This is a genomic window from Niveispirillum sp. FG156 (assembly GCF_057809555.1).
In genome coordinates this window covers 1-45418 of record NZ_JBMDKE010000053.1, presented here as the reverse complement: position 1 = coordinate 45418, position 45418 = coordinate 1, and the positions used below count along the sequence as shown (strand labels likewise).

40 protein-coding genes are annotated in these 45418 nt (G+C 64.3%); 20 read left to right on the top strand and 20 right to left on the bottom strand.

Annotation, left to right across the window (positions count from 1 at the left end):
* Window positions 1-79: 79 nt before the first annotated feature.
* From ACODSP_RS25540 to leuC, 4 genes are all read right to left on the bottom strand, one after another.
* On the bottom strand, window positions 80-874 hold the full coding sequence (locus ACODSP_RS25540) for a helix-turn-helix domain-containing protein (RefSeq protein WP_488968344.1): 795 nt from the start codon (window positions 872-874) through the stop codon (window positions 80-82).
* Window positions 875-1042: 168 nt separating this feature from the next.
* Window positions 1043-1903: an isocitrate lyase/PEP mutase family protein gene (locus tag ACODSP_RS25535; protein WP_488968343.1), complete on the bottom strand. Its 861-nt coding sequence runs from the start codon at window positions 1901-1903 to the stop codon at window positions 1043-1045.
* Between the two features lie 28 nt (window positions 1904-1931).
* Window positions 1932-2540 carry a 3-isopropylmalate dehydratase small subunit gene (leuD, locus tag ACODSP_RS25530; protein WP_488968342.1) on the bottom strand — a complete coding sequence of 203 codons (609 nt, stop codon included), beginning with the start codon at window positions 2538-2540 and terminating at the stop codon, window positions 1932-1934.
* A 3-nt stretch (window positions 2541-2543) separates the two neighbouring features.
* Window positions 2544-3953 (bottom strand): 3-isopropylmalate dehydratase large subunit, encoded by a 1410-nt coding sequence (leuC, locus tag ACODSP_RS25525; RefSeq protein WP_488968341.1) that lies wholly within the window; start codon window positions 3951-3953, stop codon window positions 2544-2546.
* A gap of 177 nt (window positions 3954-4130) precedes the next feature.
* Between leuC and ACODSP_RS25520 the strand changes: the two genes are divergently transcribed.
* The 5 genes from ACODSP_RS25520 to ACODSP_RS25500 all read left to right on the top strand — a co-directional run bounded on the left by ACODSP_RS25520 (window position 4131) and on the right by ACODSP_RS25500 (window position 9906).
* Complete coding sequence (locus tag ACODSP_RS25520; RefSeq protein ID WP_488968340.1) at window positions 4131-5744, top strand: FAD-binding oxidoreductase; 1614 nt, start codon at window positions 4131-4133, stop codon at window positions 5742-5744.
* Entirely contained in the window at window positions 5741-6748 is a 1008-nt protein-coding gene (locus tag ACODSP_RS25515; RefSeq protein WP_488968339.1) for a zinc-binding dehydrogenase, read from the top strand. Before ACODSP_RS25520 ends, ACODSP_RS25515 begins: the two co-directional genes overlap by 4 nt.
* Window positions 6749-6780: 32 nt before the next feature.
* On the top strand, window positions 6781-7296 hold the full coding sequence (locus ACODSP_RS25510; protein WP_054166263.1) for a hypothetical protein: 516 nt from the start codon (window positions 6781-6783) through the stop codon (window positions 7294-7296).
* A gap of 11 nt (window positions 7297-7307) precedes the next feature.
* A complete protein-coding gene (locus tag ACODSP_RS25505) occupies window positions 7308-8693 on the top strand; it encodes an FAD-dependent oxidoreductase (RefSeq protein ID WP_488968338.1) in 1386 nt (461 codons plus the stop codon).
* Between the two features lie 91 nt (window positions 8694-8784).
* Window positions 8785-9906, top strand: coding sequence for a zinc-binding dehydrogenase (locus tag ACODSP_RS25500; RefSeq protein WP_488968337.1), 1122 nt, complete (start codon window positions 8785-8787; stop codon window positions 9904-9906).
* Between the two features lie 40 nt (window positions 9907-9946).
* Here ACODSP_RS25500 and ACODSP_RS25495 read toward each other — a convergent pair whose 3' ends face one another.
* From ACODSP_RS25495 to ACODSP_RS25480, 4 genes are all read right to left on the bottom strand, one after another.
* Window positions 9947-11527, bottom strand: coding sequence for an FAD-binding oxidoreductase (locus ACODSP_RS25495; RefSeq protein ID WP_488968336.1), 1581 nt, complete (start codon window positions 11525-11527; stop codon window positions 9947-9949).
* A 102-nt stretch (window positions 11528-11629) separates the two neighbouring features.
* Window positions 11630-12847, bottom strand: a complete 1218-nt coding sequence (locus tag ACODSP_RS25490) for an MFS transporter (protein ID WP_488968335.1) — start codon at window positions 12845-12847, stop codon at window positions 11630-11632.
* A 25-nt stretch (window positions 12848-12872) separates the two neighbouring features.
* The gene (locus ACODSP_RS25485; protein WP_488968334.1) at window positions 12873-14225 is read right to left on the bottom strand and encodes an MFS transporter; all 1353 of its coding nucleotides are present in this window, start codon (window positions 14223-14225) and stop codon (window positions 12873-12875) included.
* An 84-nt stretch (window positions 14226-14309) separates the two neighbouring features.
* A complete protein-coding gene (locus ACODSP_RS25480; RefSeq protein ID WP_488968333.1) occupies window positions 14310-15350 on the bottom strand; it encodes a DUF1838 family protein in 1041 nt (346 codons plus the stop codon).
* Between the two features lie 215 nt (window positions 15351-15565).
* Between ACODSP_RS25480 and ACODSP_RS25475 the strand changes: the two genes are divergently transcribed.
* The 3 genes from ACODSP_RS25475 to ACODSP_RS25465 all read left to right on the top strand — a co-directional run bounded on the left by ACODSP_RS25475 (window position 15566) and on the right by ACODSP_RS25465 (window position 17553).
* Entirely contained in the window at window positions 15566-16804 is a 1239-nt protein-coding gene (locus ACODSP_RS25475; protein WP_488968332.1) for a class I SAM-dependent methyltransferase, read from the top strand.
* The gene (locus tag ACODSP_RS25470) at window positions 16804-17166 is read left to right on the top strand and encodes a hypothetical protein (RefSeq protein ID WP_488968331.1); all 363 of its coding nucleotides are present in this window, start codon (window positions 16804-16806) and stop codon (window positions 17164-17166) included. Before ACODSP_RS25475 ends, ACODSP_RS25470 begins: the two co-directional genes overlap by 1 nt.
* A gap of 105 nt (window positions 17167-17271) precedes the next feature.
* Window positions 17272-17553 (top strand): hypothetical protein, encoded by a 282-nt coding sequence (locus ACODSP_RS25465; protein WP_488968330.1) that lies wholly within the window; start codon window positions 17272-17274, stop codon window positions 17551-17553.
* Here ACODSP_RS25465 and ACODSP_RS25460 read toward each other — a convergent pair.
* The 6 genes from ACODSP_RS25460 to ACODSP_RS25435 all read right to left on the bottom strand — a co-directional run bounded on the left by ACODSP_RS25460 (window position 17539) and on the right by ACODSP_RS25435 (window position 28062).
* Complete coding sequence (locus ACODSP_RS25460; RefSeq protein WP_488968329.1) at window positions 17539-18402, bottom strand: alpha/beta hydrolase family protein; 864 nt, start codon at window positions 18400-18402, stop codon at window positions 17539-17541. The genes ACODSP_RS25465 and ACODSP_RS25460 overlap by 15 nt on opposite strands.
* 205 nt (window positions 18403-18607) lie before the next feature.
* Entirely contained in the window at window positions 18608-20479 is a 1872-nt protein-coding gene (locus tag ACODSP_RS25455; protein WP_488968328.1) for a hydantoinase B/oxoprolinase family protein, read from the bottom strand.
* A gap of 15 nt (window positions 20480-20494) precedes the next feature.
* Window positions 20495-22543 (bottom strand): hydantoinase/oxoprolinase family protein, encoded by a 2049-nt coding sequence (locus ACODSP_RS25450; protein WP_488968327.1) that lies wholly within the window; start codon window positions 22541-22543, stop codon window positions 20495-20497.
* 190 nt (window positions 22544-22733) lie between these two features.
* Window positions 22734-23957, bottom strand: a complete 1224-nt coding sequence (locus ACODSP_RS25445) for a c-type cytochrome (protein ID WP_488968326.1) — start codon at window positions 23955-23957, stop codon at window positions 22734-22736.
* Between the two features lie 112 nt (window positions 23958-24069).
* A complete protein-coding gene (locus ACODSP_RS25440; protein ID WP_488968325.1) occupies window positions 24070-25542 on the bottom strand; it encodes a flavin monoamine oxidase family protein in 1473 nt (490 codons plus the stop codon).
* A 75-nt stretch (window positions 25543-25617) separates the two neighbouring features.
* Window positions 25618-28062 carry a TonB-dependent receptor gene (locus tag ACODSP_RS25435; protein WP_488968324.1) on the bottom strand — a complete coding sequence of 815 codons (2445 nt, stop codon included), beginning with the start codon at window positions 28060-28062 and terminating at the stop codon, window positions 25618-25620.
* Between the two features lie 340 nt (window positions 28063-28402).
* Here ACODSP_RS25435 and ACODSP_RS25430 point away from each other — a divergent pair, with 340 nt between their 5' ends.
* Window positions 28403-29476 (top strand): DUF3089 domain-containing protein, encoded by a 1074-nt coding sequence (locus ACODSP_RS25430; protein ID WP_488968323.1) that lies wholly within the window; start codon window positions 28403-28405, stop codon window positions 29474-29476.
* Between the two features lie 17 nt (window positions 29477-29493).
* On the opposite strand, the gene ACODSP_RS25425 is transcribed toward ACODSP_RS25430, so the two are convergent.
* Both ACODSP_RS25425 and ACODSP_RS25420 read right to left on the bottom strand, forming a co-directional pair.
* Complete coding sequence (locus tag ACODSP_RS25425; RefSeq protein ID WP_488968322.1) at window positions 29494-31008, bottom strand: aldehyde dehydrogenase family protein; 1515 nt, start codon at window positions 31006-31008, stop codon at window positions 29494-29496.
* Between the two features lie 18 nt (window positions 31009-31026).
* Window positions 31027-32175, bottom strand: a complete 1149-nt coding sequence (locus ACODSP_RS25420; RefSeq protein WP_488968321.1) for an FAD-dependent monooxygenase — start codon at window positions 32173-32175, stop codon at window positions 31027-31029.
* A gap of 357 nt (window positions 32176-32532) precedes the next feature.
* Here ACODSP_RS25420 and ACODSP_RS25415 point away from each other — a divergent pair, with 357 nt between their 5' ends.
* A complete protein-coding gene (locus ACODSP_RS25415) occupies window positions 32533-33378 on the top strand; it encodes a helix-turn-helix domain-containing protein (protein ID WP_488968320.1) in 846 nt (281 codons plus the stop codon).
* 174 nt (window positions 33379-33552) lie between these two features.
* Here the strand turns inward: ACODSP_RS25415 and ACODSP_RS25410 are convergent, their stop codons facing one another.
* Both ACODSP_RS25410 and ACODSP_RS25405 read right to left on the bottom strand, forming a co-directional pair.
* Complete coding sequence (locus ACODSP_RS25410) at window positions 33553-33954, bottom strand: YciI family protein (RefSeq protein WP_444732411.1); 402 nt, start codon at window positions 33952-33954, stop codon at window positions 33553-33555.
* A gap of 10 nt (window positions 33955-33964) precedes the next feature.
* On the bottom strand, window positions 33965-34987 hold the full coding sequence (locus tag ACODSP_RS25405; protein ID WP_488968319.1) for an NADP-dependent oxidoreductase: 1023 nt from the start codon (window positions 34985-34987) through the stop codon (window positions 33965-33967).
* Between the two features lie 113 nt (window positions 34988-35100).
* Between ACODSP_RS25405 and ACODSP_RS25400 the strand changes: the two genes are divergently transcribed.
* The 9 genes from ACODSP_RS25400 to ACODSP_RS25360 all read left to right on the top strand — a co-directional run bounded on the left by ACODSP_RS25400 (window position 35101) and on the right by ACODSP_RS25360 (window position 43423).
* The gene (locus ACODSP_RS25400; protein ID WP_488968318.1) at window positions 35101-35412 is read left to right on the top strand and encodes a hypothetical protein; all 312 of its coding nucleotides are present in this window, start codon (window positions 35101-35103) and stop codon (window positions 35410-35412) included.
* 11 nt (window positions 35413-35423) lie between these two features.
* Window positions 35424-36269 carry an SDR family NAD(P)-dependent oxidoreductase gene (locus tag ACODSP_RS25395; protein WP_488968317.1) on the top strand — a complete coding sequence of 282 codons (846 nt, stop codon included), beginning with the start codon at window positions 35424-35426 and terminating at the stop codon, window positions 36267-36269.
* 43 nt (window positions 36270-36312) lie between these two features.
* Window positions 36313-37200: a polysaccharide deacetylase family protein gene (locus ACODSP_RS25390; RefSeq protein ID WP_488968316.1), complete on the top strand. Its 888-nt coding sequence runs from the start codon at window positions 36313-36315 to the stop codon at window positions 37198-37200.
* Window positions 37201-37425: 225 nt separating this feature from the next.
* Complete coding sequence (locus ACODSP_RS25385; RefSeq protein ID WP_488968315.1) at window positions 37426-38388, top strand: alpha/beta hydrolase fold domain-containing protein; 963 nt, start codon at window positions 37426-37428, stop codon at window positions 38386-38388.
* 94 nt (window positions 38389-38482) lie between these two features.
* A complete protein-coding gene (locus tag ACODSP_RS25380; protein WP_488968314.1) occupies window positions 38483-39298 on the top strand; it encodes an HpcH/HpaI aldolase/citrate lyase family protein in 816 nt (271 codons plus the stop codon).
* 17 nt (window positions 39299-39315) lie between these two features.
* Window positions 39316-39837 (top strand): MaoC family dehydratase, encoded by a 522-nt coding sequence (locus ACODSP_RS25375; protein ID WP_488968313.1) that lies wholly within the window; start codon window positions 39316-39318, stop codon window positions 39835-39837.
* 23 nt (window positions 39838-39860) lie between these two features.
* Window positions 39861-41057, top strand: coding sequence for an acyl-CoA dehydrogenase family protein (locus ACODSP_RS25370; protein ID WP_488968312.1), 1197 nt, complete (start codon window positions 39861-39863; stop codon window positions 41055-41057).
* A gap of 108 nt (window positions 41058-41165) precedes the next feature.
* Complete coding sequence (locus ACODSP_RS25365) at window positions 41166-42296, top strand: CaiB/BaiF CoA transferase family protein (RefSeq protein WP_488968311.1); 1131 nt, start codon at window positions 41166-41168, stop codon at window positions 42294-42296.
* Window positions 42293-43423 carry a CaiB/BaiF CoA transferase family protein gene (locus ACODSP_RS25360; RefSeq protein ID WP_488968310.1) on the top strand — a complete coding sequence of 377 codons (1131 nt, stop codon included), beginning with the start codon at window positions 42293-42295 and terminating at the stop codon, window positions 43421-43423. Before ACODSP_RS25365 ends, ACODSP_RS25360 begins: the two co-directional genes overlap by 4 nt.
* Before the next feature lie 43 nt (window positions 43424-43466).
* Here the strand turns inward: ACODSP_RS25360 and ACODSP_RS25355 are convergent, their stop codons facing one another.
* Both ACODSP_RS25355 and ACODSP_RS25350 read right to left on the bottom strand, forming a co-directional pair.
* Window positions 43467-44501, bottom strand: a complete 1035-nt coding sequence (locus tag ACODSP_RS25355; RefSeq protein ID WP_488968309.1) for a YeiH family protein — start codon at window positions 44499-44501, stop codon at window positions 43467-43469.
* A complete protein-coding gene (locus ACODSP_RS25350) occupies window positions 44498-44740 on the bottom strand; it encodes a DUF6356 family protein (protein ID WP_488968308.1) in 243 nt (80 codons plus the stop codon). Before ACODSP_RS25350 ends, ACODSP_RS25355 begins: the two co-directional genes overlap by 4 nt.
* Window positions 44741-44870: 130 nt before the next feature.
* On the opposite strand from ACODSP_RS25350, the gene ACODSP_RS25345 reads away from it, so the two are divergent.
* The gene (locus ACODSP_RS25345; RefSeq protein ID WP_054169388.1) at window positions 44871-45335 is read left to right on the top strand and encodes an Lrp/AsnC family transcriptional regulator; all 465 of its coding nucleotides are present in this window, start codon (window positions 44871-44873) and stop codon (window positions 45333-45335) included.
* The last annotated feature ends 83 nt before the right edge of the window (window positions 45336-45418 follow it).

Genomic DNA, 45418 nt, shown 5'->3' with positions numbered 1-45418 from the left:
CACGAACGTGGGAGAGGGAGGGGCCCGAACGCGCCAGCGTTTGGGAGGGTGAGGGTGACCCCTCCCCCCAGGCACCAATTCACCTCTGATTTTGCGCCGCCGCCTGTGTCAGTTCCCCGCTGATCATGTCGGCGGTGCCTTTCAGATCATCCAGATACCGATCCAGCGCCGCCTCCGGCTTCATGGCCGATGCGAAGAAGATCACCGTCATCGCCGCCTTGAAATTTTCACCCAGGAAAATCGGCACGGCGATGGACGCGGTCTTGCCCGGCGTCAGATTGTGATGATTGCGGCCCTGGACGGCATAGCCCTGTGACCGGATACGCTCAACATTCAGTCCGGCACGGGCAGCCTTCAGATATTCCGGGTCCACTTCCTGCGACACCTTCATCCAGCGCAGCAGGGTTTCACGTTCCTCGTCGGGCGTGTAGGCCATGGAAAGCTTGCCCGACGCGCTGTCCAGCACGGGCAGGGTGAAACCGGGATAATAGCGTTCGAAAGTCAGGGCCGTGTTGGCATGCGTGCTGTCGCGCAGCATCATGTTGCGGCCCACGCGGGACGCGATGGAGATGGGCCAGCCGATGCGGCGGGTCAGCGACACGATATGCGGCCGCGCGATCTCCACCAGCCGGTCATCGTCCTGGAACCCATAGGCCAGCGACTGCACCATGGCCGTGGGGCGGTAGCGCTTGCGATCCGGCTCCTGCTCTACCAGCCCTTCATAGACCAGGGTCTGCACCAGACGGCAGGCGGTGGGATAAGGCACCTCCGCCGCCCGTGCGATTTCCATCATGGTCAGCGAGCCTTGCCGGTTGATCGCCTTCAACGCCGCAATTGCACGGCTGATGGCCCGGATCGGCACCCCCTTCTCCATTCACCCCTCCCCCCGACAAATATGACAGTTGGATGGTGCCAAGTTTTGGGGGCGCCGGTCGCACAAGGCGTGAGGATTTATCCACCTGTCGGATAGACGATGGTTACCTCAACAGCCGGGTGCGGACAAGAAAGAGCGTGATTTACGCGGAAATGGGCCAGAAGGCGCTCAACGCGCCCATTTTTTGTCGAAGGCCCAGACATCCTCGAATCCGATCAGCGAACAGAATTCCTTGAAATTGAACAGCGGCACGTCGGGCGAGAGACTGGTGCCCGTCTGTTTCAGGTTCAGCAGAGCCGACTCCATGGCCGCCGCCGCCGCCAGACTGGTCATGGCCGGGAAGATGGCCATGGAGTAGCCCAGGCTCTCCAGGGTCTTGGCATCACGGATAGGCGTCAGGCCGCCATCGGCCATGTTCGCCATCATCGGCTTGTCCAGGGAGGAGGTGACGATACGGGCCTCTTCGTCACTGGTCAGCGCTTCGGGGAACAGGATGTCGGCGCCCGCTTCGGCATAGAGCTTCATGCGGTGCAGCACACCTTCCAGCCCCTCGCTCTGCCGTGCGTCGGTACGGGCGATGATCAGGAAATTCTCATCCCGCCGCGCCTCGACCGCAACGCGGATCTTGTCGGCCATTTCCTCTGCCGGGACGACGCGCTTGCCCGGCGTATGGCCGCACTTCTTGGGGAATTCCTGATCTTCGATCTGGATGGCGGTGATGCCGGCCTGTTCATAGGCCTGGACCGTGTGATGCACGTTCAGCAGCCCGCCGAAACCGGTATCGGCATCGGCCACCACGGCGGCGTTGCAGGTGCGGACCAGGGTCGACATGCGATCCACCATCTGCGTCACCGACGCGATGCCGGCATCGGGCAGGCCATGGGCCGAAGCGACGGTCCAGTAACCGCTGCCATAGACGATGTCGAAGCCGACCTTGTTGGCGATGACGGCGGCGATCATGTCCTGGATGCCGGGGGCGGTGATGAACTGCCGGGAAGCCAGCTTCTGGCGAAGGATGGGATTGGCCATGATGTTCTCTGCCTGAGTGTGGAAATTATCAGCGGGTAAGCCAGGGCAGGCGCGTCTGGCGATCCTGCTCGTACCGGTCGATGGTGCCGGCATAAAGGTTCAGGATACCCATCACCTCGTCCCAGCCATTCAGCAGGGCATCGCGCTTGCCATCATCGATGGCGATGGCAATGGTGGAACCGTCGGGCCGCGTGATGGTCTGGGCATTCAGATCGACATGCAGGCTGGCCCCGGCGCTTGCATCGGACAGCAGGGCGGCATGGTCCGCCTCCCCCACGGTCACCGGCAGCATGCCGTTACGATAGCAATTGCCCCGGAAGATCTCCCCGAAGCTGGGCGCGATGATGCAGCGTATGCCCAAATCCAGAATGGCCCAAGGCGCTTGTTCGCGCGAAGAGCCGCAGCCGAAATTCGGACCGGCGACCAGGATGCCGGCATGGCGCCAGGGATCGCGGTTCAAAACGAAATCCGTCAGCTCCCGCCCCTGCCCGTCATAGCGGCGGTCATGGAAGGCATAGCGGCCCAGCCCCTTCTTTTCCGTGATGGTCAGGAAGCGGGCTGGATAGATGATGTCCGTATCGACATCCGCCTCAATCAGGGGGGCGGCGATGGCGGTCAGGGTCGTGAAGGGCTGCATGGATCAAGCCTCCCCAAGATAGTCGCGCGGGTCGGCGATATGACCGGCGATGGCGGACGCGGCGGCCATGGCTGGGCCCATCAGATGGGTACGGGCGCCCTGGCCCTGCCGGCCTTCGAAATTGCGGTTCGATGTGCTGGCGCAGCGCGCACCGGGCGGTAGCCGGTCATCATTCATGGCGACGCAAAGCGAACAGCCCGGTTCGCGCCATTCAAAGCCGGCGGCCCTGAAAATGGCGTCCAGCCCCTCTGCCTCCGCTTGGCTCTTCACGGCCTTCGATCCCGGCACCACCAGTGCCTGGACGCCATCGGCGATGCGGCGATCCTTCAGAACGCGGGCCGCAATGCGCAGATCCTCGATCCGGCCATTGGTGCAGGACCCGATGAAGACATGGCCGACGACAATATCGCGAACCGGCATGCCCGCCGTCAGCCCCATATAGGACAGAGCCTTGGTCATCTTGGCCGCCGTCTCGGCGTCGCCAGCCCCCGCCGGATCGGGCACGCGCCCCGTGACATCGGCCACCTGATCGGGGCTGGTGCCCCAGCTGACCTGCGGCACCAGCTTTGTGGCGTCGATATCGATCTCCCGATCAAAAACCGCACCCTCGTCGCTGGGCAATGTCAGCCAATGGGCGACGGCAGCGTCCCAGTCCCCCCCCTTCGGTGCCAGGGGCCGGCCCTTCAGCCAGGCGAAGGTGACCTCATCCGGTGCCACCAGACCGGTGCGGGACCCGGCCTCAATGCTCATATTGCACAGGGTCATGCGCCCTTCCATGGTCAGGGCGCGGATGGCGGGACCGGCATATTCGATGGCGTGGCCGATGGCCCCATTGCTGCCCAGCTTCCCCACGACCGCCAGGATGATATCCTTCGCGCCTACGCCCGCCGGCAGGTCGCCATGGACATTGACGCGCAGGGTCTTCGCCTTGGTCAGGCGCAGAACCTGGGTGGCCAGGACGCTTTCGCATTCGCCCGACCCGATCCCGAAAGCCAGGGTGCCGAAGGCGCCATGCGTGGCGGTATGGCTGTCGCCACAGACCAGCGTCAAACCCGGCAACGTAAAGCCTTGTTCCGGACCCGTAACATGTACGATCCCCTGCCGCGGATCGTCCAGGCCAATCATATCGATACCGAAATCATTGGCATTGCGGGCCAGCAGCTCGACCTGCGCGCGGGCCTGGGGATCGGCGATGGGCCGGTCGCGATGGCGGGTGGGCACGGAATGATCGGCCACGGCCAGGAAGGCACCGGGATTACGGACCTTCAGCCCCTTCTCGCGCAGGCCGGCGAAGGCCTGCGGACTGCTGACCTCGTGCAGCATGGCGCGGTCGATATAGAGAAGGCTGATCCCGCCTTCCTCTTCCGCAACCACATGGCTGTTCCACAGCTTGTCATAAAGGGTAAACGGCATCGCCCGGTCCCCGGCCCCTGTTCCATTCCATGCGGAACACATCATGTCCCCACCGGCCGCGCCAAGCCTGCACGACGGTGTGACCGCCTTGCGGACATTCACGCGACCCGACCGCGCCCGGCCCCGCACTGCCAGATAGTCTGCGCCCCAGGATTGTCGAGGATTGAGGTTAGGGTCATGCCGGACAGTGCTTCTCACGGTGACAATATGGGCAACGGCTTGAAAGCCGCCCTGATTTCCATCACGGGTCCCGACGGTGTGACCGACGATGCGGCAACCCGCCGCCTGCACAGCGGCGATATCTGGTCGGAAAGCGCCGAGCCGGTCGCCCTGGTCGTGGCGCCTGACAATCTGGAACAATTGTCCGTGGTCACGGCCCTGCTCCACCGGCATCAGGTGCCCCTGGCACCGCGCGGCGCGGGCATGAGCTATACCGGCGGGTACATTCCCACCGTGTCGGGAACGGTATCGCTGGACATGCGGCGGATGAACCGCGTCATCGACCTGCGCCCCGACGACATGGTGGTGACGGTCGAGACCGGCTGTACCTGGATCGACCTGAACAAGGCGCTGGCCCCACACGGGCTGCGCACGCCGTTCTTCGGCCCCATGTCGGGCCTGCTCTCCACCATCGGTGGGGGCGTGTCACAACAGAACGCCATGCTGGGCGCCGGCCATTACGGCACGACCAGCGAAAGCGTCGTGGCCCTGACCATGGTGCTGGCCGACGGGTCGATCCTGCGTACCGGTGCACGTGGGGAGGATGGCGACACCCCCTTCTACCGGCATTTCGGCCCCGACCTGACGGGCCTGTTCTGCGGTGATTGCGGGGCCTTCGGGACGAAGGCCCATATCACCCTACGCCTGATCCAGGCCCCGAAACATGAGGATTATGCCAGCTTTGAATTCCCCACCGGTGGTGACCTGATGCGGGCCATGGCGGCCCTGGCGCGGGCCGGTGTCGCGGCGGAAATGTGCGCCTTCGATCCCGGACTGACACGGGTACGCATGCAGCGCGCGTCGATGACCAGCGACGTCAAGGCGCTGGGCGCCGTGGTCACGCGTCAGAAATCCCTGCTGCGCGGATTGTGGGAGGCGGTGCGGGTCGCAGGTGCGGGTCGCAGCTTCGTCAGCCTGGACAGTTTCCCCCTGCATCTGAACGCCGAGGGGCGGTCGGCGGAGGGGGTGGCGCATGATATGGCTACGGCCCGGCGCATCGCGGCGGAGCATCATGGCCGGGAGGTGGCGAATACCATCGCCAAAGTCATCCGCGCCATGCCCTTCCCGCCGCTGAACAGCGCGCTGGGGCCGGGGGGCGAACGCTGGATCCCCATCCACGGTCAGATTTCCCTGTCCAAGGCACCCGAACTTTACGAGGCGCTGGAGCAGGTATTCGCCGGCATGGCCGAGGATTTCGCCAAGCATAATATCAAGACCGGGTACCTATTCACGTCCCTGTCCACCAACGCCCTGATTGTGGAGCCCGTGATCTACTGGCCGGAAAAGCGTCTGCCGGTGCATTACGAGGCGCTGGAACCCGTGCATATGGCGCGCCTGCCCGAACATGCCGACAATCCCGAAGCCACCGCCGTGGTGACGGAGGCCCGCAAGCGACTGATCGCCACCTACCGGCGCTTTGGCTGCGGTCATTTTCAGGTTGGCCGCTCCTACCCCTATCGTGAGAGCCGGGATGAGGCCAGTCAGGCGGTTCTGGATGCGCTGAAGGATGTGGTGGACCCCGCCCGCCTCCTGAACCCCGGCGTGCTGGGCTTTGCCAAGGGGCTGAAATGAGCCAGACCTACAAGGCCCTGCAACAGGTCCGCTTCGCACAAAGCTTCCGCGAGGCGGCGGATATCGTGGATCAGCCGCTGCGCGATCCGGGTCCCGGTGAAATCCGAGTGCGCAACCATTGGTGCGGCGTCAACGGTATCTTCGATACCCAGATCGCGCGTAACGCCGTGGATTATATCCGCATCCCCATGCCCACCTGGACGGGGGTGGAGGCCATCGGCGTGGTGGAGGCGGTGGGCGAGGGAGTAACGGGCTTCAAGCCCGGTGATGCCGCCGCCACCAACCGCTTCACCGGCGGCTATCGTCAGGCAAACATTGCGCCCGCGACGCAGTTCATCCCGGCCCCCTCGGCCCATCGCGACTATCTGGCGCTGGCCTCCACCGGCGTGTCGGCGTTGCTGGCGCTGGAACATGTCGGCGGGCTGCGTGCGGGGGAGACGGTTGCCATTTCGGCGGCGGCGGGCGGTCTTGGCCATCTGCTGGTGCAACTGGCCAAGCTGGCCGGTGCGCGGGTGGTCGCCGTCTGTGGGGGTGAGCGGAAATCGGCCTTCGTCCGGTCCTTGGGCGCCGACCGGGTCATTGATTACAAGCGGGAGGATGTGGCCCAGGTCCTGTCCACGGAGTTCCGGGATGCCCTGGATTTGGCCGTTGATACCGTCAGCGGCGCGATCTTCGATGCCTTCCTGGACAATGTCGCCCCGCTGGGGCGCGTTGTGGTGGTGGGGGCGGCCCAGGACCTGGACGGCAAGCCGGAAATCGTCACGGCACCGCGCGTCGGCAACAAGCTCTACTATAAGGGCGCGTCGGTACGCGGCTTCATGAATGGCCGTTTGACCGACCTGTGGCCAGCCGCACGCGAAAGACTGTTCAGTCTGCACGCCGCTGGCAAAATCACCGTCACCTTCGATGACACGCCGTTCACAGGTCTGGCCCAGGTGCCGGACGCTGTGGAGCACCTGCTTTCCGGGCGGTCAATGGGCAAGGTCACCGTCGATCTGCGTTGATCCGACACTCACAAGCATAAGGATTTCTGGATATGAGCAATAATGTCGCCGAACTGCGCCGTGACATGCCTCTGCTGGCCCGCAATGAGGGCGTCTGGGAAGGCTGGTACCGCTATTACAGTGCGGAAACGGGCAAGCTTGTCGATGAACACCGCTCGCGCCTGATCTGCCGCCTGAAGGAAGATGGCGAGTTCCCGTACCATCAGACCAACCATTATTTCTGGGAAGATGGTCGCACTGACGTACGCGACTTCCCCGCCTCTTATGCCGATGGCCGCATCTGGTGGGACAATGACCTGATCAAGGGTTGGGCGGCCGCCATGAAGCCGGACGATTTCAACCGCTCCACCTGCCTGCACTGGACCCGCAAGGGCGATGATGACCTGTATCTCTACGAGATGATCCAGATTTCCGATTGCGGCAAGTTCCGGTCGCGCACCTGGCATTGGTACAAGGGCGGCAAGTGCTTCCAGCGCACCCTGATCGACGAAGTGTTCGTCACCAGCGACTGGAAGAATTTCACCAACACCAGCGCCCCGAACACCTGATCCGTACGGCCATGCAGTTCGACTATTCCATACCGGTGATCGTTGCGGGCGGTGGGGCGGCGGGTGCCGTCGCCGCCCTTGCCGCCCGCGATGCCGGGGCGGATGTGCTGTTGATCGAGCAGGATGCCGTGCCCTTCGGCACGACATCCATGTCGCAGGGCCTGCTCTGTGCCGCCGGTACGGCGGCGCAGAAGCGCCTGGGCATTCATGATGATGGCGACATTCTGTATGCCGACATCATGGCCAAGACGAGAGCGCGAACCGACCCGGTGCTGGCCCGCGCCATTGCCGATGGGGCAGGCCCGACCCTGGACTGGCTGGTCGAACAGCATGGCCTTCCCTATGAGCTGGATGTCCGCTTCAAGGCGGCGTTCGGCCATTCGCGGCTGCGCGTCCATGGCTGGCCGGGGCGCAGCGGCAACGATACCCTGATGTATCTCCACCGCCGCCTGGAAGAGACCGGGGTGGATGTGATCCATCAGGCGCGGCTGGTCGAGATTACTGATGATGGCGCGGGCGGGGTCGCCGGCATCGTGATCGAACGGCCCGACGGCAGCCGGGAAGCCATCGGCTGCGATACTCTGATCCTGGCGACAGGCGGATTTGCCGGCAACCGCGATATGGTGCGCACCCACATCCCCGATGCCGGTGACGCCCATTATCACGGACATGAGGGCAGCGACGGCCTGGGCATCCGCCTGGGCGCGGCCCTGGGTGCCGATCTCGCCGATATGGGCGCCTATCAGGGGTATGGCATGCTGACCGACCCGCAGGGGGTGACGCTGCCGCCGGGTTTCATCCTGGAAGGCGGCTTCCTGGTCAATCAACATGGCGACCGTTTCATCGACGAAACCGACGATATTTCAGCGGTCGTGCATCCGGTATTGGCGCAACCCGATGGAAGGGCCTGGGTCGTGTTCGACCAGCGGATTGAGCAGGCCTGCGCCCACATCCCCGAAAGCGTACAGTTGCGGGAGTTGAACGCCGCGCGCGCCGCCGACAGTGTGGCCGATCTGGCGCTGCGCATCGGCGCCGATCCGGCCCGTCTGGCCGCCTGCCTGGACGATATTCGCACCGCGAAGGCCGCAGGCCGCCCAGACAGCCAGGGGCGCCGCTGGACAGATCCCGTGCCGGAAGCGCCGTTCCGTGCGCTGCGCCTGCGCGGGGCCATCTATCATACACAGGGTGGATTGCGCACCGATGGGCACGGGCGCGTTCTGACCACCAGTGGACAGCCCCTGCGCAATCTTTTCGCCTGTGGCGGGGCCGCGCGGTCGGTTTCAGGGCCTTCCTGCTGGGGCTACCTGCCGGCGATGGGCATCTGTGCGGCGGTCACGCTGGGCCGTCTGGCCGGGACCGAGGCCGCCCGGCTGGTCATTGGGCATCCACCGAGTTGACTTACCATTATGCCACAATCCGGGGCATGATCGGCATTGTCCGCTTTGTCCCGGTGTGAGAGCCACCGTCCAAGCAACAAGGATTCGCCAAATGCGTATCACCGCCGCCATCCTGGACCAGATCGGCCTGCCCGGCCCTTATGCCGACAGCCGGCCGCTGCGTCTGGCAGAGGTGGAACTGGCCCCGCCGCGTCCTGGTGAATTGCTGGTACGCATCGATGCCGCCGGCCTGTGCCATTCCGATCTGTCGGTGATCAATGGCGACCGTCCCCGTCCCATGCCCATGGCTCTGGGGCACGAGGCAGCGGCGACGGTGATGGAAACGGGCGATCCTGATAGCCCGTTCAAGCCGGGCGACCGCGTGGTCCTGGCCTTCCTGCCGGCCTGCGGGCAATGCGCCTGCTGTGGGGCTGGCGAAGGCTATCTCTGCCAGCCGGGGGCAACGGCCAATGGCGAGGGACGGCTGCTGCGCGGCGGGCGGCGGATCATGGAACTGCCGGGCAAAGAGGTGAACCATCACCTGGGCGTGTCGGCCTTTGCCACCCATGCCGTGGTGGACCAGCGCTCCGCCGTGAAGATTCCGTCCGATATCGCCCCGGAAATCGCGGCCCTGTTTGGCTGCGCCGTGCTGACCGGTGTCGGTGCCGTGATGAACACCGCCGCTGTGAAGCCAGGCGAAAGCGTCGTCGTCTATGGCTTGGGCGGGGTCGGCCTGTCATCGCTGCTGGGCGCCGTGGCCGCCGGGGCCAACCCGGTCATCGCCGTCGATCCCATCGAAGATAAGCGCAAGCTGGCCCTGGAACTGGGTGCCGCCGCCGCCGTGGCGCCCGCCGACGCGGCCCAGGCCATCGCCGACCTGACGGGGGGTGGGGCCGATGTCGCGATTGAGACGGCGGGCAAGGCCGCCGTGCTGGCCGCCGCCTACAAATCCACCCGCCGGGGCGGGCGCACCGTCACCGTCGGCCTGCCCAACCCGGCGGAGATGCTGAGCTTCCCGGCGGTCTCGCTGGTGGCCGAAGGCAAGGTGCTGATGGGCAGCTATATGGGTTCCTCCATCCCGTCACGCGACGTGCCGCGCTATATCGGCCTGTGGCGGGCCGGACGGCTGCCCGTGCATCGGCTGCTGAGCGGGACAGCGCCGCTGTCGGAGATCAACCGTCTGATGGATGAGTTGGCGGCCGGTCGGGTGATCCGGCAGGTGGTTCTGCCGTAAGGCACAATGGGGAGGGGATGCCCCCTCCCCCACCGGCCGGTTACAGCCCCAGGGCACCCGGATTCATCAATCCGGCGCCGTCCACCTTGGCCTTCACGGCACCCAGGACCGCACGCGTCACCGGGTTCATCGCCTCGGTCACGGGATACAGCCGCCCGACCTGGAAATGGGCGGCGCCATGCTTGGCATAAAGTGCCACGCATTCCTTCTTGAGCTGCCGCATCAGGGCCGCCCCCTCCGGATTGGCGGGATAGCGGGGCAGGTTCTTCGCCGCGTCCGGTTCCAGGATGCGGTCATGGAAAGCGGCGCGCTCATCCTCCCAATAGAAGGCCAGTTCGTACAGGAAGCCATGGGTGGCGATAGTGGAGAACATGGCGGCGGCCAGAATCTTCAACCGCGTCATGTCCGCCGCGTGGCGGGCGTAGAGCGCGTCCAGATCGGCACGGAAGGCAGCCACCCGGCTGAAGGGCAGGATGCCATGGACGGGCACCCAACGCTCCCCCTTCGGCCCCAGGATATGGTTCAGCGGCGGGAAGGGATAGGCACGGACCAGGGTCGGCATGGAGTTCTCGATCTCCTTGCCGAACGGTTCCGCCGCAGCCCGGATCCGGCGCAGCATGGACCGTTCCTCGTCCCGGTCAAAGGCATCGACCGTGTAATGGGCGGAATAGTTGATGCCGTCCAGGAAGCCGCGCCCGGCAATGACGATCTTGGCCATCTGAAGCAGCGACTCAATCGGCCCGCGTCCCGCGCGGCCCACGGCCAGCAGCATCTTCAGATCGGATTTCAGATCGCCCATACCCAGGCGCTGCTTTTGCAGGAACGGGTCCAGGCCGAATGCCTCTGACGCCACCCCTTCGCGCGCCACGGCGGCCATGGCGCCCAGCATCTGATCGAAGGTCTGGAAGCCGAAGGAGATGCCGGTATTGATGGGCCGGCGGCGGACCAGGCGCAGGGCGACCGCCGTCTTGATGCCCAAGGCGCCGGCATCGCCGCTGAACAGACCGGTCAGGTCTGGGCCGTAATGGCGGAAGAACGGAGCGCTGTTGGGCTGCGCCCAGGAGCCGGTGCGCAGAACCGACCCGTCGGCCAGCGCCACCTCCAGCCCCAGCAGACTGTCCACTGCCGTGCCGAAGGTGCCGGTGCCGTAAGTGACGGCATTCTGCGACATGGTCCCGCCAAGGGTGGCGCGGATGCCGGAGAACGGTCCCCAGAAGGGTGTACGCAGGCCCAGCGGTGCCAGGGCTGCATCCAGTGCGGCCCAAGTCACGCCCGCTTCGGCCACGACATACATGTCGTCGGCATTGATCTCGACAATCCGATCCAGGCCGCCGGTATCCAGCAGCACGGCACCAGCCGTACCCGCCAGATAGCCGTTGGAATAGGACATGCCACCACCACGCGGCACCACCGCGACCCCCACCGCATGCAGCAGCTTCAACGCGCCCGTCAGTGCCTCGCGCGTTGCAGGCCGGATGACGGCCAGCAAGGGCGCGCCGATGGAATGCACATCCTGGGCGAAGAAGGACAGGTTTTCGGCATCGGTCAGGACGGCACCATCCCCCAGAACCGCGCGCAGACGCGGCAGGAGGTCCGAGGTGACGGCGGCGATATCCGGCATGATATTGGTTTCCCTGGAGAATGCATCTGTTGAAGACACAGTGACAGGATCACGCCGGATCGGCTGGACCCGCGATGCACCTTGTCCGGACAGCGGTCATGATTATTCCTCGAACCGCTCCGGATAGCGGCCCAACAGCCCGATAAGCACCGACCCAACGCCAAACCCGACGGCGCAGGCGATCAGGCCGACCGTGTAAGAACCGGTCGCATCATAAAGACGCCCCACACCCATCGGTCCCAACCCGGCACCCAGCGCAAAGAAGCCGAGCTGCCAGCCATAAATCTCCCCATAGGCACGCAGGCCGAAATAGCGGCTGGCCAGATAGGCAACCAGATCAACCTCCGCCCCTGCCGCCAGACCGATCAGCACAACAGCGGCAAGGGCCAACGGCAGACTGCCGCCCGCCAGCATCAGCAGGAAACAGGCAGCCCCAGCGATGGCCAGGATGCTGAAGGCCACGGCAGGTGCGTAGAAGCGATCGACCAGCACGCCGATACCCAACCGGCCCGCGATGATGGCAAAGCCCAGCAGGCTGGCGGCCCAAACGGCGCTGGCCCGCTCCATCCCGCCACCCGACAGGATGGAAACCAGATGCACGATCAGGGCGGATACAGCGAAGGAGGCGAACAGAAAACCGACACCCAGCATCCAGAACTGCCGTGACCGGCGGGCGGCGGCGGCGGTCAGGCCGGGGCGGGTCAGGGTTGTAGCCGCTGCGGCATGCTTGGCACCACCCACTTCATGAAACAGCAGCCACACAACCGGCAGGCCGATGGCCAGAACCAGTGCGGCCTGCCCCAGATAGGCGGTGCGCCAGCCATGGTCGGCGATCAGCCATTGTGTGTAGGGCGGGGCCAGGATGGCGACCACGCCGGTCCCCGTCAGGGTCAGGCCCAGCGCCATGCCGCGCGCCTTGTCGAACCCGGCATTGACGGCGCGGGTCCAGACGATGGGCAGCGTGCCGGCGCCCAGCACCATGGCGATGCCGAAGGCCAGATAGAAACTCCACAGCTCCGCCCCGATCAGGCTCAATCCACCCAGACCGGCGGCCAGCCCCACCAGGGACACCAGCCCCACGGTCCGCCCACCGAACCGGTCGGCCAGACGGCCCACAACAGGGCCCAGCAGAAGGGTTGTCAGAGTGGTCAGAATGGTGGCAGAGGCCAGCGAGGTGCGGGACCAGCCGAACTCTTGGGTCAGCGGTCCGATGAAGATGCCCAGCGTGTAGAAGGTCAGGCCCGTGATGCCCAGGCCCACACCCGTCGCCGCCGCCAGGATCAATGACCAGCCGCGCCGGAATTCCTCGATCTTGCCCATGGATATCCGCTTTCCCGCGTTGCTGTCAGTGGCGACCGTAGCGGCCATAAAGGGCCGCCGCGATGAGATTGAATAGACCGGGCAAGACCCCGAAGGCCAGCATCACGCCGGTCAGGGCGCGTGGTTCCTGCGGCAGCCCCGCCATGGACCGCGCCACGTCAAAGCCGAAGCCCGACAGGACAAGCCCAACCAGCAAGGTGCCACCCAGGGCGAAGCCGATCTTGTCCACCGCCACCCAGGCGGCCGAGTAAAGCCCGGCATTGGCGCGGTCTTCGCCGGCGATATCCGACATCATGGAAAAGCTGAGCAACGCCCAGCCGGAATTGAACAGCGCCGCCACCACGCAGAACACATAGGCGACCGGGATGCCCGACTGGGCATTCTGCGACCAGGCAATATAGGTAACACCATAGCCGATGGCCGACAGCACATAGACCGGCTTCTTGCCCACCCGCTTGGCCAGAGCCACCCACAGGGGCTGGGCCACGATGATGCCGGCGCAGACCGCCACGATCAGACCGCCGATGAGCTGCAGCGCCGCCGCCCCCTGCCCCATATTGTAGGTCAGGAAATACAGCATGGACGCATAGGCCATGCCCGACCCGATCAATTGCAGCAGGTTGGACGCCAGCAGCACGGAGAAACGCGGGGCCGCGAGCACAGAGATGGCCGCCGAGAAGGTCATGCGCGTGCCCGTCTCCACCGCCGGCGCCCGACCCGCCTGCCGGGCCGCACGGCCCGCGCCGAAGAAGGCGATCAGCAGAGAGAGGGGGCAGATCACGGCCAGGACGCGGGCCATGCCCTCATATCCCGGCTGCCCACCGCCCAGATACTGCACCACGCCCGGCGCCACCGCCCCGCCGATCAATACACCGGCAGCCGTGAACACCAACCGCCAAGCCATCAGCACGGTCCGCTGATGCGGATCGTCCGACAATTCACCGGCGATGGCCAGATAGGGAACGGAGAAGCTGGCGAACACCGCCATATACAGGCTGAACGCGCTCGCCACATAGGCAACACGGCCTGCCGTGGACAGATCAGCCGGCACATGGAACAGCAGCAGAAAAGCCATGGGCGACCCGATGACGCCGGCCAGCAGCCACCAGCGGCGATGGAACCGGTGCTTCCAGCGGTCGGACAGAACACCGACCAGCAGATCGCAGCCGACACCCCAGACCAGTTTCGGCACGAAGATAGCCACACCGGCCAGCGCCGGCTCGATCCCCAGAACCGTGGTCATGAAGAACAGCAGCAGCAGCGACGGCACGTCGCGGAACACCTGTCCCGCCACCTGGCCCGCGCCATAGCCAACCTGAGACAGAAGACCCAGGCGGCCGGCGGCGGGCGGGGGCGCATCGGTAATGGCGGCGGTCATTGGTGATCCTTGAATAGGTCGCTACGTCGTCAAAAAGAAAAAGGGCGGGCGGGCACCGTAGCACCCGCCCGCCCCTTCACGCACTCACTTGGGCGGCATCGGCGGCAGCGTACGCGGTGGCGGCGGCTGCGGCGGGGTCCATCCGGCCGGCACGGGGGCCGGCGTCTGGAACCGCGCGTAGTTCTCGATGCTGGACAGCGACGGACCGTAATCCTCCATCGGGGCGGCCAGCCATTTCGGGTCCATGGCGCGGGCGGCTTCCCGGATATCGGCCGGGATGTCGTTCACGCTGTCATAGGCGCCGAAGGAGCAGAAATAGGAGATGTGGCCCGGTGCCTGCCCCATCAGCATCCAGGGCAGCCACGGCGTGATGCGCGACCAGGAACCAACCGCCTTCACGTGCGTCAGCTTGGGGTTCTCCAGATCCTTGCGCTTGATCACATAGGTGAACAGCTCGGAGACGCGGTTGAAGGCGCCACCCGACTCGCGCACCCACTTATCTGGCTGCAACGCGTTGGGGTAGAACAGGTGGATGTCGGTGGTCAGGATCACCGTGTCATCCGGGCCATAACGCCAATCCAGCAGGAACGGCTCCGGCGGCGGCTTGTCCTTGTTCAGCCCGCCATAGGAAGGCGGCTGCGGCCGGAACTCACCAATCGTGAAATTGTAGGGATCGTTGGCGATGGGAACGACGCGCACATCCTCGTTCGTGTACGGGTTGTGCCAAGTCTTCAGGATTTCCCCAGTCTTGGCATCGCGGTAGAAGCCGATCTCACGCAGCATGCGGCGATAGGACCCGTCTTCCAGACGCTTGGTGCGCACAAAGCTGAACCCGTCCAGGATGAACAGGGTGCGCACCGGCTCGTTATCCCGCACGCCATAGACATTGCCCCGGAACCAGCCGATCTTTTCCTTGGTCGGGTCGAGATCGGCGTCCAGACGGACATAGGAGTCCCGGTTCCATTTCGGGTCCTTGAAATCGATCTTAGTCTGGAAAGACGGCGTGGCCGACGAGGCCGCAGAAGCCGCCGACACGCCAGCACCGACCGCACCGACCGCACCGGCAGCAGCAGCCATGGCCGCCAGCCCCAAGCTTTGACGACGCGTCAATTCAGGTCCGCTCATGATCCCGGAACTCCCATTGTTCTGAATGGAAGGCGTGGCACCGCCTCCCTTGTCGTGATCAAATCTGGCGCGGAAGAATTCAGGCTGGAAACGATCATGCCCATAAATATCCACCAGGTGGACATTCGGGGGCACCGGCCTTTGCCCGCATCCCGGTCCGGCCCTTCAATCGGACCAGGGTTTTCCAAGCAACCATCACCGATCCGGGAGCGGTCATGCTTAATACGTTCCAGCAACAGGCGCATCCAGCGCTGCCCACCGCCACGCATGACGAGGCGGCGCGCCAGGAATTCACCAAAAGCTTCAAGAATTTCATTCAACAGAAGCTTTTGCCGGGTCTGACGCCGATCTACCGCAACCGGGTGGCACCGGCATTCGAGGCACAGCATGGCCGTGCCCCTGCCGACCGCCGCGATATCCGTGGCGGCATGGTTCGCGATCTGTATTTCCAGCATTACGCATCTGCCAACCGCATCGCACAGGAACTGCTGTGGGAGGCCACCAATGTCAGCATTGACCGGCAATTGCCGGAGCTGATTGAGAAGGCTGCCGAACTGTCGGCGAAGTCGGGCGCGGTGCTGGATATTCCCGAAGGGTTCGTGGTCCCGCGCTATATCACGGCGCTGGATATCCATTGCATGCCCGGCGGCTATGCCACGGAAGTCGCGGAGAAAGACATTTCCGCCGGCGCTCTGTATGACCGCGGCGTGTATCTCTACGCCATGGGCTATATGGGGCCGCTGAACGACGATATGGGCCGTTCGGTCTGCAACTACCTGAAGCGCCGCGTGCCGGACTTCAAGCCAAAGCGTATCCTGGACATGGGCTGCACCGTGGGTCACGCCACCCTGCCCTATAAGGAACTGTTCCCCGATGCCGAGGTCTGGGGCATTGATGTCGGCGGGCCTTGCGTGCGCTATGCCCATGCGCGGGCTGCCGGCCTGGGGCTGGAGGTGAATTTCGCGCAGATGAACGCGGAGGAAACGCGTTTCCCCGACGGGCATTTCGATCTGGTGGTCAGCCATATCCTGCTGCATGAGACGTCGGCCAAGGCCATGCCGCGCATCTTCAAGGAATGCCACCGGCTGCTGTCGCCGGGCGGTCTGATGATCCATGCCGACCTGCCGCCGTTTGACCTGATGGACCCGTTCACCCAGTTCATCCTGGATAACGAAACTTGGTACAATAACGAGCCCTTCTGGGGCGCGATGCGCGAGATGGACCAGTTCGATCTGGCCCAGAAGGCCGGGTTCGACCGGGCCGACGCCAAGTTCGACACTGCCCCCATGGCCGTCATGGAATTCGCCGCCAGCGAGGCCTCCGGTTACAGCCAGGATGCCGCCAGCGCCGTGGCGGAACGTGAATTCACCGCCGGTGAATATGCGCCGGGCGGCGGTTGGGAAGTGTTCATCGCCCAGAAGCAGAAATCCGTTGCCGCCAAGGATGCCGCCTGATGACCAGCACCGCCAACCGCCCGCATGTCGTCAAGGATGCCAAGGGCAAGCGCCCGCAATTCTATGACGCCCCCGGCATGGATCAGGCCATGTCTATGGTCCTGGTCCTGGCGAACGAGATTTCCGTTCTGCATGACCGTCTGGACAGTGTCGAACGCTATGCCAAGACCAAGGGCCTGGATCTGGCCGCCGGGGTCGAAACCCTGGTGCTGGACCAAGACGCGCTGGAAGCGCGCGAGGCCTGGCGCCAGGATTTCCTGGATCGGATCTTCTACCTGATGCGCAAGGAAGCGCGTGAAGCGGCGGAAGCCGACACCAAGGAACGTTTCAACCGCACCATCGAGGAAATCGCGGAGGCGTAAGCCTCCCTTTCCTTGCATCCGATTGCTGTTTTCTCCCTAAACTGCCGCCACCCACGGTCCCCCTGTGGGTGGCGGGCTTGTCTTTGGAACCCGTCTGAACCGTTGATGCAGCTTTCACTCGACAACCAGACCCTTCGCCGCAGCCTGGATGCCGCCGCCGGCATTCCGGAGGTCGTGATGATGATCCCGGCCTATTACCGGCTTTACATGCTGCTGCGCGCGGAATTGCTGGGCAATCGGGCCGTGGACGTGCCAACCACGCAAATGGGTTTGGCCGCCCATTACGGCGTTTGCCGTGGGACGGCCACTGCGGCGCTGGCTTTGCTGAACCGGGACGGGCTGGTCAAGCCCGCGCGGCGGGGGCGGCCCCGGTTACTTGACCGTTAAACGGGCCGGACCCTTATCCGACAGCCGGCCATTCAAGCTGGCCAATGCCGCCTTGTCGCCGCCCGCATGGGCGCGCATGAACAGTACCGACAGCTCGGCGGCGACGGCCAGCTGCTCGCCCTGCACCGGTCCCGGCAGTTCGGGCCGGCAGATGCCGCCGCCGAAATAATGGTCCACCCCATCCAGCACCAGGGCATAACGGCTGCCGCCGGGGGCTGCTTCGTCATAAGGCAGCAGATGGCTTTTCCAGTCGCCACCGGGACCCGGCGGCACATCCTTGTCGCCCGTCTGGATCAGGGCAGGTATGGCCAGCGGCGCATAGTCACCCGCCTTGATGAAGCCCATACCGGCACCGGGCGGGGAGAATGCCAGAGAGACAACAGCGCGCGGGTCACGCAGCGGCGTCTTCACCTCCGGCGGCACGGCAATGGCCGACCCGCCAAGGCACAGGGCCACCAGCGCGCCATAGGAATGGCCGGCGGCGATATAGGGACCGCCCAGATGGTCGGCCAAGGCCCGCACATCCTCGATCCGCGCCGGCCAGCTGGCCATACCCTGGAAATTCGCACGGTCGGGATGGTCGGTGCTATCCACATGCAGAGGGGCATAGACGCTGTAGCCGGCCTTGGTCCAGGCATCGACCAGCGGCTGATATTTCCAGGGCGCCGACGCGGCCCCGTGGGAGAACAGGATACGCCCCGTCTCCTTGCCCACTGCCTTCCAGACACTGACGGCAACCGCGCGGCCCGAGGGGGTTTTGACGGTCAGGTCGGCAGGCGCCGCCCAGGCCGGCAGAACCGTCAGCGCCGTGGCGGACAGCAGGAACAGGCGGCGGGACAGGGGGGCCATGGAATGCTCCGTCAGGATTGGGACCGTATTTGTAACAAGAAGAACGTGGTTCCCTCACCCTCCCGTCGGCTGACGCCGCCGGGCCCCTCCCTCTCCCACGTTTGTGGGCGAGGGTAGAAATTCCGCCCCTCGCCCGCTTGGCGGGAGAGGGAGGGGCCCAAACGCGTCAGCGTTTGGGAGGGTGAGGGAACTACCACCCCCCAAATCACGCCGCGAAATGCGCCAGTTTCACCGGCGGCTTGGGCGCCGGCAAGCCGGTTTCCGCCAGGCTGTTGGCGCGCAGCGTGTCGATGTCGGGGCCGTAGTTGAAGACCGACGTCACCGGCCCCCGCTCCGCCCGCATCTGGGTCCGCAACGCCTCAGTGGCGGCGGCATCGACCTTGCCATCGACCAGCACAACACCGTAACGCTTGGCACCTTCAACCGTGACCAGACCACGCTCCAGCTCAAGCTCAAGCAAGGTCGGCTCCCGCAGCAGCGGGTCGCCCCAGCCGCCACCGCCCCAGGTGATGAAATGCAACTGGTCACCGGCCTCGATGGTCAGGTTCTCCAGCTTGTTGCCCACCACGATCTGGGTGCCGTCGGGCTTTTCCAGGATCTTGCGGGCGCGCGCACCGGGTTCGCCCCCATTCACGCCCCACGGCATGGTGAACCAGCGGTCATCATGGATGGCGATGGTGCCGGATGCCAGGAAGCGGTAGGACATGATGATGCCGTTACCGCCGCGATGCAGGCCCGCACCGCCGCTGTCGGCCACCGTTTCATACCGTTCGATGACCAGTGGGAAGTACCGCTCCAGGAACTCGTTCGGGACATTGGTGAAGCCGGGGAACAGCGAGTGCCCGTCCGGCCCATCGCCCAGCGGACGGCCCGGAATGCCGCCGAACCCGATCTGGAACAGCTGGAACCAGCGGCCCTTGGCGTCATAGCCGGAATAGAACAAATGCGGGGAGGAGGAGAAGCCGGCGGCGTTCAGGAATTCCGGCGTCTTCTGGCCCAGCAGCCCGCCCATGATGTCGAACAGCCGGCCCAGCGCGTGGGTGCGGCCCGACAAGGCGGCCGGGAATTTCGGCTTCAGCAGCGAGCCTTCGGGGATCTTCACCCGGATCAGGTCGTAATAGCCGTCATTGAACAGCACCTGCGGGTCGAAGACCATGATCAGGTAGATGCCGAAGAACATCTTCAGCATGTTTTCATTCAGGAAGAAGTTGATCGAGGCCGGACTTTGCGGATCGGTACCGTCGAAATCCAGCACCACGATATCGCCTTCGCGATGCATGGTGCAGCGGATCTTGTAGGGGCCGAAGCCCATACCGTCGTCGCAGATATAATCCTCGAAGCTGACCTTCTCCTCGCTGATGGAGCTGGCGATCAGCTGCTTCATGGCGCGGTAGTTACGGGCCAGCAGTTCGTCCGTCGCGGCGGCGAAGACATCGTCGCCAAAGCGCTCGCACATTTCCACCACGCGGCGGGCAGCCACACGGCAGGACGCGATCAGGGCGTTCAGATCGGCGGTGCACCAGTCGGGCTTGCGCGTCTGCGCCATGATCAGCTTGATCACGTCGTCATTATAGACGCCCTTCTTGTAGATCTTGATGGGCGGGATACGCACCCCTTCCTCGAAGATCGAAGTGGCGTCGATGGGCATCGACCCCACGACCTTGCCGCCAATGTCCGACTGGTGACCGAACATGGAGGTGTAGGCGACCAGACGGCCATCCTTGAACACCGGCAGCAGGACCAGCCAGTCATTCAGATGGCTGATGGCGCCGCCGACCGAGTACGGGTCGGACAGCATGATCATGTCGCCTTCCTCGACGGTGCCATCGAACCCTTCCAGGAAGGGGCCGATATAGGAACCGAACTGCCCCACGATCATCTGACCCGTGCGGTCGGCGATCAGGGGGAAGGCGTCGCCCTGTTCACGGATGCCGGGCGACATGGCGGTACGCACCAGCGTCGCATCCATCTCGATACGGGCATTGCGCAGGGCGTTCTCGATGACCTCAAGGGTCACCGGGTCGATGCTGACCTTGTTGAAGGGGGCGTTGTTGGTCTGGATGATAGTCGCGGCCATGGATCAGACTCCCCTTCAGCGCGGGTTGATCAGGATATTGCCAACGCGGTCGACCAGGCCGTCACAACCGGCCTCGATCAGCGTCGTGCTGTCCATTTCGATGACGATGGCGGGACCCGGGATCAGGTCGCCGGCCTTCAGCTTGGCACGGTCATAGATGATTGCGGGCACCATCTTGCCATCCATCCACAGCTCATGATCGCGGATCTTGGCTGCCGACGGATCGCCATTGCCCTTGGGCAGCTCTGCCGCCGGCAGGTCCAGCACCGGACCAAGGGCGACCGCACGCAGGTTAACCAACTCATGCGGCGAGGGCATGTTGAAGGTGAACAGACGGTGATGCTCTTCGTCGAAGCGCTTGGTCACGCCGGCCAGACCGTCACGACGCAGGGTCTCCGGATCGATGGACAGCGGCACCTCGAAGGCCTGGCCTTCATAGCGCACGTCGATCTCGAACAGGCTTGTGATGTCGGCATCCTTGATGCCCTCGGCCTTCAGCTCATCCCGCGTCTGTGCAGCCATCGCTTCCAGCACGGCGATCACCTCCGCCTCCTCCGTCTCGTCGAACCGGCGGGAGAAGGAACGGGCGGTTTCGGTACGCATACGGGTCGTCGCATCGCCCAACGCGCACAGCACACCGGGGGAGACGGGCGACACCGCCGGCCACGACCCCATCAGCCGGGCCACGGCGTTGACATGCAGCGGGCCGGCACCACCAAAGCCCATCAGGGCAAAGTCGCGCGGATCATAGCCCTGCTGGACCGAGATCATGCGCAGCGCGCCGAACATGTTCTCGTTGACGATGTCGATGATGCCGCGCGCGGCGGCGTAGAGATCGATGCCCAGCGTATCGGCGATGGTCTGCACCGCCTTCTTCGCCCCTTCCCGGTCCAGCTTGAAGGTGCCGCCCAGCAGCGCCTCCGGCAGGTAGCCCAGGACGACATTGGCGTCGGTGACGGTCGGCAGGGTACCGCCCTTGCCATAGGCTACCGGGCCCGGCACGGCACCGGCCGATTGCGGGCCGACGCGCAGGGCCTTGGTCAGTTCCGGCACATAGGCGATGGAGCCGCCGCCGGCCCCCACCGTCTTCACATCCAGCGACGACGCGCGGACGGCCAGATGCCCGACCTCCGTCGTGCGCACCCGGCGCGGGTCCAGATTTTCAATCAGGGCCACGTCGGTCGAGGTACCGCCCACATCCAGCGTCAGGATGTTGCGGATGCCGGAATTGGCACCGACCCACAGCGCACCTGTGACACCGCCGGCAGGGCCGGACATCAGCAGGGAGACGGGATGTTCTTCCGACTTCTCCGACGACATCAGGCCGCCATCGGAGCGCAGCAGCGACAGCGATCCGGCGAACCCGGCCGACCGCAGCTTTTCACGCAGGTTGCGGACATAGCGGCCCACGATGGGGCGAACCGACGCATTGGCCACCGTGGTCAGCGTGCGCTCATATTCCTGCATCTCGGGCAGGACCTCATGAGACAGCGACACGGGCACGCCCGGCAGAATCTCCGCCACCAGTTCGCCCACACGCTTCTCATGCGCGCCATTCAGATAGGCGTTGATCAGGGAGACGGTGACCGCCTCCACGCCCTTCGCCTTCAGCTTCAGCAGGGCTTCGCGGATATTGGCCTCGTCGATGGGGCGCAGTTCGTTACCCTGGGCATCCATGCGGCCCTTGATCTCGAACGTGTCCTCCAGCCGGGCCAGCGGCTCCGGCTTCGGCCAGACGATCCAGCCGGCCAGACCACCCGGCACGAAGGAGCGCGCGATCTGCATGATCTGGCGGTAACCCTCGGTGACGATCAGGCCAACCTTGGCACCCTTGCCTTCCAGCACGGCGTTGGTGGCGACCGTGGTTCCATGCAGGAAGAATTCCACATCAGCCGGGGTGATCCCCGCCTTTTCACAAATGGCGGTAACGCCATTCAGAATGCCGACGGAACTGTCGGCCGGGGTCGACGGGGTCTTGTGCCGCCAGAAGGCGCCCGTCGTATCATTGAACAACAGCAGGTCGGTGAAGGTACCACCCACATCGACGCCCAAACGGTAACCCATCGCATCCCCCTGTTTTGGAAGCGGTCAAATTTCTATGTCAGCAGTACCGGAACCGTGGCCCGCGACCATCAGCGGAGACCCGTTTGACCGCTGTGCGGATTGGCGTCGCCCGACTCCCTCTCTTACCAATGCAAAACGGCCCGCCTGTGGGGGCGGGCCGTCGCTTGGCGGATATCAAGATCAGGAAGGGTCAGGGTGCGGCAGACCCGGTTTCGCGCTTCAAGATGGTGATCAGCGCCTTCTGCGTTTCCGGGTCCGTGATGTTGCCCGACGACACGACCATGGAAGTGCCGGGGGCGAAGGCGTCGGGATTGGCCAGGAACTTCGCCAGGCTCTCATCCGTCCAGACCTCCCCGGCCTTGCCATGGGCGGCCAGACTGTCGCCATAGGGGAAGTTGGGGACGGTGGCGATCTTCTGACCCATGATGCCATAGAGGTTGGGGCCGACCATATGCGCCCCGCCCTTGTTCATGGTGTGGCAGAAGGTACACCATTTGAACGTCTCGGCCCGGACCTTGCGTTCAAAGTCTGTTTCAGGCGGCAATTGCTCGATAACCAGGGGCGCCTCATGCGAGGTGACATGGGCCGCAGCTTCCACCCGCTGCCCCTGCGCGAAGGGGGAGACGCGGAACAGCATGTGCGGGCCGTACATGCCGACCACGACAATGGCGATGGCCGCCACCGCCGCCGGTACCACGCCACGCACCGCATCCGGATTGGACACAGCCGTCACCCGGCCACGCCGCACCAGACGGGACAAGCCCCAGATGGCAGCGCAGATACCAAGGAAGATGGCAACCGTCGCCGGTCCCTGCTCATACGACTTGAAGGTCGATAGTGCGAAAACAGAGGAGGAGAAGCTGAGCAGGACGAACAGGCCGAAGCCCGGCGGAAAAGATCCGAGCAGGCCACGTCCGTGGCGGAACAGGAACCAGACAGCCGTCAGCAGGGCCGCCAGCTTCAGCACCAGCAGACTGGTGCTGACCCCGGAATGGAAATAGCCCGTGAACAGCCAGACTTCGCGGCTTTCACCCAGCAGGGCCGGGATCGGGACGGGACCCAGATGCAGGTCCATGCCGTGGCTCCACACCACCAGCACGCCCAGCAGCGGGGCCGCGAAGAACATCAGGTAGGTGGCATTGACCAGGGCCATGACCCAGGCCTTGGCACGCGGCGGCAGCGGCACCTGCGGCCCCGGCGCCCGCCCCTTCAGCCATTGCCAAAGGCGCATGGCGGCATAAAGGAACAGAGCCGTGCCCAGGAAATAATGCCATCCCCGCAGCTGTTCGCGAATGGGCGCCGCCTTATCCGACCGCAGCAGGATCATGGTCAGCAGATCATGAACCAACACCAGCAGCGGCAACCCATAGGCCAACACCTTGTCCCACGACTTCGTGCCGTCTTGTCGTTCCATCACATCACCCCTCCGCTAAAGCGTGTTTGCGTTGACCGAAAACACGCTTTAGCCGTTCGTTTTCCTCAGGCCCCTACGCGGCAGTCGCCGCCGGAGCTATTTCCGTTCAACATCAGATCCTTTCAAGGACCTCCATGGCGGCGACTTCGCCCGTTTCCATGGCGCTTTCCATGCCATGTTCCAGGCGCCGCAGATGTTCACCGGCGAAGTGGATGCGACCGGCGGGTTTGCCCATGTCAGCCGCGAAGCGCTTGACCTGTCCGGGTGCGAAATAATGCTTGTTGCCGCCCACATAGGGGTTGCGGCCCCAGCTATAGCCGAACTTGTATTCCAACGCGCCGGCCGTAGACGGGCGCAAGCGGGCCAGATCGGCCAGGACCAGTTCAACCTGCTTGGCGGTGTCGCGGTCGTCCCAACGGGTGGCGCCGTCGCCATTCACCCAGACGATCAGGCTGTCAATAGCGCCGGTCTTCGCGTTCTTCAGCGCGAAGGCGCGTTCGAAGGCGCTGTTGGACCAGATCGAGGGCGGCAGGCCGTCCTTCTCCCAGAAGGGTTTCTTGATCGTGAAATGGAACTGCGTCGTCGCAGAATAGCGTGCACCGGCGACAGCGTCCGCCTGATTGTCCGGCAGGCCGGGCGTGAAACGGATACGGCTAACGGCGCTGAACGGCGCTGCCATCACCAGGAACCGAGCCGTCAGGACATCGCCATTGGACAGCAGCACCTTCACCTTGTCGTCCGTCTGATCGATGGCAACGACGGGGCTGTTCAGGCGCACCGGGGTCTTCAACGCGGCTGCCATCGCCTTGGGCAGCACATCAGAACCGCCAACGATATAGGCACGGTCAGTATTGCTGGACGGGCCGCCATATTGCGGCTTGTTGGGGTCCTTGAAGCCTTCGACCTGAGCGCGGGCCATGTCGCGGAAAATGGACAGGGCGGACACGCTTTCCAGGCTGGCGCCATTGAGGTCGATATCCGCCAGCCGGATAGCAGCCTCCGACACGCCCTTGGAACGCATCAGTTCAGCCGCAGACACGTCGAACGCCATGTTCTCGGGCTGCAACCAGGCGTTGGTCTGCTTGAAGGGCAGAAAGTCGTACATCAGCCGATTCTGCAGGATGAATGGCGGGAACTCCCGCTCGCGGCCTCGGGTCTTGTTGATCGGCGACTTGCTCCAGTCAGCCGGCAGGACGGTGCTGCCATCGACATTGATCATGAAGTCGGTGCCCTTGGCACCGTCGCCGGTGAGACCGACATTCAGACGCCCGCAGGCATCCCGTACGCGGCCATAGAGAAGGCCGACCTCGCTGGCCCCGACCTCGGCCTGGTAACCATCGACCCGAAGTGTGCGCAGGCGGCCACCGACACGGTCAGAGGCCTCAACGACCTGAACGGTCAGGCCCTGGCCTTCCAGGATGGAGGCAGCGTTCAGGCCGGAAAGGCCGGCACCCACCACGACCACATCGACTTCCTTGGGGCCGGTGGCCCAGCCGCGTGATGCGATGACGAGCGGCGCGGCGGCGGCGAGCCCCCCGACCACAGCGCGACGGGAGAGGAGCGGCGAAGTGAATTGACTGGTCATGGCGCCTGATCTTCCAATGTTGCAAAGAGGAATTCCCCCCCGGACCGGGCCGAGGGGGAACGTTACCGCATCAAATCAGAACTTGGCCGAAGCCGTGACACCGAAGCGGCGGCCCTCACCATGGTAGACTTCCATGATGCGCTGGGTACCGACATTGTAGTTGCGCGGCTGCTGGATAATGTTGGCGTTATACTTCTCGTCGGTCAGGTTGGTAACCCAGGCCGCGATGGAGTAGGTGTCGCTTTCCAGCGCCAGACGCAGGTTGGTCAGCGTGCGCTCACCAAAGGTGGTCAGGTTCAGGCTGTTGACATAGGTCGGGCCGGTATAATTGACATCAACGCGGCCAGCCAGGGTCCAGTCGGCGGAGACCGGCACATCGGCGGTGGCGTGCAGATTATACTGCAATTTCACCGACCGGGCCGGACGGTTGCCGGCGATGGAGGCAAAGGTGCCACGGCCAGCAATGGTGACCAGATCGCACACGGTGGACGGGTTGCCGCACTGTGACGAATAGGCCGGGTCATAGGTGCCCTTGGCGAATTTCGGATCGGAATAGGTGACCGAACCACCGACCGACACGATGTCCGTGGCCTTCACCTCGGTCTGCACCTCAAACCCGTTCGTCTTCATCTTGCCGGCATTCATGATGATGGCCTGCGCGACGGACGCGGTCGGGGAGAAGGTGGAGAGCTGCAGGTTCGTCCAGTTCACGCGGAAGGCCGAAGCATTCAGCATGACGCGGCGGTCGAACAGCCAGGACTTCACACCGGCTTCATAGGTCCAGTTGCTTTCTTCGTCGAAGGTCTTCTCATTGTCCGACAGGCCGGCCAGCGAGTTGAAACCACCCGAGCGCACGCCCTTTGCCGCCGAGGCGAACAGGAAGACGTCTTCGGTCGCCTTGTAATCGACCGTAAAGCGCGGCGTGAAGCTGGTGAACTCACCCCGGAAGGGCTGACCGGCGACGCAGGGGCCGAAAGCGTTGAAGAAGGTCAGCAGGCAGCGGTCGGTCTTGCGGTCGATGTTATACCGACCTTCCGCCGCGACGCGCAGGCCATCAATTACTTCATACCCGACAGAGCCGAATACCGAACGGGTGATGTTCTGCTTGTAATTCTGGCTGGCCAGACGGGCAACGATGGTCGGGTCCAGGACCAGGCCCGGATTGGCCAGCGACGCCAGCGGACCGGTGCCGGCGGGGGAACCGGGCAGGATCTGCACCAGACGTTCATTAGCCGCCAAACCAGGGGCCGACGTGGCAGCCCACGACTTGCTGTCGACATTCGACTGGAAGAAGAAGGCACCGGCCAGCCATTGGAACCGGTCGGCGTCGGGCGACTGGATACGGATTTCCTGGCTCTTGGTCACGACCTCGTCATTGCTGATCAGCAGTGAATTGGCGCGGACGGTGCGGGTGTAGCTGCCGGTGGCGGCACCGCAGGTGCTGCCGACGGTACAGATGCCATAAAGCGCGCCGTTGCCGTACACATCGGAGTCATTGGCGGCATAGACTTCAGAGGCGCTGATGCCGGTGACGCTGACGATCGAGAAATTCTCGAACTCATATTCCAGCTCCAGGGCACCCTGACGGGACTTGGAGACGCTTTCCGGAATGGTGGAGGTCACGTCGATGGGCAGGTTGGTCGGGATCTTGCCGCAATAGAGCAGATAGGCCTGCGACTGCGCGTTGAAGCCACCGCAATTGTGGGTCGTCACCGGGTTCAGCGACAGGCCGGGCATTTCAGAGGTGGACTTGGTGGCGAAGCCCGTGAAGGTCGCCGTGAAATTCTCCGTCGGGGTGAAGACCAGGGCACCGGACACGCCCCGCTTCTCAAACCCGCCCAGCTTGTCTTCCGTGTTGAAATCGTTCTTGAACTCACCGGCATAGGTGGACCAGGACGCCGTGATGGAGCCGGCCAGCTTGTCCTCGATGATCGGGCGGGACAGGGAAACCTTGCCGCGATAATCGCCATTATTGCCGATGGTGACGCTGGCCTTGCCTTCCGGCGTGCCGGTGGGGCGAGCGGTCGTGATGCCGACGGCGCCGGCGAAGGTGGAACGGCCATAAAGCGCGCTCTGCGGCCCCTTCACAACATCCAGCTGGGCGATATCAACGGTGCCCAGGACGTCCGCTGTGTTGCGGCTGGTCTGATAGATGCCGTCGATGAAAATACCGACATTGGCCTCGATATTCAGATCGGTAGAGGAATTCGCGGGCGCCAGACCACGCACATAGACGTTGGTGAAGGCGCCACCGGTAATGTTGGTGACCGAGATGCCGGGCGTGTTGTTCGCCAGCTCGGTCAGGGTGGTGATGTTGCGTTCCGCCAGATCGTCTGCGGTCAGGGCCTGGATCGCGATGGGGACGGTCTGGATGTCCTCCTTACGCTTACGGGCGGTGACGATGATCTCTTCCAGCACCAGCTCGCCCTCGGCAGCCAGGGCAGCGGGAACGATTGCGGAAGCGGCGAAGGCACTGACCAGCGCGGACGTGGTCAGGGCGACGAATTTGGAACGGTACATGAAGCCCCCTTGATTTTTGCGGTCATTTCGAGCGGCATTATTTCCGGCGCCTTGTTCCCGTTTTCTGGCAGCTGTACTTTATTTGGGGGCCGCGCTGGCTTATTTTATTTGCCTACGCTGGTATTTCCCGATCAGCCTGCTAGCCGGATATCTGCCTGCCCGGTCAGCTAATTCCTTTGCCGAACTTTCCACAACATCGCCGCCCACGCTGTCCGCTAGGCGGATAGGGCCAAGGGGTCGCACCCCCTGTCCGCCAAGCGGACAGGTCATTCCCGGCGGCCACATTGTTGGCGGCCACACTGCTAGGCTTCGGAACCATAAAGGATAAACGGGGATCGAGATGAAGCGCGTTCTGTCCTGTCTTCTGTCGCTGGGGTTTCTGGCCGGCACCGCCATGGCAGCGGACCCGCCACCACCCTTTGAAAGCCAGACCCCCGCACCGCCCCCCGATTATGGCCGCGCCGCCTCCTGGGCCGCCACCGCCTGGGCACCCGGCGCCAGCACAGCCCTGCCCGGCAATACAGGCAAACTGGCCACGGCACCGGATGTGGATGTGTTCTACATCCACCCGACCACCGACCGGTCGGTGACGCGCTGGAACCAGGACCCGGCGGACAAGGCCGTCAATGACTGGACAGATGCCAGCGTCATCGCGCGGCAGGCCGCTGTCTTCAACACCTGCTGCCGCATCTTCGCCCCCCGCTACCGCCAGGCCACGCGTCTGGGCTTCAGCAACATGGCGGGCGACGGGCAGAAGGCGTTCGATCTGGCCTATGGCGACGTGTTGCGTGCCTTCGACCTGTATCTGAAGCGCGACAATGCGGGCCGGCCCTTCATCCTGGCCGGGCACAGCCAGGGTGCGTCCCATCTGATGCGGCTGTTGAAAGACCGGATTGACGGGTCGCCGTTGCAGGACCGGATGGTCGCCGCCTATGTCATCGGCGTGAACCTGTCGGAAGGTGACTTCCCCCGCACCTACAAGACCCTGCCGATCTGCGCCAAGCCGGCGGACACGGGCTGCGTCATCGCCTGGAACGCCGTCACGCCCGATACCGACCTGGCCTTGATGGGCAAGTTCAATGCCCAGCGTCTGGTGTCGCTCTATGGTGACGTGCCGGGCCAGGAACCGGTCTGCGTCAATCCCCTGACCTTCGACCGGGACCAGCCCCTGGCGGCGAAGGACCTGAACAAGGGCGCCGCCCCCGGCGATCCGGGTGAGGGGCCGGTCAAGGCGCTGGTGGCAAAGTCAGTGGCCGCACGCTGTGAGAAGGGCTTTCTGGTGGTCGACGCCGATCCGGCATTGGGCCTGAAGCCGCTGCCGGGCGGGATCATGCATTACCATGATTACGGCCTGTTCTATGCCGACATCCAGGCGAATGTGCGGGTACGGATTGACGCTTTCCTGAAGCGTTAATGGACAGCGGCGCGGCGTTACAGCCGCGCCGTCACCGCCTTGGTCTCCAGATAGGCATCCAGGCCTTCACGCCCGAATTCGCGGCCCCAGCCAGACTGCTTATAGCCGCCGAACGGGATGTTGGTGGCGATGGCGCCGTGGCAATTGATCGACACCTGACCCGACCGAATGCGCGAGACCAACTTGTGCGCGGTGGACAGGCTGCGGGTCCAAACGCTGCCGGACAGGCCATAGACACTGTCATTGGCCATGGCCGCAATCTCTTCCACAACCTCGGTCTCAAACCGATGGACCGCCATGACGGGGCCGAACACTTCGTCGCGGAAGATATCCATGTCGGGCCGGACATCGGTCAGGATGGTGGGCGGCACGAAATGGCCGGGCCGGTCCAGTTTGGTCCCACCCGTCACCAGGGTCGCCCCCTGCGCCAACGCCCGGTCCACATGGGAAAGGACGCGCGACGCATGCCCCCCGCTGATCAGGGGTCCGAAATTATTGCCGGCATCCAACCCGTGACCCAGCGTGAAGAAACCCGTAAAGGCCTTCATCCGCGCCACAAGCTCATCATGGATCGACGCATGGGCGAAGATGCGGGTGCCGGCCATGCAGTTCTGGCCCTGCAGGAAGAAGGTCGCCATGGATACGCCGGGACCGGCCAGTTCCAGATCGGCATCCGGCATCACCACCACGGGCGACTTACCGCCCAGTTCCAGGCAGACCTTTTTCAAGTTGCCGGATGCTGCCTGCACGATCTTGCGCCCCACCTCGGTGGAGCCGGTGAAGCTGATCTTGTCGACCAGGGCATGGGTGGACAGGGCCGCACCAGCGCTTTCCCCCGGACCATTGACGATATTGACCACGCCGTCGGGGAAGCCTGCCTCCTGGATCAACCGGCCCAGGGCCAGGGCCGACAGGGGCGTCTCCTCCGCCGGCTTCACCACCACGGTACAGCCCGCCGCCAGGGCCGGAGCCAGCTTCAAGGTCAAGGTGGAGACCGGTACGTTCCAGGGTACGATCAACCCGACCACACCCACCGGTTCGCGCAAGGTGTAGGTCAGCGCTTCCGCGTCCGCCGTCACATGCGGCGGGGGCGTGGTGGTCACGCCTTCGATGCGCAGGATGGCGCTAGCGTAATAGTCGAACATCTCCACGCAGTTGGACACGGTCAGGCCGGCGATGAAGCGCGGCATGCCATTGTCCAGGATCTCCAACTCCGTGAACAACGCCGCATCGCGTTCCAGCAGCCGGGCCAGCCGGACCAGCAACCCCGAGCGTTCCCGTGCCTTCAGCCGCGACCAGGGACCATGGAAAGCACGGGTCGCGGCCTGTACCGCCGCATCGATATCCCCGGCCCCACCCGACGCCACCGTCGCCAGATGCAGTTCCGTGGCGGGATCGACACTGTCCAGCGTGGCGCCGGACAGCGAAGGCCGCCATTGCCCATCGATGAACAGCCCATGCCGTTCAGCCAGAAAGGCCCGCGTGGCGGAAGAAACGGGAAGGCCGTCGAACGGCAGGGCTTTACGGGACATCGGTTCGGCTACCAGCAATCAGACGGGGACGGTACGGCAATCATAATCCAGCAGACCCAACGTATCCTCGTTGCGCAAGCCTTCGATCCCGAACAGTTCGGTATTGGCGGCCTGCATCCGGTCGGCGTTGGCGTTGGATTCCAGCTGGATGAAGGTGGCGCGTTCATGACGGGCGGCGACATAGCGGCGCAGCGCCTCACCCGTGCTGGCACTGTCACCCAGGGCACGCGACAGGACGATCGCATCCTCAATGGCACAGGCGGCCCCCTGGCCCATGAAGGGGGTCATGGCATGGGCGGCATCGCCCAGCAGCACCACCTTGTCATCGATGATCCAGCTATCCAGCGGACGGCGGGCATTGATGGCCCATTTATAGATCCTGCCCTCCGGCACCGCCGCGATCATGGCCTGCACCTCCGGCGCCCAGCCCGCGAAGGTGGTCTCCAGATCCGACCGTTCGGCGGGAATGGTCCAGCCATCCTGGGTCCAGCCATCCTGACGGGCAAAGAACACCATATTGACGATCTTGGCCCCGCGCACCGGATAGCGGACGACCATACGGTTCGGCCCGATATGCATGCCGGGCCATTCCACCAGATCCTTCAACGCCCCTTCGACCGGGGCCAGGGCGCGCCAGGCGACATGGCCCGTGAAATGGGCGGCGGCGGGTTCGAACAGGCGGCGGACCACCGATTTCAACCCATCGGCACCGATGATCAGGTCACCCTCGATCCGGCGGCCATCATGCAAGACTGCCGTGGTGCCTTCCACAGCCACCACGCCGGCATTAATCAGCAGCCGCCCACCCGCACTTTCCGCCGCATCCACCAGGATGGCGTGCAGGTCGGCGCGGTGGATATAGACATAGGGTGCGCCGAAACGGGCGCGCATGTCGGACCGGTCGATGGACCGCAGCAGGCGTCCATCCTGCCAATGCTGGATACGCTGACGGGCGGGTTCGACACCGGCAGCGGCAATCCGCTCCGCCAGGCCCAGATGCACATATCCCTTCATGGCGTTGGGCGACAGGGTCACACCGGCGCCGACCTCGGCAAAGGCGGGGGCGGCTTCCAGCAGCGTGACGGCGAAGCCCTGACGCAACAGCGCGATGGCCGCCGTGAACCCGCCGATGCCGCCGCCGACGATTGTTATTCTCGCTTTGCTCATGGGCGTTTGAAGCCTTCGATTCGTTGACGGCCGACCCATCATCGGCGTCACGAAGGATTAGGGGGCGTGATTGTGCCGCCTGGATAGGCAGCTGCTGTCCCTTGTCCGCACGGCGGACGTGCCCGCACCCTTGAAAAATGTAAGCCTAGCGGGCATTTGCCGCGGTTTTATCCGGCAAGCGATTATGCAGTCGCATAAGCACCCCCGAGAAATCCGCGGAAAACCGCCAAATCAGCATCATTTGCCGTCCACACTATCCGACAGGTGGACACGCAGGCACATTCTTCGGTTACAGTTTTAATTCGCCGTCATGATCCATGTGGTCGGTTGATTGTTGGCGCGTCAGGAGGTTCGGGAATGGACAAGATCAAACCTGTTCGGGCGATGCTGCGTGTGCTGGACGTTCTGCAGGTCTTGAACAGCCGCAATGGCGTGACGGTAACGGACGTGGCCAACGCCATCGACCTGCCCCGCACCACCGCCTACCGCGTGCTGGAAACGCTCTGTTCCGCCGGCTACGCGGTACGCGACGGGTCGGATGACCGCTATCGCCTGACCGTGCTGGTGCGCGGCCTGTCCGACGGCTATGATGACGAGGCCTGGATCGGCGAGGTGGCGCAGCCGCTGCTGGGTGAACTGGGCCGCAAGCTGGTCTGGCCCGTGTCGATCAGCACGAACCAGGGCAATGGCATGCTGGTCCGGCACACCACCGACAAGCACAGCCCCCTGGCCCTTGAACGCTATAATGCGGGCGTGCGCCTGCCGCTGCTGAACAGCGCATCAGGCCGCACCTATCTGGCGTTCAGCCCGGCGCCACAGCGCGCGGCCCTGCTGGATATCGCCCTGGGGTCGGGCGGGGAGATGGAAGGCGCGGGCCGGCAGCGCGACATGATCGAAAAGATGCTGGGCAGCATCCGCAAAGCCGGATACGCCATCAGCATCCGACAATATCGGGGTGAATCCACGGCTGCTGTCCCGCTTTATGCGGGTTCCGCCCTGCTGGGCTGTGTGGGCATGCGCTTCATGGACAAGGCCGTGACCGAGGCCGTGTTTGCCAGCCGCTACCTGCCCGACCTGAAAGAGGCCGCGCGGGAGATCGGTGAGGCCTATCTGGACTGGAAGGCCGGCAGCCCGCGGGAGACGCTGGACCAGATGCCAACCCGCCGCTGGGACTGGACCCTGGAACGCCGCGTCGAGCATTGATTGCGAAGGGGTATGCCCTCACCCTCCCAAACGCTGACGCGTTCGGGCCCCTCCCTCTCCCGTAAACGGGCGAGGGGCAAACTTCTCACCCCTCGCCCACGAACGTGGGAGAGGGAGGGGCCCAAGCCGAAAGGCTTGGGAGGGTGAGGGCAGCCCCACCCCCCAACCGGACTCTCAGCCCTTGGACACAACCGTCGCCGGCGCACCCTTCAACTGATCCGCACCGGCCCAGATGCGGCCACCGATGGCGGTGCCGATGGCAACCACCGCCGGCACTACCTCGACCCGGTCATAAAGCCCGCTGCGAAAATAGGGATCGCCGATCATCAGCGCGTCCACGTCGGCGCGGTTGGCGGCCTTCAGCAGGAACATGGAACCGAGATAGCCCTTGCCATCTTCGGTGCGCATTGGCCCGGCGCTGACATAGCGGGTCCAGTTGGCCTCCATATGGCCCAGATGGCCTTCCATATATTCATCGCGCAGGGCCAGGGCCTTGGCGCTGTCGGCAATGTCATAGGCCAGAACCAGAAAGGTCGGGCTGTCGATACGCGGGACGGTGGGGGGAGTGCTGTTCATTTTCAAAGCCTCACAAATCCAGAACCATCTTGCCGAAATTGCCGCCATCCATGAGGCGGATCAGGGCGTCGGGGGCGGATTCCAGGCCAGCCACGCGTTCCTCGCGCACGATCACCTGACCGTCGCGGACCAGCGGAGCTACGCGGCGGCGGAAATTCGGCATATCCGACCAATGGTCATAGACGACCAGCCCTTCGACGGTGGCGCGGAACTTGATGATGGGCACCAGATTGGGGCCGGGCAGCGGGGCCGGTGCCTTGTACTGCTCCATCATGCCAACCAGAACGACACGGGCACCCAGGGCCAGATGCCCCAGCACGCCTTCCAGGATGCGGCCACCCACACCGTCATAATAGCAATCGATGCTGTTGGGGCAGGCCGCCGCCAGCTTTGCCACCCAATCGGCATCGCGGTGATCGATGCAGGCGTCAAAGCCCAGCGCTTCCACCGCGAAGGCGCATTTCTGCGGGCCGCCGGCAATACCGACAACGCGAGCGCCCATGCGCTTGGCCAGCTGACCGGCGGTGGCGCCGACCGGACCGGTGGCGGCGGACACCACGAACGTGTCACCCGGAATGGGCTTCAGCATCTTGACCGTGCCGGCCCAGGCGGTCAGACCGGGCATGCCCAGCACACCCAGCAGCGAGGTGTAGGAGACACCGTCCGGCAGCGTGATCTTCTGCGCGGCCAGGCTGAGCGGGCTCTGCGCCACACCGGCGGGCGCGATGTCGGCGACAGTGAATTGCTGCCAGCCGGCACGGCAGATCACCCGGTCGCCAACGGCCAGACCCTCACCACAGCTTTCAACGACGGTGCCCACCGCTTCCCCCGGAATGACGCCGCCCACAGGCACGCCGCCGGACATGTGGCGACCACGCAGGGTACTGGCGATATAGGGGTCCAGGGATACGTGATCGACCCGGATCAGCACCTGACCGGGGCCAGGCGACGGCATCGCCACTTCTTCCAGACGGAAATCCTCGGGCACGGGGGACGAACCGGCGGGCCGGGCCAGGACGATACGTTTGTTCATCGAAGTATCCTTAGGAGTGGGGAGGCGCAACAAAGGTGCTTGTAATTGATATAATGATATATCAATAATTCCTGCAAGCCCCATCCCAACCCTTTCCAGGCAGAGGAACCCTCATGGCCACGCGCATCATCGCCCTGTTCAACCTGAAACCCGGCATCGACCGCGCAGCCTATGAGGAATGGGCCCGCGCTGTGGACCTTCCCACCGTCAATGCGTTGCCGTCGATCACTGAGTTCGCGGTATTCCGCTCTGTGGTCACGCTGGGGAGCGAGGCGCCCCCGCCCTACCAGTATATTGAGATCATCGACATTGCCGACATGGACCAGTTCGGCAAGGACATCGCCGCCGAGGCCATGCAGAAGATCGCGGCGCAGTTCCAGGACATGGCCGACGTCACCTTCATCGTGACCGACAAGCTGGGCTGACGGGGGCGGACATGGCGGACACAAAACGTTTTGCGGGCAAGGTCGCGGTCGTCACCGGTTCGGGCCGGCGCAAGGGGCTGGGCGAGGCCATCGCCCGCCGTCTGGCCGCCGAGGGTGCGTCCGTCGTGCTGTCCGACATCGGCAAATCCGCCGATGCCGCCACGCCCGACAGCATGATTGGCGGCCTGTCGGAGATGCAGGCCCTGGCAGCGGACATCACGGCGGACACGGGATCGCGGGTGGAAACCTTCACCTGCGATGTGCGCAATCTGGCGCAGATGCGCGCCATGGCGGCCTTTGCCGTAGAAAAGCTGGGTGGCCTGGATTTCTGGGTCAATAATGCCGGTATCGGCTACATCATGAAGCCGCTTCTGGATCTGGAAGCGACCGAATGGCAGGCGGTGATCGATGTCAACCTGACCGGATGCTTCAACGGCATCAAGGCGGCGGCGGAAGTCATGGTGCCGGCGGCCAAGGGCGGGCGCATCATCAATATCGCCAGCCAGGCGGCCAAGTCCGGCTTTCCCTTCGCCGCAGGCTACTGCGCGTCCAAGCATGGTCTGGTCGGGCTGATCCGGTCCACGGCGATTGAGCTGGGGCCGCACGGGATCACCGTCAACAATGTCTGCCCCAACCATGTGACCACCGGCCTGGGTGCCTGGCAGAATGAGTATTTCAGCCAGAAGCTGGGCCTGTCGCTGGAAGATTACCTGCAGGCCATGAAGAACCGCATCCCGCTGGGCCGTCCCGGCCTGCCGGATGATACGGCGGGTGCGGTCGCTTTCCTGTGTTCGCAGGATGCCGGCTACATCACCGCCGAAAGCATGAACGTGTCCGGCGGCGAGGAGCCGCACTGAGGCGCCCGCAGCCGCCGCCCCCTTCCAAATGCCAGAGGTTTCCATGCCCGCACCCGACGATTTCACCTGGCCCAATGGGTCGAAGCTGGCCCTGTCCATCGTCGTGAATGTCGAGGAAGGGGCGGAGCATAATATCCGGGACGGGGACAAGGGCCCCGAACCGGTGGATGAGCTGTCGGTGCACGTGGCCAAGCCCATCCGCATCCACGGCAATGAAAGCAATTACCAGTATGGCATCAAGGCCGGCGCCCCGCGCGTCATGCGCCTGCTGAAGGAATATGGGGTGGAGGCGACCTTCACCGCCGCCTCCGTCGCCCTGGAACGCGCGCCGGTTCTGGCGGCGGAGATTGTGGCGCAGGGGCATGAAATCTGCTGCCACGGCCATCGCTGGACGCATCAATACTGGATGAAGGAAGACAGGGAGCGGCAGTTCATCCGAGACGGCTGGCAATCCATTGAAAAGACGACCGGCACGCGCCCCGTCGGCTGGCTGTCGCGCTATCTGCACACCGATGCCACCCGCCGCATCCTGGCGGAAGAGGGCTATTCCTATCACATGGATGATTATTCGGACGATTTCCCCTTCTGGGACCATGTCCCGCTGTCCGACGGTACGACCAAGCCCATGGTCATCATGCCCTATGCCATCGACAGCAACGATATGAAGTTCTGGCTGGCCCCGGCTCTGACGCCCCGCGACTGGCAGCAATATGCCATCGACAGCTTCGATTGGCTGTACCGGGAGGCGCAGACCGAAGGTGCCAGGATGATGAGCCTGGGCCTGCATCTGCGCATCATTGGCCGTCCGGGGCGCATCGGCGCCTTCCAGGGCTTCCTGGACCATGTGAAGCGCCATTCCGACGTCTGGGTGACCAGCCGCGCCAACATCGCGGCGGCCTTTGCGGCGGCGGTGCCGCCGACAGTTGGTTAAGGTCCGTCGCGGTTCATCAATACCTTCCTTTTGTCGCTTCCCCGACGAAGGCCGGGGCCCAGGGGCCAACAGCCCGACCTCACGGCAGCTTTGATCCAGGCAGCCTGACGGTTTGACCCCTTGGCCCCTGGGTCCCGGCCTCCGCCGGGAAGGCGGGGAGAGCGTTTTATCGTTGGGCTTCAACGACCACGCCCCAATCCCCTCCAACGCACGAAAGCCAAGATCATGCGGAAACTGTCCCTGTTTTCAACGCTTTGCCTGATGCTGTCCCTCCCCGCCCATGCCGGGGAACCTGTGAGGGCGGAGGTGGGTGCGGGCTGGAGCCAGGAGGACACGCTGCCCAGGCTGCCGGTGCCCTTCCTCGGCGGGGTGGTGGCGCTCCCGGACCTGACCTATGCGACGATCCCCGGCTATCGTCCGCTGAAGCTGGACATCTACCGCAAAGAAGGGGCGAAGAACCGACCGTTGCTGGTCTATATCCATGGCGGCGGCTGGGCCATGGGCAATTCGCGCGGGCTGGCGGCCTTTGCTGATTTCCCCGCCGTGCTGGCCGATCTGGCGGCGCGCGGCTATGCCGTGGCCGCCGTGAATTACCGGCTGAAATCGGAAGCCACCTTCCCGGCGCAGAGCCAGGATGTGGATGCCGCCATCCGCTGGCTGCGTGCCAATGCCGCCACCTATGGCATCGACCCGGCCCGCGTGGGCGTGTTCGGCGACAGTGCGGGCGGCCATCTGGCGGCCATGGCGGCGGTGGATTGCGACCGGTCGGCGCCCGTGGAAAAGGGCGATTGCGTGCAGGCCGCCGTGCCTTGGTACGGCATCTATGACTTCACCGTCACCGACAAGCCGCGCCCGCCGGAGGATTTCAAGCCGATCTATGATTTCCTGGGCTGCAAGGATGCCGCCGACTGTGCGGATGAGATCAAGGCCGTCGGCCCCATCAACTATGTCGATGCCAAGACACCGCCGATCCTGCTGCTGCATGGTGAACTGGACGCGGCGGTGCCGGTGATCCAAGCGCAGGTGATGCTGGACAAGCTTAAATCCGTGGGCGCATCGGCGCGCATGGTAGTCTATCCCGGCGTCAACCATGGCTGGATGGCGAAGGACCGGGAATTGATGCGCAGCACGCATGTGAAGGCGCTGCAGGACACGCTCGACTTCTTCAACACCGTGCTGAAGCCCTGATTTCATCCTCCTGGTGGTCAAACCGCAGGATGGTTGGTTGACAGGGGACGTGTCGGCCCGAATATGTCCGGACATATTAACCGAGGAACTGACCATGTCAGAGCGGTCATTGTTGTTCGTGCCGGGCGCGCGGGCCGACCGGTTCGCAAAGGCGCTGGGCGCCGGGGCGGACATTACCTGCATTGATCTGGAAGATTCCGTCCCGCCGGAGGGCAAGGACGCGGCACGCGCCGCCGCCATCGCCTTCATCGCGGAACAGGGATGCCCGGATCATCTGTGGCTGCGCATCAACCCGGTGCGCAGTGCGGCAGGGCTGGCCGACCTGCTGGCCGTGCTGTCGATGGCAAAGGCACCGGCGGCCCTGATGCTGCCCAAGCTGACGGACCCTGCCGATCTGTCGCTGTTGGATGAGGTTCTGGGCAGCCGGGCGGTGGGGCTGGTGCCCCTGATCGAAACGGCGGCGGGCCTGCGCAATGCCGCCGCCATCGCGACCGCAAAGCGGGTGCGCGCCCTGCTGTTCGGGGGGGTGGACCTGTCGGCGGAACTGGGCTGTGCCCTGGAGTGGGAACCGCTGCTGCATGCGCGTTCCACCCTGGTTGCGGCGGCGGCGGAGGGTGGGGTCGGCCTGTTCGACGTTCCGTCCATCGATGTCGCGGACATTGATGGTCTGCGTTCCTCCACCGCGCGGGCCAGGGCGCTGGGCTTCACAGGCCGGGCCTGCATCCACCCCACCCAGGTGGCCGTGGTGAACGAGGTCTTTACGCCCACAGCGGCGGAGATCGCCCGCGCCCACCGCGTGGTGGACGCCTTTGAACAAGCCGGCGGTGGCGTGGCCCTGCTGGATGGCAAGTTGATCGAGATACCCGTGGTGCGGACAGCGCGGCGCGTGCTGGCCGCTGCCGCCGGATGAGATAAGGACCCAAGAAGATGGTGCAGAACTGGAAGGAAGTCGGCCCCAATCGCTATCGCGAGACGTTTGGCCGTTACTTCGAGGATTTCAACGTCGGCGATATCTATGAGCATCGCCCCGGCAAGACCGTCACCGAATATGACAACCATCTGTTCACGCTGCTGACGCTGAACACGCATCCGATGCATTTCGATACGGAATTCGCCAAGGCCAGCGAGTTCAAGCAGAACCTGGTGGTCAGCCCCTATACGCTGGCCCTGCTGATCGGGATGAGCGTCACGGACGTGAGCCAGAAGGCCATCGCCAATCTGGGCATGGACGAGGTGAAGTTCAGCGCGCCCGTGTTCCACGGCGACACGCTGTATGGCGAAAGCGAAGTGCTGGCCAAGCGCGCCTCGGAGAAGCGCCCCAACCAGGGCATCGTCACCATCCGCACCATTGGTAAGAACCAGAACGGCGTCACCGTCTGTTCGTTCAAGCGCAACATGCTGATCCCCTTCCGCGGCCATGCCGTGGAAGACCGGGTCGCACATTACTGATCCCCAGCCCCGGAGCCGATATCATGAGCACGCCCCATCCCGGCATCCACGCCGACGATGAAGCCGCCATCCTGGACAGCATCGAACGCTGGCTGGCCCGCGAGGTTCGCCCCGTGGCCGAAAAGCTGGAACATGACGATATCTACCCGACCCAACTGGTCGCGCAGATGAAGGAACTGGGCCTGTTCGGCGCCACCATCAGCCCGGAATATGGCGGGCTGGGGCTGCCGGCATCCACCTATACCCGCATCGTCAGCCTGATCGCTGAGACCTGGATGTCGCTGACCGGCATCTTCAACAGCCATATCATGATGGCGACCGTGGTGGAGAAGTTCGGGACTCAGGCCCAGAAGGAATATTGGCTGCCCAAGTTCTGCGCCGGTGACATCCGCGGCGGCCTGGGCCTGACGGAGGCCGATGCCGGCACCGATTTGCAGGCCATCCGCACAAAGGCCACCCGTACCGATCGCGGCACCTATGTCATCAACGGCACCAAGACCTGGATTTCCAACGGGATCGAGGGCGGGGCCGTGGCCCTGCTGGTCAAGACCGACCCCGACGCGCAGCCGCGCCACAAGGGCATGACCATGCTGATTGCGCCCAAGGTCGATCCCGACACAGGCCGGAAATATGAGGGCTTCCGCACCGGCAAGAAGCTGGAAAAGATGGGCTATAAGGGCATCGACAGTGCCGAGCTGATCTTCGAGGATTATGAGCTGGATGCGGAGCGGCATCTGGTCGGCGGGGTTGAGGGCAAGGGCTTCCTGATGGCCGTGGGCGGCCTGGAACTGGGCCGCATCAACGTCGCCGCCCGCGCCGTCGGTATTGCGCGCCGCGCGCTGAAAGAAAGCGTGGCCTACGCCCAGACACGGCGGACCTTTGGCAAGCCCATCGGGGAGCATCAGGCCATCCAGTTGAAGCTGGGTGAGATGGCGACCAAGGTGCGCGCCGCCGAACTGCTGGTCCAGGACGCGGCCGCCGCGTACGACCGGGGCGACCGCTGCGACATGGAAGCCGGCATGGCCAAGTATTTCGCCTCCGAAACGGGTGTCGAGGTCACGCTGGAGGCCATGCGCATCTTCGGCGGCTATGGCTATTCCAAGGAATATCCCATCGAGCGGCTGTATCGCGATGCGCCCCTGATGTGCATCGGCGAGGGCACCAACGAGATGCAGCGCATCATCATCGCCAAGCAGATGATTGCGCGCAATCCGGTGTGATTGCCCATTGCCCTTTCTCCCCCCTTACACTTCCCGTCATCCCCGCGAAAGCGGGGATGACGGTTGGAGCTTGCAGAAAACAGCTGCCCCCCAACGGAGCCCCCGTCTATGACACGCCCCCTTTCCGGTATCCGCGTCATTGCGGTGGAGCAATATGGCGCCGGGCCGTATGGCAGCATGCTGCTGGCCGATCTGGGCGCCACGGTGATCAAGGTGGAAAACGCCGCCACGGGCGGGGATGTCTCCCGCGCGACGGGGCCGCATTTCTTGGGTGAACAGGACAGCCAGTTCTTCCAGACCTTTTCCAAGGGAAAGCAATCGGCCAGCATCGACCTGAAAAGCCCGGACGGACGTGCCGTCTTCAACGAACTGCTTACAGGCGCCGACGCCCTGATCAACAATCTGCGTGGGGATCAGCCAAAGAAGCTGGGCCTGACCTATGACGCGGTGAAGGATATCAACCCGCGTCTGGTCTGCGCGCATCTGTCGGCCTATGGGCGGGGCAACAGCCGGGAGACATGGCCCGGCTATGATTATCTGATGCAGGCCGAGGCCGGTTTCATGGGCCTGTCGGGGGAGCCCGATGCCCCGCCAACACGGCTGGGCGTATCGATGGTCGATTTCATGACGGGCACCATGATGGCCTTCGGTACCGTGTCGGCCATCCTGGGCGCCAAGGCGACCGGTGTGGGCTGCGACGTGGATGTCGCGCTGTTCGATACGGCCATCCATCAGCTCTCATACCCCGCCACTTGGTATCTGAATGCGGGCGATCAGGTTTCCCGCCTGCCGCGCGGGGCGCATCCATCCATCGCCCCCAGCCAGTCGTTCCGTACCAAGGATGGCTGGGCCATGCTGATGTGCCAGACCCCGAAATTCTGGGAGGAATTCTGCCGCCGCACGGGCCGGGCCGACCTTCTGAATCGTTCGGAGTTCAAGGATATCCCCGCCCGCCGCGTCAACCGGCAGCTTCTGTCCGACACGCTGGATGAGCTGCTGTCCACGAAGACAACGGCGGAATGGCTGTCGATCCTGGGTGGGCATGTACCCTTTGCGCCCATCACGAACCTGGATCAGGCGCTGGACAATCCGTTCGTGGCGGAGATCGGGATGGTGGAGGATGTGGAGCATCCCGACGTCAGGGACGGAACCTTGCGCCTGCTCTCATCCCCCATCCGTATCAATGGTGAGCGGCCAAAGGGCCGCCGCGCGCCCAAGCTGGGGGAGATGAGCGAATGAAGCTGGACGGGATCAAGGTTCTGGACCTGTCGGCCTTCCTGCCGGGTCCGCACATGACCATGATGATGGCCGACCATGGCGCCGACGTGATCATGGTCGAACCCGCCAATGGCACCGGCGAGCCAACGCGGGAGATCGGGCAGAAGACCAGGGACGGGGTCACCGTCTGGTTCCGCAATATCTCGCGGGGCAAGCGGTCGGTCGCCCTGAACCTGAAGGACCCGGCGGATCACGCCCTGTTCATGGAACTGGCCGCAGAGGCCGATGTGGTGGTGGAGGCATTCCGCCCCGGCGTGGTGAAGCGTCTGGGCGTGGATTATGACGCCGTGCGCGCGGTCAATCCGGGTGTGGTCTATTGCTCCATCTCCGCCTTCGGGCAGACGGGCAAATACGCGCACAAGCCGGCCCATGACATGACGGTGCAGGCGCTGGCCGGTCTGGTGGACCTGAACCGGGGCCTAACGGACGAAAAGCCCGCCAGCCCCAACATGCCCGTCGCCGACATGGCCGCCAGCCTGATGGCCCTGTCCGGGGTACTGATGGCCCTGCTGCGGCGTACACAGACGGGCAAGGGCGACTATGTTGATCTGTCCATGTTTGACGCCGCCTTCGCCTGGACCCCCAACGTCACCGGCCCGGTCTTTGCCGAAGATTGCCACCCACCGGTCAAGGAGATGCGCAGCTTCGGCGGATCGGCCATGTACCATATCTATGAAACGGCGGACGCGCGTTTCCTGGTGCTGGGCGGGTCGGAGGTCAAGTTTGCCGAAAACCTGCTGACGGCACTGGGCCGCCCGGATCTGCTGTCCTTTGCCAAGATGCCGCCGGGGCCGGCGCAGGAACCGTTGCGCGCCTTCTTCAAGGAAACCTTCGCCACGCGCAGTCTGGCCGAGTGGCAGGAATTCCTGCGCGGGGTCGATTGCTGCTGGGCACCCGTGCGCAGCCTGAAGGATGCGTTTGACGATCCGTTCGTGGCCGAACGCGGCATGGTGCTGACCGACGCCGATGGCTATCGTCATATCGGTGTACCGATCCGGTTCACGGACGAACCGGCCCAACCACGTTTCAGCCTACCCCATTTCGGGGACAAGTTGGCACGGTGGCAGCGGGAGTTACCAACCGCATGAAGTTGGCGGGGAGCTTGTCATATCGCCCGGACGGGAGAGCTTTTTACATGCCGGTCAGGGCGATGAAACCCAGCGCGAAGACAGCCAGCAGCGCCGTCTGTCCCACCAGGGCCGCCACCGGGCGCGGACCCAGGGCCGCCATATCGCGCAGGCTGGTCTTCATGCCCAGCGCCGCCACGGCCACGACCAGACAGCCGCGCGACAGCTCACCCATCACGCCAAGCGCCGCCGCCGGCAGCAGCCCCAGGCTGTTGACGGCCACCAGCGCCATGAAGCCCAGCAGGAACAGCGGAATGGTCGGAAGGCTGGCCTTCTTCGCCCCATCCACCGCCCGGTCGCGGAAAATCCAGGCCACGGCCATGACCACGGGCACCAGACAGGCCACCCGCATCAGCTTGACGATGGCCGCCACCTCCGCCGTGTGGTCGGAAATCAGGTAGCCTGCACCCACCACCTGCGCCACATCATGGATGGTCGCGCCAAAGAACAGGCCCGCCTGTTCCTCCCCCAGACCCAGCAGACGGGCCAGCAGCGGATAGGCCAGCATGGCGATGGTGGAAAGCGCAGTGACACCGACCACCACCAGCAAGGTGGGCTTTTCCGCCTGATGGCGGGCCGGCAGGGCCGCAGAAATAGCCAATGCCGCGGACGCCCCGCAGATGGCGACGGAGCCGGCGGACAAAAGCGCATGCGCCGGCGGCAGTTTCAACATCCGGCCAATAACATAGCCACCGGTCAGAGTCACCAGCAGGCCGGACACGGCCAGCGCCACGGCGCCCCAACCCAGGCCCAGCATGTCGCCCAGCGTCACCTTGGCCCCCAGCAGGGCCACGCCCAGGCGTAGGATCGGCTTGGTCGCGATAGTGATGCCGGGGGTGCAGCGGGCATCCGCCGCCAGGAAATTCAGCCCCATGCCGAAGACCAGGGCGTAAAGCATGACCGGCCCGCCCTGCCACGCAGACATATGGGCCGCCGCCAGCGCCACGATGGCGGCCAGCAGCAGGCCCGGCAGCACATCCCGCCCCCGCTGGACCAGCGGATGGCGCGTCTGCTGGCTGGTCCAGGGGGCGAAGGTCATCGGGCCAGCGTCCCGGGCGCCATCATGGTGCGGCGGTTGCGGTGGGTGACCATCCGTTCATGCAGGCGGCGGATCGTGTTGCTGCCCGTCTTCACGAACAAAAAGGGGAAGAATCCGTGCAGAATGCAGGCGATGGAAGCGAACAGCATCGTGAAGCCGAAGGAAAAGGCCTGCCCCATATGGGCCAGATAGCTTTCACCGACAGAGGCCGGATGGTCTGTGAACAGGCGGTGCAGCATGGCTTTCCTCCAGGTGCCGGAAACAAGGAAAGCGTATCACCAGCTTCGGGTGATTTTTGTCTAAACTCTGTGGTATCATGCGGCCGGAGTCGTGATTTTCTTCTATCCATAGCGCATAGTGGAGAAGATTTTGGATCAGATTGACCGCAAGATCCTGGCCACCCTGCAATCAGACGCGTCCGGCTCCGTCGCCGAGATCGCCGAACGGGCGGGTGTGTCGCAGACGCCGGCCTGGCGGCGGATCAAGCGGTTGGAGGATGAGGGGATTATCCGCAAGCGCGTGGCCCTGCTGGACCCGGCCAAGCTGAACCTCGGCCTGACCGGCTTCATCCTGATCCGCACCGCCACCCATTCAGAGGAATGGCTGCAGAAATTCTCCGAAGGGGTCAGCAGGATTCCGGAGGTGATCGAACTTCACCGCATGTCGGGCGACATCGACTATCTGGTGAAGTTCATGGTGGACAGCATCGCCGGTTACGACGCGCTGTATAAACGCCTGATCAAGGTCGCCAACCTGTCGGATGTATCCGCCGGCTTTTCCATGGAATGCCTGAAATACACGACCGAACTGCCACTGGATTATGTGAAGGGGTAGCAGGCTGACCGCGAGGCTTGCCGTAGGTCGTGGGTGAACGTATGTGAACCCCGACAGTTGGCGGCACCGTCGCGTGTCGGGGT

Excerpts from the sequence above, each read along its gene's own strand:
- ACODSP_RS25540 (WP_488968344.1), bottom strand. The coding sequence starts at position 874 with ATGGAGAAGGGGGTGCCGATCCGGGCCATCAGCCGTGCAATTGCGGCG.
- ACODSP_RS25535 (WP_488968343.1), bottom strand. The coding sequence starts at position 1,903 with ATGGCCAATCCCATCCTTCGCCAGAAGCTGGCTTCCCGGCAGTTCATC.
- leuD (WP_488968342.1), bottom strand. The coding sequence starts at position 2,540 with ATGCAGCCCTTCACGACCCTGACCGCCATCGCCGCCCCCCTGATTGAG.
- leuC (WP_488968341.1), bottom strand. The coding sequence starts at position 3,953 with ATGCCGTTTACCCTTTATGACAAGCTGTGGAACAGCCATGTGGTTGCG.
- ACODSP_RS25520 (WP_488968340.1), top strand. The coding sequence starts at position 4,131 with ATGCCGGACAGTGCTTCTCACGGTGACAATATGGGCAACGGCTTGAAA.
- ACODSP_RS25515 (WP_488968339.1), top strand. The coding sequence starts at position 5,741 with ATGAGCCAGACCTACAAGGCCCTGCAACAGGTCCGCTTCGCACAAAGC.
- ACODSP_RS25510 (WP_054166263.1), top strand. The coding sequence starts at position 6,781 with ATGAGCAATAATGTCGCCGAACTGCGCCGTGACATGCCTCTGCTGGCC.
- ACODSP_RS25505 (WP_488968338.1), top strand. The coding sequence starts at position 7,308 with ATGCAGTTCGACTATTCCATACCGGTGATCGTTGCGGGCGGTGGGGCG.
- ACODSP_RS25500 (WP_488968337.1), top strand. The coding sequence starts at position 8,785 with ATGCGTATCACCGCCGCCATCCTGGACCAGATCGGCCTGCCCGGCCCT.
- ACODSP_RS25495 (WP_488968336.1), bottom strand. The coding sequence starts at position 11,527 with ATGCCGGATATCGCCGCCGTCACCTCGGACCTCCTGCCGCGTCTGCGC.
- ACODSP_RS25490 (WP_488968335.1), bottom strand. The coding sequence starts at position 12,847 with ATGGGCAAGATCGAGGAATTCCGGCGCGGCTGGTCATTGATCCTGGCG.
- ACODSP_RS25485 (WP_488968334.1), bottom strand. The coding sequence starts at position 14,225 with ATGACCGCCGCCATTACCGATGCGCCCCCGCCCGCCGCCGGCCGCCTG.
- ACODSP_RS25480 (WP_488968333.1), bottom strand. The coding sequence starts at position 15,350 with ATGAGCGGACCTGAATTGACGCGTCGTCAAAGCTTGGGGCTGGCGGCC.
- ACODSP_RS25475 (WP_488968332.1), top strand. The coding sequence starts at position 15,566 with ATGCTTAATACGTTCCAGCAACAGGCGCATCCAGCGCTGCCCACCGCC.
- ACODSP_RS25470 (WP_488968331.1), top strand. The coding sequence starts at position 16,804 with ATGACCAGCACCGCCAACCGCCCGCATGTCGTCAAGGATGCCAAGGGC.
- ACODSP_RS25465 (WP_488968330.1), top strand. The coding sequence starts at position 17,272 with ATGCAGCTTTCACTCGACAACCAGACCCTTCGCCGCAGCCTGGATGCC.
- ACODSP_RS25460 (WP_488968329.1), bottom strand. The coding sequence starts at position 18,402 with ATGGCCCCCCTGTCCCGCCGCCTGTTCCTGCTGTCCGCCACGGCGCTG.
- ACODSP_RS25455 (WP_488968328.1), bottom strand. The coding sequence starts at position 20,479 with ATGGCCGCGACTATCATCCAGACCAACAACGCCCCCTTCAACAAGGTC.
- ACODSP_RS25450 (WP_488968327.1), bottom strand. The coding sequence starts at position 22,543 with ATGGGTTACCGTTTGGGCGTCGATGTGGGTGGTACCTTCACCGACCTG.
- ACODSP_RS25445 (WP_488968326.1), bottom strand. The coding sequence starts at position 23,957 with ATGGAACGACAAGACGGCACGAAGTCGTGGGACAAGGTGTTGGCCTAT.
- ACODSP_RS25440 (WP_488968325.1), bottom strand. The coding sequence starts at position 25,542 with ATGACCAGTCAATTCACTTCGCCGCTCCTCTCCCGTCGCGCTGTGGTC.
- ACODSP_RS25435 (WP_488968324.1), bottom strand. The coding sequence starts at position 28,062 with ATGTACCGTTCCAAATTCGTCGCCCTGACCACGTCCGCGCTGGTCAGT.
- ACODSP_RS25430 (WP_488968323.1), top strand. The coding sequence starts at position 28,403 with ATGAAGCGCGTTCTGTCCTGTCTTCTGTCGCTGGGGTTTCTGGCCGGC.
- ACODSP_RS25425 (WP_488968322.1), bottom strand. The coding sequence starts at position 31,008 with ATGTCCCGTAAAGCCCTGCCGTTCGACGGCCTTCCCGTTTCTTCCGCC.
- ACODSP_RS25420 (WP_488968321.1), bottom strand. The coding sequence starts at position 32,175 with ATGAGCAAAGCGAGAATAACAATCGTCGGCGGCGGCATCGGCGGGTTC.
- ACODSP_RS25415 (WP_488968320.1), top strand. The coding sequence starts at position 32,533 with ATGGACAAGATCAAACCTGTTCGGGCGATGCTGCGTGTGCTGGACGTT.
- ACODSP_RS25410 (WP_444732411.1), bottom strand. The coding sequence starts at position 33,954 with ATGAACAGCACTCCCCCCACCGTCCCGCGTATCGACAGCCCGACCTTT.
- ACODSP_RS25405 (WP_488968319.1), bottom strand. The coding sequence starts at position 34,987 with ATGAACAAACGTATCGTCCTGGCCCGGCCCGCCGGTTCGTCCCCCGTG.
- ACODSP_RS25400 (WP_488968318.1), top strand. The coding sequence starts at position 35,101 with ATGGCCACGCGCATCATCGCCCTGTTCAACCTGAAACCCGGCATCGAC.
- ACODSP_RS25395 (WP_488968317.1), top strand. The coding sequence starts at position 35,424 with ATGGCGGACACAAAACGTTTTGCGGGCAAGGTCGCGGTCGTCACCGGT.
- ACODSP_RS25390 (WP_488968316.1), top strand. The coding sequence starts at position 36,313 with ATGCCCGCACCCGACGATTTCACCTGGCCCAATGGGTCGAAGCTGGCC.
- ACODSP_RS25385 (WP_488968315.1), top strand. The coding sequence starts at position 37,426 with ATGCGGAAACTGTCCCTGTTTTCAACGCTTTGCCTGATGCTGTCCCTC.
- ACODSP_RS25380 (WP_488968314.1), top strand. The coding sequence starts at position 38,483 with ATGTCAGAGCGGTCATTGTTGTTCGTGCCGGGCGCGCGGGCCGACCGG.
- ACODSP_RS25375 (WP_488968313.1), top strand. The coding sequence starts at position 39,316 with ATGGTGCAGAACTGGAAGGAAGTCGGCCCCAATCGCTATCGCGAGACG.
- ACODSP_RS25370 (WP_488968312.1), top strand. The coding sequence starts at position 39,861 with ATGAGCACGCCCCATCCCGGCATCCACGCCGACGATGAAGCCGCCATC.
- ACODSP_RS25365 (WP_488968311.1), top strand. The coding sequence starts at position 41,166 with ATGACACGCCCCCTTTCCGGTATCCGCGTCATTGCGGTGGAGCAATAT.
- ACODSP_RS25360 (WP_488968310.1), top strand. The coding sequence starts at position 42,293 with ATGAAGCTGGACGGGATCAAGGTTCTGGACCTGTCGGCCTTCCTGCCG.
- ACODSP_RS25355 (WP_488968309.1), bottom strand. The coding sequence starts at position 44,501 with ATGACCTTCGCCCCCTGGACCAGCCAGCAGACGCGCCATCCGCTGGTC.
- ACODSP_RS25350 (WP_488968308.1), bottom strand. The coding sequence starts at position 44,740 with ATGCTGCACCGCCTGTTCACAGACCATCCGGCCTCTGTCGGTGAAAGC.